This is a genomic window from Streptomyces sp. NPDC052012, from assembly GCF_040689265.1.
Taxonomy (GTDB): Bacteria; Actinomycetota; Actinomycetes; order Streptomycetales; family Streptomycetaceae; genus Streptomyces.
On record NZ_JBFAXA010000039.1, the window covers coordinates 1 to 44,114 of the forward strand.

37 protein-coding genes are annotated in these 44,114 nt (G+C 71.8%); 17 read left to right on the forward strand and 20 right to left on the reverse strand.

Features of this window, described 5'->3' with window-relative positions; genetic code table 11:
• Positions 1-527: 527 nt before the first annotated feature.
• Both AB0412_RS34555 and AB0412_RS34560 read right to left on the reverse strand, forming a co-directional pair.
• A complete protein-coding gene (locus AB0412_RS34555) occupies positions 528-1,610 on the reverse strand; it encodes an NDP-sugar synthase (protein ID WP_366406573.1) in 1,083 nt (360 codons plus the stop codon).
• Between the two features lie 105 nt (positions 1,611-1,715).
• Positions 1,716-3,203 carry a peptidoglycan recognition protein gene (locus AB0412_RS34560; RefSeq protein WP_366406574.1) on the reverse strand — a complete coding sequence of 496 codons (1,488 nt, stop codon included), beginning with the start codon at positions 3,201-3,203 and terminating at the stop codon, positions 1,716-1,718.
• A 127-nt stretch (positions 3,204-3,330) separates the two neighbouring features.
• Here AB0412_RS34560 and AB0412_RS34565 point away from each other — a divergent pair, with 127 nt between their 5' ends.
• The 7 genes from AB0412_RS34565 to AB0412_RS34595 all read left to right on the forward strand — a co-directional run bounded on the left by AB0412_RS34565 (position 3,331) and on the right by AB0412_RS34595 (position 13,011).
• Positions 3,331-4,086, forward strand: a complete 756-nt coding sequence (locus tag AB0412_RS34565; RefSeq protein WP_366406575.1) for a TIGR03089 family protein — start codon at positions 3,331-3,333, stop codon at positions 4,084-4,086.
• A 150-nt stretch (positions 4,087-4,236) separates the two neighbouring features.
• Complete coding sequence (locus tag AB0412_RS34570) at positions 4,237-5,463, forward strand: LCP family protein (protein ID WP_366406576.1); 1,227 nt, start codon at positions 4,237-4,239, stop codon at positions 5,461-5,463.
• 257 nt (positions 5,464-5,720) lie between these two features.
• A complete protein-coding gene (locus AB0412_RS34575; RefSeq protein WP_366406577.1) occupies positions 5,721-7,460 on the forward strand; it encodes an LCP family protein in 1,740 nt (579 codons plus the stop codon).
• Between the two features lie 105 nt (positions 7,461-7,565).
• Positions 7,566-9,236 (forward strand): LCP family protein, encoded by a 1,671-nt coding sequence (locus AB0412_RS34580; RefSeq protein WP_366406578.1) that lies wholly within the window; start codon positions 7,566-7,568, stop codon positions 9,234-9,236.
• A gap of 150 nt (positions 9,237-9,386) precedes the next feature.
• Positions 9,387-10,802: an LCP family protein gene (locus AB0412_RS34585; protein ID WP_366406607.1), complete on the forward strand. Its 1,416-nt coding sequence runs from the start codon at positions 9,387-9,389 to the stop codon at positions 10,800-10,802.
• 154 nt (positions 10,803-10,956) lie between these two features.
• Complete coding sequence (locus AB0412_RS34590; protein ID WP_366406579.1) at positions 10,957-12,537, forward strand: LCP family protein; 1,581 nt, start codon at positions 10,957-10,959, stop codon at positions 12,535-12,537.
• Between the two features lie 111 nt (positions 12,538-12,648).
• Entirely contained in the window at positions 12,649-13,011 is a 363-nt protein-coding gene (locus AB0412_RS34595; RefSeq protein WP_366406580.1) for a four-helix bundle copper-binding protein, read from the forward strand.
• Between the two features lie 66 nt (positions 13,012-13,077).
• Here AB0412_RS34595 and AB0412_RS34600 read toward each other — a convergent pair whose 3' ends face one another.
• On the reverse strand, positions 13,078-14,364 hold the full coding sequence (locus AB0412_RS34600; protein ID WP_366406581.1) for an LCP family protein: 1,287 nt from the start codon (positions 14,362-14,364) through the stop codon (positions 13,078-13,080).
• A gap of 119 nt (positions 14,365-14,483) precedes the next feature.
• On the opposite strand from AB0412_RS34600, the gene AB0412_RS34605 reads away from it, so the two are divergent.
• Positions 14,484-15,041: an acyl-CoA thioesterase gene (locus tag AB0412_RS34605; protein WP_366406582.1), complete on the forward strand. Its 558-nt coding sequence runs from the start codon at positions 14,484-14,486 to the stop codon at positions 15,039-15,041.
• Positions 15,042-15,060: 19 nt separating this feature from the next.
• Here AB0412_RS34605 and AB0412_RS34610 read toward each other — a convergent pair whose 3' ends face one another.
• Positions 15,061-16,536 carry an LCP family protein gene (locus tag AB0412_RS34610; RefSeq protein WP_366406583.1) on the reverse strand — a complete coding sequence of 492 codons (1,476 nt, stop codon included), beginning with the start codon at positions 16,534-16,536 and terminating at the stop codon, positions 15,061-15,063.
• A gap of 129 nt (positions 16,537-16,665) precedes the next feature.
• Between AB0412_RS34610 and AB0412_RS34615 the strand changes: the two genes are divergently transcribed.
• Complete coding sequence (locus tag AB0412_RS34615; protein WP_366406584.1) at positions 16,666-17,706, forward strand: glycosyltransferase family 2 protein; 1,041 nt, start codon at positions 16,666-16,668, stop codon at positions 17,704-17,706.
• A 62-nt stretch (positions 17,707-17,768) separates the two neighbouring features.
• On the opposite strand, the gene AB0412_RS34620 is transcribed toward AB0412_RS34615, so the two are convergent.
• Positions 17,769-18,926 (reverse strand): acyl-CoA dehydrogenase, encoded by a 1,158-nt coding sequence (locus AB0412_RS34620; protein ID WP_366406585.1) that lies wholly within the window; start codon positions 18,924-18,926, stop codon positions 17,769-17,771.
• A gap of 189 nt (positions 18,927-19,115) precedes the next feature.
• Here AB0412_RS34620 and AB0412_RS34625 point away from each other — a divergent pair, with 189 nt between their 5' ends.
• A complete protein-coding gene (locus AB0412_RS34625; RefSeq protein ID WP_366406586.1) occupies positions 19,116-20,459 on the forward strand; it encodes a UDP-glucose/GDP-mannose dehydrogenase family protein in 1,344 nt (447 codons plus the stop codon).
• Positions 20,460-20,590: 131 nt separating this feature from the next.
• On the opposite strand, the gene AB0412_RS34630 is transcribed toward AB0412_RS34625, so the two are convergent.
• The gene (locus AB0412_RS34630; protein WP_366406587.1) at positions 20,591-21,097 is read right to left on the reverse strand and encodes a CGNR zinc finger domain-containing protein; all 507 of its coding nucleotides are present in this window, start codon (positions 21,095-21,097) and stop codon (positions 20,591-20,593) included.
• Between the two features lie 87 nt (positions 21,098-21,184).
• Here AB0412_RS34630 and AB0412_RS34635 point away from each other — a divergent pair, with 87 nt between their 5' ends.
• Positions 21,185-21,544 carry a VOC family protein gene (locus AB0412_RS34635; RefSeq protein ID WP_366406588.1) on the forward strand — a complete coding sequence of 120 codons (360 nt, stop codon included), beginning with the start codon at positions 21,185-21,187 and terminating at the stop codon, positions 21,542-21,544.
• 25 nt (positions 21,545-21,569) lie between these two features.
• A complete protein-coding gene (locus tag AB0412_RS34640; protein WP_366406589.1) occupies positions 21,570-21,962 on the forward strand; it encodes a VOC family protein in 393 nt (130 codons plus the stop codon).
• A gap of 42 nt (positions 21,963-22,004) precedes the next feature.
• Here AB0412_RS34640 and AB0412_RS34645 read toward each other — a convergent pair whose 3' ends face one another.
• From AB0412_RS34645 to AB0412_RS34660, 4 genes are all read right to left on the reverse strand, one after another.
• Positions 22,005-23,141: a dipeptidase gene (locus AB0412_RS34645; protein WP_366406590.1), complete on the reverse strand. Its 1,137-nt coding sequence runs from the start codon at positions 23,139-23,141 to the stop codon at positions 22,005-22,007.
• Positions 23,142-23,270: 129 nt separating this feature from the next.
• Positions 23,271-24,452: a dipeptidase gene (locus AB0412_RS34650; protein WP_366406591.1), complete on the reverse strand. Its 1,182-nt coding sequence runs from the start codon at positions 24,450-24,452 to the stop codon at positions 23,271-23,273.
• Positions 24,453-24,457: 5 nt separating this feature from the next.
• A complete protein-coding gene (purE, locus tag AB0412_RS34655; protein WP_366406592.1) occupies positions 24,458-24,982 on the reverse strand; it encodes a 5-(carboxyamino)imidazole ribonucleotide mutase in 525 nt (174 codons plus the stop codon).
• Positions 24,979-26,154 (reverse strand): 5-(carboxyamino)imidazole ribonucleotide synthase, encoded by a 1,176-nt coding sequence (locus AB0412_RS34660; protein ID WP_366406593.1) that lies wholly within the window; start codon positions 26,152-26,154, stop codon positions 24,979-24,981. Before AB0412_RS34660 ends, purE begins: the two co-directional genes overlap by 4 nt.
• A 153-nt stretch (positions 26,155-26,307) precedes the next feature.
• On the opposite strand from AB0412_RS34660, the gene AB0412_RS34665 reads away from it, so the two are divergent.
• Positions 26,308-26,808: a GtrA family protein gene (locus AB0412_RS34665; protein WP_366406594.1), complete on the forward strand. Its 501-nt coding sequence runs from the start codon at positions 26,308-26,310 to the stop codon at positions 26,806-26,808.
• 12 nt (positions 26,809-26,820) lie between these two features.
• On the opposite strand, the gene AB0412_RS34670 is transcribed toward AB0412_RS34665, so the two are convergent.
• Positions 26,821-28,095 carry an ATP-binding protein gene (locus tag AB0412_RS34670; protein WP_366406595.1) on the reverse strand — a complete coding sequence of 425 codons (1,275 nt, stop codon included), beginning with the start codon at positions 28,093-28,095 and terminating at the stop codon, positions 26,821-26,823.
• Between the two features lie 32 nt (positions 28,096-28,127).
• On the reverse strand, positions 28,128-28,805 hold the full coding sequence (locus AB0412_RS34675; RefSeq protein ID WP_366406596.1) for a response regulator transcription factor: 678 nt from the start codon (positions 28,803-28,805) through the stop codon (positions 28,128-28,130).
• Between the two features lie 535 nt (positions 28,806-29,340).
• Between AB0412_RS34675 and AB0412_RS34680 the strand changes: the two genes are divergently transcribed.
• Positions 29,341-30,837, forward strand: coding sequence for an MFS transporter (locus tag AB0412_RS34680; protein WP_366406597.1), 1,497 nt, complete (start codon positions 29,341-29,343; stop codon positions 30,835-30,837).
• A 168-nt stretch (positions 30,838-31,005) separates the two neighbouring features.
• Here AB0412_RS34680 and AB0412_RS34685 read toward each other — a convergent pair whose 3' ends face one another.
• The 4 genes from AB0412_RS34685 to AB0412_RS34700 all read right to left on the reverse strand — a co-directional run bounded on the left by AB0412_RS34685 (position 31,006) and on the right by AB0412_RS34700 (position 34,086).
• Positions 31,006-31,902 carry a hypothetical protein gene (locus AB0412_RS34685; RefSeq protein WP_366406598.1) on the reverse strand — a complete coding sequence of 299 codons (897 nt, stop codon included), beginning with the start codon at positions 31,900-31,902 and terminating at the stop codon, positions 31,006-31,008.
• Between the two features lie 41 nt (positions 31,903-31,943).
• Positions 31,944-32,612, reverse strand: a complete 669-nt coding sequence (locus tag AB0412_RS34690) for an LPXTG cell wall anchor domain-containing protein (protein WP_366406599.1) — start codon at positions 32,610-32,612, stop codon at positions 31,944-31,946.
• Positions 32,613-32,907: 295 nt separating this feature from the next.
• Complete coding sequence (locus tag AB0412_RS34695) at positions 32,908-33,468, reverse strand: ATP-binding protein (protein WP_366406600.1); 561 nt, start codon at positions 33,466-33,468, stop codon at positions 32,908-32,910.
• Between the two features lie 240 nt (positions 33,469-33,708).
• On the reverse strand, positions 33,709-34,086 hold the full coding sequence (locus tag AB0412_RS34700; RefSeq protein WP_260828602.1) for an STAS domain-containing protein: 378 nt from the start codon (positions 34,084-34,086) through the stop codon (positions 33,709-33,711).
• Positions 34,087-34,325: 239 nt separating this feature from the next.
• Here AB0412_RS34700 and AB0412_RS34705 point away from each other — a divergent pair, with 239 nt between their 5' ends.
• On the forward strand, positions 34,326-35,252 hold the full coding sequence (locus AB0412_RS34705) for an RNA polymerase sigma factor SigF (RefSeq protein WP_366406601.1): 927 nt from the start codon (positions 34,326-34,328) through the stop codon (positions 35,250-35,252).
• A gap of 269 nt (positions 35,253-35,521) precedes the next feature.
• On the forward strand, positions 35,522-37,084 hold the full coding sequence (locus tag AB0412_RS34710; RefSeq protein ID WP_366406602.1) for an RICIN domain-containing protein: 1,563 nt from the start codon (positions 35,522-35,524) through the stop codon (positions 37,082-37,084).
• Between the two features lie 27 nt (positions 37,085-37,111).
• On the opposite strand, the gene hutI is transcribed toward AB0412_RS34710, so the two are convergent.
• The 4 genes from hutI to hutU are packed head-to-tail and all read right to left on the reverse strand — an operon-like array spanning position 37,112 to position 42,565.
• Positions 37,112-38,287 (reverse strand): imidazolonepropionase, encoded by a 1,176-nt coding sequence (gene hutI, locus AB0412_RS34715; protein WP_366406603.1) that lies wholly within the window; start codon positions 38,285-38,287, stop codon positions 37,112-37,114.
• Between the two features lie 20 nt (positions 38,288-38,307).
• Entirely contained in the window at positions 38,308-39,645 is a 1,338-nt protein-coding gene (locus AB0412_RS34720; protein ID WP_366406604.1) for a formimidoylglutamate deiminase, read from the reverse strand.
• Positions 39,642-40,844: an allantoate amidohydrolase gene (locus AB0412_RS34725; protein ID WP_366406608.1), complete on the reverse strand. Its 1,203-nt coding sequence runs from the start codon at positions 40,842-40,844 to the stop codon at positions 39,642-39,644. Before AB0412_RS34725 ends, AB0412_RS34720 begins: the two co-directional genes overlap by 4 nt.
• A 56-nt stretch (positions 40,845-40,900) precedes the next feature.
• Positions 40,901-42,565 (reverse strand): urocanate hydratase, encoded by a 1,665-nt coding sequence (gene hutU / locus AB0412_RS34730; RefSeq protein WP_366406605.1) that lies wholly within the window; start codon positions 42,563-42,565, stop codon positions 40,901-40,903.
• Between the two features lie 115 nt (positions 42,566-42,680).
• Between hutU and AB0412_RS34735 the strand changes: the two genes are divergently transcribed.
• The gene (locus AB0412_RS34735; protein WP_366406606.1) at positions 42,681-44,072 is read left to right on the forward strand and encodes a diaminopimelate decarboxylase; all 1,392 of its coding nucleotides are present in this window, start codon (positions 42,681-42,683) and stop codon (positions 44,070-44,072) included.
• The last annotated feature ends 42 nt before the right edge of the window (positions 44,073-44,114 follow it).

Below are 44,114 nucleotides of genomic sequence, written 5' to 3' on the forward strand. Positions count from 1 at the left end.
CTGGCCGGGGGTGGGTGTCGCTCGCCCGCGCTTGCGGGGTGCCGCTGCGCCCACCCTCCCCCACTCTCGGCTTCGCTCGAGCGGGGGGACCCCCATCGCCCTGGGGGCACCTCCCAGGCCCTCAAGGCACTGGGGGAGGCACGACTGCCCGCAGCTGAGTAGGCATGACGGCCCGCAGGCGCACGCGGCGGGGAGGGGACGGGGCGGTGGTGTCTGCCCGCAGCGGCTGGCGCGTCAACGACCCGCACCTTTTGAGTGACCGATTTCGCGCCAGACCGAGGACGGACACCACCGCCCCGGCCCCGACTCACCCACCGGCACTGGGCGCTACGCGCACCCCCACCGGACCCGCGGTGGCGCCGCAGGCATAAGACGCGCACTCCCACCGGACCCGCACAGGCGCCGCAGGCATAAGACGCGCACCCCCACCGGACCCGCACAGGCGCCGCAGGCATAAGACGCGCACCCCCACCGGACCCGCACAGGCGCCGCAGGCATCCCACGCGCACCCCCACCGGCCCCGCAGTTCACTGGTCCGACGAGAAGCGGACCGCGCCCGCCGGGATCTGCGCGTCGCACCACACCCTCGCTCCCTCCAGGAGCTCGTTGTGCGCGCCGATCACCGCCCCGTCGCCTATGACCGTGCCCGTGAGGATCGACCGCTCACCCACCCGGGCCTTCGTGCCGATCAGGGAGTCGGTGATGACCGCGCCGGGTTCTATGACCGCCCCCGGCAGGATGGTGCTGCCGAAGACCCGCGCGCCCTCCGCCACGAACGCCCCCTCGCCCACCACCGTCCCGCCGGCGAGCTTCGCGTCCGGAGCCACCCGCGCCGTCGGAAGAACCAGTCGGTCGCCGCACCGCCCCGGCACCGCAGGGGACGGCGCGCGGCCCAGCACCAGGTCCGCGGAGCCGCGGACGAAGGCCGCCGGCGTGCCCAGGTCCAGCCAGTACGTGGAGTCGACCATGCCCTGGAGATGGGCCCCCGCCGACAGCAACTCCGGGAACGTCTCGCGCTCGACCGACACCGGCCGCCCCACCGGGATCGCGTCGATGACAGACCGGCGGAACACGTACGCCCCCGCGTTGATCTGGTCGGTGACGATCTCCTCCGGCGTCTGCGGCTTCTCCAGGAACGCCAGGACCCGGCCCGTCGAGTCCGTCGGGACCAGCCCGTACGCCCGAGGGTCCGTCACCTTCGTCAGGTGGAGCGAGACATCCGCACCGGACGTCTCGTGCGTGCGCACCAGCGCCTGGATGTCCAGCCCCGTCAGGATGTCGCCGTTGAAGACGAGCACCGGCTCGTCCGGCCCCGAGTGCAGCCGCGACGCCACGTTCCGGATCGCCCCGCCCGTGCCGAGCGGCTCCTCCTCCGTGACGTACTCGATGTGCAGCCCCATCGAGGACCCGTCGCCGAAGTACGGCTCGAACACCTCGGCCAGGTACGACGTCGCCAGCACGATGTGCTCGACGCCCGCCGCTCTCGCTCTCGCCAGCTGGTGCGTGAGGAAGGGCACCCCGGCCGCAGGGACCATGGGCTTGGGCGTGTGCACCGTGAGCGGGCGCAGTCGCGTGCCCTTGCCCCCGACCAGGAGAATCGCTTCTGTCACCTGTCGTCTCTGCTTCCTGCCGGGACCGGCCGAACTGTCTTTCGGCCGGTCAGTGTATGCAGACCCTCCGGCAGGGAGAGATACGAACCGGCGCCGCCCCGAGCCTCAGCGTCCCTGGTAGCGGGCCGCCGTGCTGCGGGCCTTGCCGAGCTTGCCGTAGAGCTTCCCCCCGGGGCACGAGGTGTTGAACCCGTCCCGGTGACCGGAGATCACGTTCAGTCGCACCTTCTTGCCTTTTCCGTACAGGTTGCCACCGGCGGAGGTCAGATATGTCTTGGACTTCGGATTCATGCCGTGCAGACCGAGCTTCCACGCGGTGAGCCGCGAGACGGCCTTCACGGCGGAGGACGACGGCTTCTTGGAGCCGTAGGAGCCGATGACCGCGACACCCATGCTGTTGCTGTTGAACCCGAGGGTGTGGGCTCCCATGACCGGCTGGGCCACTCCCCCGGCCCGGCCCTCGTAGATCCTTCCGCACTTGTCGATGAGGAAGTTGTAGCCGATGTCCCGCCAGCCCAGGCTCACCACGTGGTAGCGGTAGAAGCCGCGGATGAGGGAAGGCGCCTGCGCGCACGAGTAGTTGTTGCCGGAGGCGGTGTGGTGCACGAAGGCCGCCTTGACCTTCTTCGTGTAGACGAACCCGCCTTTGCGCAGGCCCTCGTTCGCACCCCACCCCCGGCGCGTCGTGATGGCGGGCCGCGGACCGATGTACGGCTTGGCCTGCTGCTGCCCGCCGGTCCCCGCCGCGTCCACGGCCCCGGCCGCCTCCGTGCCGCGCAGCGCGAGCAGCTCCGCCTCGGTCTGCGCACGGGTCAGCGCGGGGATCTCGGTGGCGCCGAGGGGCGCGAGCCCGGCGTTGGCCTCGGACACGGCGGTCTCCTCGGCGGTCATGACGCCCGTACGGGACTCGTCCGCGGCGGTGCCGGGCGGCGGGGCCGCGGCTGCCGGCGCCTCGGCCGGGGCAGGATCCGCACCGGGGTCGATGAGTTCGAGATGCAGACCGGCGGGCAGCGCCCCCGCGGCCTCCCCGGTCCGCGCCTCACCAGAAGCCGTACCAGAAGCCGTACCAGGGGCTGTACCGGAATCCGCACCGGACGGCTCCGGCTCCGCCTGCACCCGGATCTCCACCCCGTCCGACTCGCCCACCCAAAGCGGTGCGGTGGCGCCGCGGACGCGCCCCGAGGAGCGTTCCGCGGTGCCGGGATCGGCCGCGTGGTCGGCGTTGTGGGTCTCGACGTCCTGCCAGCCGGACCAGGTGCCCGTGCCGGTCGCGCGGGTGCGCACCTGGACGCGGCCGTGGAGTTCGGCGGCCGGGTCGTCCCAGATCACGCCGAGGAGGGAGAAGTGACGGACCGTCCGGGGAGCGAGGCCGAAGACGGCGGCGCCGGAGGTGCGGTCCTGGCTGAGGGGGTTCAGGGGCAGCGACTGGGTGCTGCCGGGGACGGACGGCTCGGCGGCCGGGACGCTCGCGCGCGTGGCCGCTTCTGCCGTGGGCGCCCCTCTCGCGGCCGCCGCGGTGGCGGGCGGGGCGAGCGGGAGGGCGAGGGCGGCGGCGCAAGTGACACCGATTGAGGAAGCAAGAATTCCACGCATGCCCCGAGCTTGGACAGACCCGCACGAAACTGCCATCGGGGAAGTGCCGTGCGGCAGGCGCCCGTTCCCCCGAACCGGTGCCCCGTGCACGCGGTGCGCGAGGCGGTGTCCGCGTACGCTTGCTCGGGTGAACGCCACCGACCGCACCCCTGCCGACCTGCTGAGTTCCGCGCTGGCCGCGGACCCGGGACGCCCCCTGGTGACCTTTTACGACGACGCCACGGGCGAGCGGGTCGAATTGTCCGTGGCCACCTTCGCCAATTGGGTGGCCAAGACCGCGAACCTGCTCCAGGACGAGCTGTCCGCCGAGCCGGGCGACCGGGTGGCACTGCTGCTGCCCGCGCACTGGCAGACGGCGGTGTGGCTGCTGGCGTGCGCGTCGACCGGTGCTGTCGCGGACGTGGCCGGGGACCCGGCGGCGGCCGACATCGTGGTGAGCGGCCCGGAGACACTCGAGCAGGCGCGCGCCTGCCGGGGCGCGCGGGTCGCGCTGGCGCTCCGGCCGCTGGGCGGACGCTTCCCGCAGCCGCCGGAGGGCTTCGCCGACTACGCCGTGGAGGTCCCGGGCCAGGGCGACCGCTTCGTGCCGTACGCGCCGGTGGATCCCGAGGAGCCGGCGCTGATCGTGGCGGGGCGGGAGTTCACCGGGGCGGAGGTGGTCGAGCGGGCCCGGGCCGAGGCGCCGGAGATCGGGCTGACCGGTCCCGGCTCGCGCGTGCTGTCGGGGCTGCCGTACGACACGTGGGAGGGGCTGAACGCGGGTCTGTACGGCCCCCTGGCGACCGGCGGCTCCGTGGTGCTGTGCCGGAACCTGGACCGGCTCGCCGCGGACGCCCTCGACAAGCGGGTGGAGAGCGAACGGGTCACGGTCATCGCACGCTAGGGGGTGTCCCGGCGAGCCCGCCCGATTCCCCCGTTCGGCGCAACAACACCCCGCCCTCACCGCCCGTCGGGGTCATGGTCGAAGGGACACACGCCGTCCCGCAGGCCTCCGTACGCCCGTCCCGGCACGCAGTGAGGGGTGGACCCGGTCATGAGCGACACCGCAGACACCTCCTCGGCGGAGCCGCAGCACGGAGCGGAGCCCGGACCGGAGCCCGCATCGGGCGCCACGGCGAGCGGACGAGGTCTGGCGCGCCGCAGACGGCGGCACTGGCTGCACGGGACCGCGATCGGTGTCGCCGCGGTGCTGGTGCTGGCCGCCGGTGCCGGCTGGGCGGTGTACCGGAAGCTGGAGGGGAACATCACGCCGGACGAGGCGGCGATGGCCGAGCTCGAGCGGTTCGAGAAGGAGCGGCCCACCTCGCTGGTGAAGGGCGCCCGGAACATCCTGCTGATCGGCTCGGACTCGCGGTCCGGGGAGGAGAACCGGCGCTACGGGCGGGACTCGGGGACCGAGCGGTCCGACACGGCGATCCTGCTGCATCTGTCCGCGGACCGGCGCAGCGCCACCGCGGTGTCGATACCGCGGGATCTGATGGTGGACGTGCCCGGCTGTCTGCGCCGGGACGGCTCCCGCGCCGAGCCGATGTCCGCGATGTTCAACTACGCCTTCCAGGTGGGCGGTTCGGCGTGCACCATCCGTACCGTCGAGAAGCTCACGAATGTCCGGGTCGACCATCATGTCGTGGTCGACTTCCACGGCTTCAAGGAGATGGTCGACGCGGTCGACGGGGTCGAGGTGTGCCTGCGCAGGCCCGTCGACGACAAGGACGCCAAGCTGAAGCTGCCGGCGGGCCGAGTGACGCTGAACGGCGAGCAGGCGCTCGGGTTCGTCCGGGCCCGCAAGTCCCTCGGCGACGGCAGCGACACCGAACGGATGGAGCGGCAGCAGCGGTTCCTCGGGGCTCTCGTCAACAAGGTGCGCAGCAATGACGTACTGCTGAATCCGGCGAAGCTGTATCCCGTTCTCGACGCCGCCACCTCGTCCCTCACGACGGACCCGGAACTGGCGAGCTTGCGTGGTTTGTACGAACTCGTGCGCGGGGTGCGTGACATCCCCACGGAACGTGTGCAATTCCTGACCGTTCCGCGGGAGCCGTACGTCCACAACGTCAATCGGGACCAACTCGCCCAGCCCGCGGCACGGAAACTGTTCGAGCGGCTGCGCACGGACGCCCCACTGGTGGTCGCCCTGGGCAAGCGCACCACGGACGGTGACGGAAAGGCCACGGAAAAGGTATCGGGAGAACCCTCCGGGACGGCTTCTCCGGCGCCGACGTTCTCCGGGAACACCGCCGCCGAGGACGCCTGCACGTAAAGGTGACTCCAAGGCAACTCCAAGGCTGCGAACCCTTGTCCAGGGAAATGGGCGAATTGCCCGCTTGTAGGAACGTGGAATTTGTCACCGGCGTCGCCGCGGACTGATCCGGGCGGTTAGTGTGAGCGATCCGGTGCGTCCGTTCCTTCAGGTCAGTCCCACAGGTCAGTCCTCGAGGCCGCGCACTGTTGACCGAGACCCGAGCGCCTTTGGAGGGGAAAGGCGCCGCGTGGCCCCGACGGAGGATGCAAGCGACCGTGGACGCGCAAGGCCGTGGGCGGGCGGAGAACATCGACCCCGCAGACCAGTGGGTGCTCAACCCGAACACCGGTGAATACGAACTGCGACTGAGCCCTTCCGCACCGCAGTCGACCATCCCCTCGCCGCGCAGACCCCGGACCCCAGGCGGCGGCGCGGCGCGCGGTCGTACGGCGGCTCCGGAGCGGCCCGGCCGCGCGGTGCCCGGCCGTGAGGTGCCGCCGCCGCGCAGGCGCCGCGGGGTGCCGCAGGAGCCGCCTCCGGGACGGCGCGGGCGCCGGCCGGTCAAGCAGAAGGCGAAGGCGAAGAAGGCCCTGCTGTGGACCGGCGGGGTGATGGCGTTCGTGGTCCTCGCGGTCGGCACGGCCGGCTATCTCTATCTGGAGCACCTCAACGACAACATCACGTCCGTCTCCGACGACGGCGCGAGCACCGGCGGGTTCAGCAAGGACAAGGCGATCAACATCCTGCTGATCGGCACCGACAAACGCACCGGCGCCGGCAACGAGGGCTACGGCGACAAGGGCAGCGCCGGGCACGCCGACACCACGATCCTGCTGCACGTCTCCAAGGACCGCTCCAACGCCACCGCACTCAGCATCCCGCGCGACCTGATCGTCGACATCCCCGACTGCCCGACCACGCAGGAGGACGGCTCGCAGAAGGTCATCGCCGGCTCGCAGGGCGTCCGTTTCAACACCAGCCTCGGCCAGGGCGGCCGTACGCCCAGCTGCACCGCGCGGACCGTGACCGAGCTGACCGGCATCAAGCCGGACAACTTCATGGTGGCCGACTTCAACGCGGTCAAGACGCTGACCTCCGCGGTCGGCGGCGTCGAGGTCTGTCTGGCGAAGGACATCGACGACCCCGACTCCCATCTGAAGCTGTCCAAGGGCACGCACACCATCGAGGGCGAGACGGCGCTGGCGTACGTGCGCACCCGCCACTCGGTCGGTTTCGGCGGTGACTTGAGCCGGATCGAGCTGCAACAGCAGTTCCTCAGCGCGCTGATGCGGAAGCTGAAGTCGAACGACACGCTCACCAGCCCCTCGAAGATGATCAAGCTGGCGGAGGCGGGCACCGAGGCGCTCACCGTCGACTCCCAGCTGGACAGCATCAACAAGCTCAAGGACCTCGGTCTGGAGCTGGGCAAGCTCAACACCAAGAACCTGACCTTCACCACCGTGCCGGTCAAGGACAACCCGGCGGAGAAGGTGCCGACGACCGTCGTCCTCGACGAGTCCAAGGCCCCTCAGGTGTTCGACCTGATCCAGAACGACGTGTCGTTCACGGAGGTCAAGAAGCAGAAGAAGAAGGAGAAGGCCGCCGTCGCCGCCCGGCTGAAGGGCACCAAGGCACCGGCCTCCGAGGTCCGGGTGCGCATCCTGAACGGTGGTGCCGTCTCGGGCAGCGCGTCGGCCACCCTCACCTGGCTGCAGAACGAGCAGGGCGTCACGCGGTCGGAGAACGCCGGCAACGCGCCCGAGAACCTGAGCAGGACGACGTTGGAGTACGCGCCCGACCAGGCCGACCAGGCGCGCCGGCTCGCCGACATCATGGGCCTGTCCGGCTCGGCGCTGAAGCCCGGCAAGAGCGTCACCAACTCGCAGGGCCTGCCCGCGATGACGCTGACCCTGGGCAAGGACTTCAAGGGCGCCGGAGTGCCGCTCACGGGCGCGACGAAGGCGCCGGACGACATCCAGAAGTCCACGGCGGACAAGGTCGAGTGCGCCAAGTGACCTGACGGGCCTGTGCCGCGTCTTACGGGACGCGGGGCGGGCCCGTCGTGTGAGTGCGCAGGGTTGCGCAGGGGTGGGGAACCGAAGGGTGGGGGAAGCACGACGATGACGCAGAGCAGTGTGCACGGGGAGGGGACACGGCCGGGTGCGAGAGCCTCGCGCCGGCCGGCGGGCCAGGGGGCCGCTCCGTCCGGCGGGCGGCCGTCCCCGGAGGGCGGTGACGGCCCGGGAAGACGCCGCGCGGCGCCGGTCCGGCGGCACGGCGGGCGCGGGCCGCGGCGGGGGCGGCGCGCGCTGCGCTGGTCGGCGACGACGCTGGCGGTGCTGATACTCGGGACGGCCGGCGCCGGTTACCTCTACTACGAGCACCTCAACGGCAGTCTCGGCAAGGGCGAGCGCAGCAGCGGCGACTCCAAGGTCGGCAAGACACAGCCGAACGCGGCAGGGCAGACGCCGCTGAACATCCTGCTGATCGGCTCGGACAGCCGCGCCTCCGACGAGAACGTGAAGCTGGGCGGCAGCCGGGACACCCGCGGCGAACCGCCGCGCGGCGATGTGCAGATGCTGATCCACCTGGCCGCCGACCGCAAGAGCGCCGCCGTGGTGAGCATTCCGCGCGACACCCGCGTCGACATCCCCAAGTGCACCGACCCGGACAGCGAGAAGGTCTACCCGGCGACCAACGACATCATCACGTCCTCCCTGGGCCGTGGCGGCGCCGGCTGCACCCTGGCCACCTGGCAGAACCTCACCGGCGTCTACATCGACCACTGGATGACGATCGACTTCGCCGGGGTGGTGCGGATGGCCGACGCCATCGGCGGTGTCGAGGTGTGCGTCAACCAGAACGTGTGGGACCGCCCGCTGCCCACGATGTCCGGCGGCTCGGGGCTGAAGATGAAGGCCGGCTCGCACAAGGTCAAGGGCGAGCAGGCGCTCCAGTGGCTGCGCACCCGGCACGCCTGGGGCAGCGACCAGCTGCGGGCCCGGGCGCAGCACATGTACATGAACTCGATGATCCGCACCCTGCGGGGGCAGAACGTCTTCACCGACACCGGCCGTCTGACGGACCTCGCCGACGCGGCCGTCAAGTCGCTGACCGTGTCGGAGGAGATCGGCTCGGTGAAGAAGCTCTTCGACCTGGGAATGCAGTTGAAGACGGTTCCGCCGGACCGCATCACCATGACCACGATGCCCACGGTCGAGGATCCGCAGGACCGCAACCACCTTCTCCCGGCCGGCGCCGACGCCGAACAGGTGTGGACGATGCTCCGGGACGACATCCCCTTCGACGACAAGGGCGGCAGATCCGGCGCGAAGAAGGCGGCGGACGACAAGGCCGCGAAGGATCCCGCCGCACCGGACGGTGAGATCGACGTCCAGGTGCAGAACGCCACCGGCTCCTCGACCCTCGGCCCGGTCGGCGGGCGGGCGAGCGCGATCGCCCAGACCCTGGTCGGCAAGGGCTTCGCACAGGCCGTGCCGGACACCTCGGGCGCCGGGTCCGAGAAGCGGACGGTCGTGCGGTATCCCAGCGGGGACCTCAAGGGCGACGCCCGGCGGGTCGCCAAGTCGCTCGGGATTCCCATGAGTTCGGTCAAGCCGTACGAGGACGTCGCCAAGGTGACCGTGGTGGTGGGCGCGGACTGGCGCGAGGGGACGGCCTATCCGAAGCAGAAGTCGCCCGGGGCAGGTGAGCTGCCGGAGACCACCGACGCGCTCAACGCCTCGGAGACCGGCAAGTGCATGGACGTGTACGAGCCGTACCGCTGGTAGCCGGCGCGGCACGTGTCACTGGCGTCTCCCGGGGCTCAACTGTGTGGATACTGTCAGCACTTCACCAGTGTGAGCGTAAGGACGCGAGGGACCGTGCCGCAACGGCGGAAGCCCAGGACCAGGAGAGCCCTGCTGTGGGCGGGCGGGGCGATGGCGTTCGTGGTGCTCGGCACGGGCACGGCCGGCTACCTCTACCTCAGACACCTCGAAGGCAACGTCACCACGACCGACGTCGGCGACGCGGGCAAGGGCGGCTTCAGCAGGGACGAGGCCTTCACCATCCTGGTCATCGGCACCGACAGGCGCACCGGCAAGGGCAACGGCGGCTACGGCGACCGCGGCAGCACCGGGCACGCCGACACCACGATCCTGCTGCACGTCGCCGAGGACCGCACGAACGCGACCGCGCTCAGCATCCCGCGCGACCTGATCGTCGACATCCCCGACTGCCCGACGAAGCTGGAGGACGGCTCGCAGAAGGTCGTCCCCGGGCAGCGGGGCGTCCGCTTCAACCGGAGCCTCGGCGAGGGCGGCCGGGACCCGGGCTGCACCATGCGCACGGTGGCCGGCGTCACCGGCATCAAGCCCGACCACTTCATGATGGCCGACTTCAACGCGGTGAAGACCCTCACCGCGGCCGTGGACGGCGTCACGGTGTGCCTCGAACACCCCGTGGACGACCGGGAGTCGAAGCTGCGGCTCCCGGCGGGCGAGTCGACGGTGGAGGGCGAGGACGCCCTCGCGTTCGTACGGACCCGGCACAGCTTCGGCAACCAGGGCGACCTCGACCGGATCAGGGCCCAGCAGCACTTCCTGGCCTCGCTGATGCGGAAGATGGCCTCCGGCGACACCCTCACCGACCCCGGCAGGCTGCTGCGGCTGGCCGAGGCGGCCACCAAGGCGCTGACCGTGGACACCGGCATCGGCAAGGTGAGCACCCTCAAGGACATCGCGCTGGAACTGCGGAAGGTGCCGACGAAGAACATCGCCTTCACGACCGTCCCGGTGCGGGACAACCCGGCGGAGGCGGTGAAGGCGACCGTCGTCCTGGACGAGTCCAAAGCACCACAGCTGTTCGCGGCGATCCGCGACGATGTGCCGCTCACCGAGGTCGAGGAGCGGCGGAAGAAGGACAACGCGCGGGAGAGCATGGCCGGCGCCGCCCGGCTGGAGGGTCCCCGGGCCCCGGCCTCCGAGGTGCGCGTCCGTGTCCTCAACGGCGGCGCCCCGGCGGGCAGCGCCCAGGAGACCGTGCGGTGGCTCCAGGCCGAACAGGGCGTGGTCGAGGCGGAGAACGCGGGCAACGCGTTCGCGGCCCGGAGCAGGACCACGCTGGAGTACGCCCCCGACCAGGCCGCCCAGGCACGGCGCCTGGCCGACCTCATGGGTCTGCCGGGATCGGCGCTGAAGCCCGGCGGGAGCGTCACCGGCTCCCAGGGCCTGCCCACCATGGCCCTCACCCTCGGCAGGGACTTCCTGGGCGCCGGTGTGCGGCTCGACCGGTCACGGACGGTGGTGCCGGACGTGGAGAAGTCCACGGCGGACACGGTGGAATGCGCGCGGTGACGCTCAGCTGAGCGAGTCTGCGCGGTCGTCCGAACATTTGTTGAAACCGGTTGATTCCAGGGGGCAACTGACGGGCCCGTCATGCGTCTAACAGGACGCAGGACGGGCCTGTTCGACGACACGAGGGGTGCCAGGGGTGGGGAGGACGGCGGCAGTGACGCGGAACGCCGTGCGGGGAACGCTCCGTGACGACGGCCGGAGCGAACCGCCCCCGGTCGAGGACCCGGCCGGCCCGGACGACCGGGACCGCCCGCGGCGCGGACGCCGCCTGCTCAAGTGGTCCGCCGCCGTCCTCGCGCTGCTCATAGCCGGCTCGGCGACGGCCGGTTACCTCTACTACCGCCAGCTGAACGGCAACATCGACAAGCAGCCGCTGAACCTGGGCGACAACAAGGTCGCCGAGCCGACCCCGAACGCCGCCGGACAGACCCCGCTGAACATCCTCCTCATCGGCTCCGACGCCCGGGACACCAAGGAGAACCAGCAACTCGGCGGCGCCCGCGAGACGTTCGGCTCGACCCCGCTGGCCGACGTCCAGATGCTGGTGCACCTGTCCGCCGACCGGACCAACATGTCCGTGATCAGCATGCCCCGCGACACCCTGGTGAAGATCCCCAAGTGCACCGACCCGGACGACGGGAAGGTCTACCCGGCGAGCGAGGGGCGGGTGATGACCAATCAGAGCCTCGGGCGCGGCGGCCCCGGCTGCACGGTGGCCACCTGGCAGGAGCTCACCGGCATCCACATCGACCACTTCCTCATGGTCGACTTCGCGGGCGTGGTCTCCATGGCCGACGCGGTCGGCGGCGTCCCGGTGTGCGTGGACGCCAACATCCACTCCCGGAACAGCATGGGCCAGGGCTCCGGGCTGAGACTGGAGAAGGGCACCACCTACGTCAAGGGCGAGCAGGCCCTGCAGTGGCTGCGCACCCGGTACGGCTTCGAGGGCGGCACCGACCTCGCCCGCGCCAAGGCCCAGCACATGTACATGACCTCGCTGATGCGCCAGCTGCGCGAGAACGCCACCCTGAGCAGCCCCAACAAGCTGCGCCGGCTCGCCGAGCGCGCCACCGAGGCCCTCACCGTCGACCCCGGGCTCGACACCGTCAAGAAGCTGTACGACCTCAGCGGCGAGCTGCGCAAGGTGAAGCCGGAACGCATCACCATGACGACGATGCCCAACCGGTTCGTGGGCGCCCGGGTGGAGCCCACCGAGGACGCCGAGAAGCTGTTCCGGCTGGTGCGCGAGGACATCGCCCTGGACGGCCGGGACGTGAAGCCGTCCGGGCGGCCGGAGCAGGTCGTCCCGTCGGACCCGGCCGCCCCCGACGCCGAGATCGCCGTCCAGGTCCGCAACGGCACCCGCACGGAGACCGAGGGCGCGGCTCCCGGCCGGGCGAGCACCGTGCGCGCCCTGCTGGAGGACAAAGGTTTCACCTCCGCGACCGCCGACACCACCAGCGCCCTCAGCGAGCAGTCGACGGTGGTGCGCTACCCGAGCGCCGACCTCGAGGGCGACGCCCACCGCGTCGCCGAGGCCCTCGGCATCCCGGCGTCCGCGGTGCAGCGCTCCACCGACGTCTCCGGGGTCACCCTCGTCGTCGGCGCGGACTGGCGCGAGGGCAGGACGTACCAGGCCCCGGAGCAGGACACCGCCCCGCCCGAGTCGGCCGAGCCGCTCAACGGCGCGGACGACACGGCCTGCATGCACGTCGATCCGGCGTTCAGCTGGTAGCGGCCGAAGGGCCGGTTTTGTCCGTCCTGTGGTGGTCATGGCGTGAGGGGCGTAGGACGGAGGGGCGAGGGGCCGATCCCCGGCCCCCCTTTCGTCCCCCGGGAGGAAGCCATGACCCAGTCCGCCGCCGCCACCCCGATGAGCAAGGAGATGCAGGACTGCGTCAACGCGTGCATGTCCTGCCACAGCATCTGCGAGGAGACCATGAGCTCCTGCCTGCAGATGGCCGGCCAGGCGCCGGTGCAGATCATGCGCGCGCTGATGGACTGCGCCGAGATGACCCGCATGTGCGCCGACATGATGATGCGCCGCTCGCCGCTGTCGAACGAGATGTGCGCGATGTGCGCCCGCGCCTGTGACATGTGCGCCGAGGCGTGTATGTCCATGCCGGACGACGACCAGATGATGCGCTGCGCCGAGTCCTGTCGCCGCTGCGCCGAGATGTGCCGCACGATGGCGGGCGCCACGATGTGACGTACGCGAGAAACACCGGGAAACACCGAGGGCACCCCGTGGGGGTGCCCTCGGTGCGGTGCGGGCTCAGTTCCCCGAGACGGTGACCTTCTCGTCGTTCTTCAGCTGGCTGACCAGGGTCTTCACCTTGGTCATGTCCCACTGCAGATTGCCGTTGCCGGCGCTGCCCGCGATCGGCATGTTCATGGACTTGCCGTCGCCGCCGCTGACGCCCTTCATCGCCCAGAACATGTCGGCCAGGTCGAACAGCCCCATGTCCTTGTCGACGACCAGCGAGTCCAGGCCCGCGCCCATCGTCGGGTAGAGCTTGAAGGGGTTGAGGACCGTGCTCGGCGTCGCCACCTGGTTGGCGAGGGCGGAGAGGAACTTCTGCTGGTTCTTGGTGCGGTCCAGGTCGGAGCCGGCCAGCGCGTACCGGGTGCGGACGAAGGCTAGGGCTTCCTCGCCGTTCAGGGTCTGCTTGCCCTTCTTGAAGTCGGCGCCGGACTTGGTGTCCTTGATGTCCTGCGGAATGTCCATCTCCACACCGCCGACCGCGTCCACGATGTTCGCGAAGCCGGCGAAGCCGATCTCGACGTAGTGGTCGATGTGCAGTCCGGTGTTGAACTCCACCGTGCGCACCAGCAGCGTCGGGCCGTCGATCGAGTACGCCGCGTTCAGCTTGTTCGCGCCCATCGCGGGCCGGGTCTTGCCGGACTCGGAGCCCTTGAACTCGGGGATCGTGACGTTGGAGTCGCGGGGCAGCGAGATCAGCGTCGGGCCGTTGTCGCCGGTGTGCAGGATCATCATCGAGTCCGTGCGCTTGCCGTCGGCGGACCCGGTGTGCAGGTCCTTCTTCTGCTCGTCGCTCAGCCCCTCACGGCTGTCGGAGCCGACGATCAGGTAGTTCGTGCCCTCGCCCTTCTCCGGGCGGTCGATCACCGTGGACAGGTCGACGTCCCGGTTGAGCTTGGAGTCGGCCCAGAAGTACGTGCCGACCGTGGTGACGATCAGCACAGTGACGAGCGTCAGCGCCGTCCACTTGATCCGGCGGCGCCAGTCCGGCGCGGGCCGCTGCGGGTACCGTCCGTCGGGGCCGGGGCCACCGGGACCGCCGGAGCCGCCGGAGCCGCCGCCGGGGCTGCCGTAGACCTGGCCCGTGTTGTAGCCGCTGTCGTATCCGGCGTCGTAGCCGCCGTCCACGTACGACGGCTGCCGGGGCACTCCGCCGTACGCGCCCTGCCCGGGCGGTGCCGTCGGGCCGCGGCGGACCTGCCGCATCACGCGGGCGCTCTCGGGCTGTGCGCTCGCGCTCCCACGTCCGTAGCGGCCGCCGCGGTTGTCGTCGGACCATGCCTCGGGCCAATCGTTCATGGGCCCCAGTGTGCAGGTCCGGGCGCCGCGCCATACAAGGGTCGTCGGAAAATAGGGGCGGCGCTGTTGCGAAGCTGACACAAATCACCCGCATGTCACCCCGGCATAAGGTGGAGGCCATGACAGACCAGGCCCCAGCCGCACAGACGGAGAGTCCGGACATCCCGGGCAAGCCCACCTCGGCGTCCCGTACGACCCTCAGCCACATCATGACCCACAACGACACCAACCTCCTGGGGACGGTGCACGGCGGTGTGATCATGAAGCTGGTGGACGACGCGGCGGGCGCGGTCGCCGGGCGGCACTCCGGCGGGCCCGCGGTCACCGCCTCCATGGACGAGATGGCCTTCCTGGAGCCGGTCCGCGTCGGTGATCTGGTCCATGTGAAGGCGCAGGTCAACTGGACCGGCCGGACCTCGATGGAAGTCGGCGTGCGGGTGCTGGCCGAACGCTGGAACGAGTCCGCCCCGGCCACCCAGGTCGGATCGGCCTACCTGGTGTTCGCCGCCGTCGACGCCGACGGCAAGCCGCGCCGCGTGCCGCCGGTGATACCCGAGACCGACCGGGACCGGCGCCGCTACCAGGAGGCGCAGATCCGGCGCACCCACCGCCTGGCCCGCCGCCGCGCGATCATGGAGCTGCGGGAGAAGCGGGCGGCGGAGGGCTACGAGGACTGACGCCCCGCCCACCCGAACGCTACGACCCGCACCCCACCTCGTCGCCCCTGACCACACCGAACTCCCCGCGGCCCGGGTCCTCGGCGCGCACCTTGCGGACCTTCACGAAGTCCGCCCCGGCGATGACCTTCAGGGTCGCGCCCTGGCCCTTGACCGCGCGCAACTGGCTGCCCGGCAGGGCCGCCGCCAGGGACTTCGCGGAGCGGTCCCAGCGGGGGTCGTAGGCGACGACGGTCCGCTTCACATCGCGCTGGGCCGCGTTGACGGGAGCCTTGGTGGTGGCGAACCCGGTCGCCGCCAGGGCCGCGTCGACGCGGCGGCCGAGGCCGGCGGTCCCGGTGCCGTTCTGCACCTGGACGCGGATCTGCTTGGGGTCCACCGGGACGCGCAGTGCCGCGTCGCGCGGGCGGTGCACGGACAGCGGCTGGTCCCGGCGCAGCGCCTCGAAGATCTGCCCGGACTTCTCGGGGTCCCACTTCAGGGTCGAGCCGACGCCCTTGACGGCGTACCCCATCGTCCGGATGGGCACGGTCGTGAACTCCGAGGAGGAGGGCGAGAAGTTCCGCATGGCCCGGCCCAGGTCCAGCAGCTCGTCCGTGCCGAAGCCCTTGTCGGCGCGGACCGAGCCCAGGACGGCGAGGGTGACGTCACGGAACTTCATCGGGTTCAGCAGGATGCCGGAGGAGGTGACCCGGTCGACGAGGGCGGCCATGAAGCGCTGCTGGCGCTGCATCCGGCCGAGGTCGGAGGCGCCGTCGACGTAGCGGGCGCGGACGTACTGCAGGGCCTGGCCGCCCTTGAGGGTGTGCCGGCCGGCGGGCAGGTCGAGGCCGGTGTGGCTGTCCTTGAGGTGCCGGTCGGTGCAGATCTCGACGCCGCCGACCACGTCGACGGTCTTCATGAAGCTGGTGAAGTCGACCTCCAGGTAATGGTCGATCTTCACCCGGGTCATCTTCTCCACCGTGCGCACCGTCAGCTGCGGCCCGCCCTCCGCGTACGCCGCGTTGAGCTTGAGGGGGTGCCCCTTGTGCTGCTCGCCGCTGACACGGTCGGTGTGCGGCGGCGTCATCGCGTACGAGTCGCGCGGCAGGCTCACCACGCTGGCCCGCTCCCGGTCCTCCGAGATGTGCACGATCATGATGGTGTCGGTGCAGTGGCAGGGCGCCCCGCCGAGCCGGTACGCCCTGCGCTGCTCCTCGCTGAGCTTCTCGCGGCCGTCGGTGCCGACCAGCAGCACGTTCATGCCGTCACCGGCCTCGGGGCGGTTCTTCATGTCGCGGAACGGGTCCACGCGGTCGATCTCCGCGTCGAGGCTGGTGACCACCGTGTGCCCGATTCCGGCCGAGGCGAGCACCACCACGGACAGCGTGGTCACCGCCCGCATCGCCCAGCGCGGCTTCCGGCGCGCGGGCGGACGCGGCGCGCCCCGGCGCTGCGCGGGTGGGCGGCGCTGCGGGGCGGGGCGGGGCCGGGGGGAGCGCGGCGGCGTGGGCAAGGGGGAACACCTCCGGACGACGGCCGTACGTGGGATCGTGAGCACGGTAGGCCGATACGATCTCCGGCCCGGCGTATCGCCCCCGGCGCGCGCAGCGGTGTCCCCCGTTCGCGGTAACGTGAGCCCCCTATGAACGCCAATCCCGACGTGCGGCCCCCGGCCGTTTCCGTGATCATGCCCGTCCTCAACGAGGAGCGGCATCTGCGTGGCGCGGTCCGCGCGATCCTCGCCCAGGAGTACGCCGGCGAGATGGAGGTCGTGATCGCCCTCGGTCCGTCCACGGACCGCACGGACGAGATCGCCGCCGAGCTCGTCGCCGAGGATCCGCGGGTGCACACCGTGCCCAACCCGACCGGCCGCACCCCGGCCGCCCTGAACGCCGCGATCAAGGCCTCCCGCCATCCGATCGTCGTCCGCGTCGACGGGCACGGGATGCTCTCCCCGAACTACATCGCCACCGCCGTGCGGCTCCTTCAGGAGACCGGCGCGCAGAACGTCGGCGGCATCATGCACGCCGAGGGCGAGACCGACTGGGAGCACGCGGTCGCCGCCGCCATGACGTCCCGGATCGGCGTCGGCAACGCCGCCTTCCACACCGGCGGCGAGGCCGGCCCCGCCGAGACCGTCTACCTCGGTGTCTTCCGGCGCGAGGCGCTGGAGCAGCAGGGCGGCTACAACGTGGAGTTCATCCGCGCCCAGGACTGGGAGCTGAACTTCCGCATCCGCGAGGCGGGCGGACTCATCTGGTTCTCGCCCGAGCTGAAGGTGTCGTACCGGCCCCGGCCGAGCGTGCGCGCGCTGGCCAAGCAGTACAAGGACTACGGCCGCTGGCGGCACGTCGTCGCCCGCTACCACGCCGGCTCCATCAACCTGCGCTACCTCGCCCCGCCGACCGCCGTGTGCGCGATCGCGGCCGGCACCCTGGCGGGCGCGCTGCTCACCCCGTGGGGCTTCGTCGTGCCCGGCGGCTACCTCGCGGCGATCCTGCTCGGCTCGATACCGGCGGGCAAGGGCCTGCCGCTGAAGGCGCGGCTGCAGATCCCGGTGGCGCTCGCCACCATGCACATGTCGTGGGGCTGGGGCTTCCTGACCAGCCCGCGCTCCCTGGCGAGGAAGGTCATCGCCTCCCGCCGCCCTGCGGTCCAGGCGGACAGCACGCAGGCGGCCTGAGCCAAGCACGCAGCGGAAAGGGCGCTCGGGATCCGAGCGCCCTTTCCGCTGATCCGGCAGGGTTACGGCAGGTTGCGGGCCATGACGATCCGCTGCACCTGGTTCGTCCCCTCGTAGATCTGCGTGATCTTCGCGTCGCGCATCATGCGCTCCACCGGGTAGTCCCGGGTGTACCCGTAACCACCCAGCAGCTGGACCGCGTCCGTCGTGACCTCCATGGCCACGTCCGAGGCGAAGCACTTGGCGGCGGCGCCCTGGAAGGTGAGGTCGCTGTCGCCGCGCTCGGACTTGGCCGCGGCGGCGTACGTCAGCTGGCGGGCGGCCTCGATCTTCATGGCCATGTCGGCCAGCATGAACTGGATGCCCTGGAAGTCGGCGATCGGCTTGCCGAACTGCTTGCGCTCCTGGACGTAGCCCTTGGCGTAGTCGAGGGCGCCCTGGGCGATGCCGAGCGCCTGGGCGGCGATGGTGATGCGGGTGTGGTCGAGGGTCTTCATCGCGGTCGCGAAGCCGGTGCCCTCCTCGCCGATCATGCGGTCGGCGGGGATGCGGACGTTGTCCAGGTAGACCTCGCGGGTCGGGGAGCCCTTGATGCCGAGCTTCTTCTCCGGGGCACCGAAGGAGACGCCCTCGTCGGACTTCTCGACGACGAAGGCGGAGATGCCCTTGGAGCGCTTGGTGGGGTCGGTGACCGCCATGACCGTGTAGTACTCGCTGACGCCGGCGTTGGTGATCCAGCGCTTCACGCCGTTGAGCACGTAGTGGTCGCCGTCGCGGACGGCCTTGGTCTTCATGCCGGCCGCGTCGGAGCCGGCGTCGGGCTCGGAGAGGCAGTACGAGAACATCGCGTCGCCCTTGGCGAGCGGGGTCATGTACCGCTTCTTCAGGTCCTCGGAGCCGGAGAGGATCACCGGGAGGGAGCCGAGCTTGTTCACGGCCGGGATCAGGGAGGAGCTCGCGCAGACGCGGGCGACCTCCTCGATCACGATGACGGTGGCGAGGGCGTCGGCGCCGGCGCCGCCGAACTCCTCGGGGACGTGCACGGCGTGCAGGTCGTTCGCGACCAGCGCGTCGAGGGCCTCCTGCGGGAAGCGGGCCTCCTCGTCGACCGCGGCGGCGAACGGCGCGATCTTCGCCTCGGCCAGCGAGCGGACGGCGTCGCGGAGCATGTCGTGCTCCTCGGACGGGCGGTACAGGTCGAAGTCAGCCGATCCGGCCAAGGTCTCTCACGCTCCAAAACGCTGTGATGCTGGCGCTAACTACCGTTAAGTAACTCAAATTTTAAGACTCGGACGGCGTTCGTGGATAGGTGAGCTTGACGACAGCACGGCGGATCGGCCGGTGGGTCCGCCCATGTGCCCCGGTTATGCTCGGGCCCGCACTTCCTGCCGTATACCCCTGGAGCACCCATGGCCCTCAAGATCACCGTGATCGGCACCGGTTATCTCGGCGCGACGCACGCGGCGGCCATGGCGGAGCTGGGATTCGAGGTGCTGGGCCTCGATGTCGTTCCGGAGAAGATCGACAAGCTGCGGCGCGGTGAGGTCCCGATGTACGAGCCCGGGCTCCAGGAGCTGCTGCGCCGGCATGTCGCGGGGATCGAGGGGTCCACGGGACGGCTGCGGTTCACCATGGACTTCGCCGAGCTGGGCGAGTTCGGCGATGTGCACTTCCTGTGTGTGAACACTCCGCAGCGGCACGGCGAGTACGCCTGTGACATGTCGTACGTCGACTCCGCGCTCGCCTCGCTGGCCCCGCATCTGAAGGGCCCGGCGCTGGTGGTGGGCAAGTCGACGGTGCCCGTCGGGTCGGCCGACCGGCTGGCCGCGTATCTGGCCGAGCACGCGCCGGCCGGCGAGGACGCCGAGCTGGCCTGGAACCCGGAGTTCCTGCGGGAGGGCTTCGCGGTGCAGGACACGCTGCACCCGGACCGGATCGTGGTGGGCGTGCGCAGCGAGCGGGCGGAGAAGCTGCTGCGGGAGGTGTACGCCACGCCGATCGCGGAGGGCTCGCCGTTCGTGGTGACCGACTTTCCGACCGCGGAGCTGGTGAAGACCTCCGCGAACTCCTTCCTGGCCACCAAGATCTCCTTCATCAACGCGATGGCCGAGGTGTGCGAGACCGCGGGCGGTGATGTCGCCAAGCTGGCGGAGGCCATCGGCTACGACGACCGGATCGGCAAGAAGTTCCTGCGCGCCGGGATCGGTTTCGGCGGCGGGTGTCTGCCGAAGGACATCCGGGCGTTCATGGCGCGCGCCGGTGAGCTGGGCGCGGACCAGGCGCTGACGTTCCTGCGGGAGATCGACTCGATCAACATGCGCCAGCGCGGCCGGATGGTGGAGCTGACCCGGCAGGCGCTGGGCGGCGGGCCGTTCCTGGGCAAGCGGGTGGCGGTGCTCGGGGCGACGTTCAAGCCGGACTCGGACGACGTGCGGGACTCGCCGGCACTGAACGTGGCCGGGCAGATCCATCTCCAGGGCGGCCAGGTCACGGTCTACGACCCGAAGGGCATGGACAACGCCCGCAGCATCTTCCCGACCCTCGGGTACGCGGGCTCGGCCCTGGAGGCGGTGCGGGGCGCGGACGTGGTGCTGCATCTGACGGAGTGGCGGGAGTTCCGCGAGCTGGATCCGGCGGCGCTGGGCGAGGCCGTGGCCGAGCGGCTGATCCTGGACGGGCGCAACGCGCTCGACCCGGAGGTGTGGCGCAAGGCCGGCTGGCGCTACCGGGCGATGGGGCGTCCCACCGCCTGACACCGCTGTGGACGGGTGACGCCGGTTCGGCCGAGGCTCAGTCGGCCGAACCGGCGTCTTGTTGCATTCTGCACCACGAGCCACGGTCCGGTAGGGCTCCTGCGGACTCCTACGCCCCTTATGTGCGCCCTTTATGCGCCCTTCGCCCGGTAACGGCGCATCTTCGCGCGGGCGCCGCACACCTGCATGGAGCACCAGCGGCCGCGTCCGGCGGGGCTGCGGTCGTAGTAGGCCCAGTGACAGTCGGCGGCCTCGCAGGCCTTGAGACGGGTCCAGGTGCCCGCGGTGACCGCTTCGGCCACGGCCGCGGCCACGCGGCAGAGCAGGGGACCGTCGTCGAGGGGGGCGAGGGCGGCCGCGCCGTCGGCCGGGTCGACGGTGACCACCAGCGGGGCGTCGGCGAGCAGTGCGCCGAGCGGGGTGACCTCGCGGTGCGGCGGGTGGCCGGCGTGGGCGAGCAGGGTGGCGCGCAGCGACTCCCGCAGGTCGCGGGCGGCGGGCAGCTCGTGCTCGGTCAGCCCGAAGCGCGCCCGTCCCTCCGCCGTGTCGAGCGAGTCGGCGCCGCTCTCCAGGTCCAGGGTGTTCACCAGGGACTGGACGAGGGCCAGGCCCCCGGGTGCGGGCGATCTCTCACTCATGCTTGCGACGTTACCCCTGATGCGGGAGCATGAGGTAACCGTTACCTGTTATCCACCTCTGTGGGTAACCGTGGACCAGGAGGAGCCATGTCCGTAGCCAAGGTTGGTGCCGTTGTCCTGGACTGTCCCGACCCGCAGGCGCTGGCCCGCTTCTACGCCGAGGTGGTGGGAGGCACTCCGGAGGCCGAGGGCGACTGGGTGGACCTGAAGGTGCCCGGCGGTCCGACGCTGGCGTTCCAGGCCGCCCCGGGGTTCGTGCCTCCGCAGTGGCCGTCGCCCGAGCACTCGCAGCAGTTCCATCTGGACCTGACCGTCGAGGACATGGACGCGGCCGAGAAGCACGTCCTGGCGCTCGGTGCGAAGGCGCTGGAGACCGAGGACCGCTCGCGGAGCTGGCGGGTTTACGCCGACCCGGCCGGGCACCCGTTCTGCCTCTGCGCCAGCTGACCCGTACACCGATCCGGGAGGTCCCATGGCTGCCGTCGCCCGGCTGCGTTCCGTCGTCCTCGACTGCCCCGAGCCGCGTGAGCTGGCCCGCTTCTACGCGGCCGTCGGCGGCGGCACACCGGTGGAGGAGGACCCGGACTGGGTGGTGCTGCAGATCCCCGCCGGGCCCAGGCTGGCCTTCCAGCGGGCGGAGGGGTACGCCCCGCCGGACTGGCCGAGCGCCGACCACGACTCGCAGCAGTTCCACCTCGACTTCGACGCCGGCGGCACCTGGGAGGACGTCGACGCGGCCGAGGAGAAGGTGCTGGCGCTGGGGGCGCGGGTGCTGGACCGGGAGGACTACGAGCGCAAGGACTTCAGGGTCTACGCCGATCCCGCGGGGCACCCCTTCTGCCTGTGCCGGATCGAGCAGCCGTAGTCCTGCCCGTGCCGGATCGAGCAGCCGTAGCCGCCGGCCGGCCTACCCGTCCAGGTCCGCGATGGTCGCCGTCGACGGAGGCCTGCGCTGCTGTGCCGCGCGGGCGGTGAAATCGGCGCCGCGCAGGACGCGCTGGAGGTTGCCCCAGGTCAGCAGGGCCACCTCGGACTCCTCCCAGCCGCGCCGGAGCAGCTCGGCGATCAGCCTCGGGTAGCAGGAGGTGTCGCCGAGCTCCTGCGGGTGGGCGGTGCCCGTGTCGTAGGTGCCGGACAGACCCACGCAGTCGGCGCCGGCGAGGGAGCGGACATGGTCGAGGTGGTCGGCGACGTCACGGACCGTCGGCCCGGTCTGCTCGGCGGTCAGCGGCACCAGAACCAGGCCCCGCGCCTCACCGACCTCGGTGAGCAGCTCGTCGGGCAGGTTGGCCGGGTGGGGGCGCAGGGCGCGGGCGGCGGAGCGGCTGAACAGCACGGGTGCCTTGGAGATGGTCAGGACCCGCTGGACGGTCTCGGGCGAGGCGTAGGAGAGGTCGGCGATCATGCCGACCCGGTTCATCTCGCGGACGACCTCCTCGCCGAACCGGGTCAGCCCGGCCGCGCTCGCCCAGGACGTGCCGGTCAGGGTGAGCACCCTCAGTCCGAGGACGTGCAGCGAGCGCAGGACGCCCAGGGAGTCGCCGAGCGCGGCGGCGCCGGCGGGCCCGAACAGCACGGCGACCCGGCCGCAGTTGCGGGCGTCGGTGATCTGACCGGTGGTGCGGGCCGGGCGCAGTCCCTCCGGGTGGGCGGCGACGACCTCCTTCGCCAGATCCAGCTGGTCCAGGGTGGCACCCACCGCGCGGTCGCCGTCGATACCCTCGGGCAGGTGCAGCGCCCAGAACACTGCGCCGACATGGCCCCTGCGCAGCCGGGGCACGTCCGCGTCGACGGCGCTCTCCCCGAGGTCGAGGTCGTAGTAGGGCAGGTGGCGCAGCGCCCAGGGCAGTCCGCTGTAGCCGTCGGCGACGGGGTGCGCGGCGAGGATGACGCGGGCGCGGGTCAGGGGCGCGTCGTCGGGGTCGGAGACCGGCTGGTAGGGCTCGGCCGTGACGACGACGGCCTCGGCGGGGTACGGCTCGGTCAGGTCGTCGACGCGGCCGACCTCGCCGGCGGGATACAGGTCGTCCTGGAGATCGGCCATAGCGGGCTCCGTACGTGGTGACCTCGGTGGTGATCGAATCACGGTCACCGTCGCACGGAGTGCCGGGTCGCTTCCTGGTGGACGGCGCGTTCGGGGTACCACCCCGGAACGGCACGGACGGACGCGGACTCAGGTGGTGCCGTCGAGCGCCTCGATCGTGGCGTTGGACGGTCCCCGTGTCGCGCGCAGCGCGCGGGCCACGTCCTCCGCCGCGCCCAGCACCCGGACCGCGTTCTTCCAGGTCAGCTTGGCGAGGTCGGCCTTCGACCAGCCTCGGTCGAGCAGTTCCGCGATGAGGTTCGGGTAGCCGGAGACGTCGTTCAGGCCGTCCGGGGTGAAGGCGGTGCCGTCGTAGTCGCCGCCGATGCCGAGGTGGTCGATGCCGGCGACCTCGCGCATGTGGTCGAGGTGGTCCGCGACCGTGGCGGCCGTGGCGACGGGGCGCGGGTGGCGCTCCTCGAAGGCCGCGTGCACCTTCATCGCCTCGGGGCTGGTGTCGAGGTGGTGGAAGCCGTGGGCGCGCATGTTCTCGTCGGCCGCGGCGGTCCAGTCGACGGCCGCCTGGAGCACGAACTTCGGGACGAACGTCACCATCGCGAGACCGCCGTTGGCGGGCAGCCGCTCCAGCACGTCGTCGGGGATGTTGCGCGGGTGGTCGCAGACGGCGCGGGCGGAGGAGTGGGAGAAGATCACCGGCGCGGAGCCCGCGTCGAGGGCGTCGCGCATGGTCGTCGCGGCGACGTGGGAGAGGTCGACCAGCATGCCCAGCCGGTTCATCTCCCGCACCACCTCGCGCCCGAACGCCGACAGTCCGCCCACGCGGGGCTCGTCGGTCGCCGAGTCCGCCCAGTCCACGTTGTCGTTGTGGGTGAGCGTCATGTAGCGGACGCCGAGCGCGTACAGCCCGCGCAGGGTGCCGAGGGAGTTGGCGATGGAGTGCCCGCCCTCCGCGCCCATGAGGGAGGCGATACGGCCCTCGCCGCGCGCCGTCTCCATGTCGGCGGCGGTCAGCGCGGGCGCCAGGTCCTTCGGGTGACGGTCCAGCAACTGCCGTACGCAGTCGATCTGTTCCAGGGTGGCGGGCACCGGGTCGGGCAGGTCCGAGCGGACGTACACCGACCAGAACTGCGCACCGACGCCGCCCGCCCGCAGCCGGGGGAGGTCGGTGTGCAGATGGGCGGACTGGTCACCGGCGATGTCCCGGGCGTCGAGGTCGTAGCCGGTCTGACGCAGCGCCCAGGGCAGGTCGTTGTGCCCGTCGACGACGGGGAACTCGGCGAGGAGCGCGCGGGCGTCGTCGAGGCGGGTCACGGGGCTCACTTCCCGAAGCCGAAGCCGTTGCCGGATCCGTCGACCTTGGCGCGCAGCCGCTTGCCCTTCTCGGTGGCCTGGTCGTTGAGCTCCTGCTGGAACTCCCGCATGCGGCCGAGGAGTTCCTCGTCGTGGGCGGCGAGGATGCGGGCCGCGAGCAGTCCGGCGTTGCGGGCGCCGGCCACGGAGACGGTGGCGACGGGAACACCGGCCGGCATCTGCACGATGGACAGGAGGCTGTCCATGCCGTCGAGGTACTTCAGCGGCACGGGCACGCCGATCACCGGCAGCGGGGTGACGGAGGCGAGCATGCCGGGCAGGTGGGCGGCGCCGCCCGCACCCGCGATGATCACCTTGAGTCCGCGGTCCGCGGCCTGCTCGCCGTACGCGATCATCTCGCGGGGCATGCGGTGCGCGGAGACGACGTCGACCTCGTAGTCGATCTCGAACTCGTCGAGGGCCTGGGCGGCCGCCTCCATGACGGGCCAGTCGGAGTCCGACCCCATGACGATGCCGACAGCGGGGCTCATTCGGTGATCGTCCCTCTCAGGTAACCGGCTGCGTGACGGGCGCGCTCCAGCACGTCGTCCAAGTCGTCGCCGTAGGTGTTGACGTGGCCCACCTTGCGGCCGGGCTTCACGTCCTTGCCGTACATGTGGATCTTCAGCTGGGGGTCGCGGGCCATGCAGTGCAGGTACGCGGAGTACATGTCGGGGAAGTCGCCGCCGAGCACGTTGACCATCACGGTCCACTTGGCGCGCGGGCGCGGGTCGCCGAGCGGGAGGTCGAGGACGGCGCGGACGTGGTTGGCGAACTGGCTGGTGATCGCGCCGTCCATCGACCAGTGGCCGGAGTTGTGCGGGCGCATCGCCAGCTCGTTGACGAGGATGCGGCCGTCGCGGGTCTGGAACAGCTCGACCGCGAGGTGGCCGACGACGCCGAGTTCCTTGGCGATGTTCAGCGCCATCTGCTCGGCCTTCAGAGCGAGGGTCTCGTCGAGGTCGGGGGCCGGGGCGATGACCGTGTCGCAGACGCCGTTCACCTGCCGGGACTCCACGACCGGGTAGGCGACGGCCTGGCCGTGCGGGGAGCGGACCACGTTGGCGGCCAGCTCGCGCACGAAGTCGACCTTCTCCTCGGCGAGGACGGGCACACCGGCCTTGAACGGCTCGGCGGCCTCCTCGACGGAGTCGACGACCCACACGCCCTTGCCGTCGTAGCCGCCGCGGACGGTCTTGAGGACGACGGGGAAGCCTCCCCCGCTCTCGGCTCCGCTCGAGCGGGAGGTGCCCCCACCCTCCGCGGCGAACGCCGCCACGTCAGACGGATCGGAGACGATGCGGTGCCGCGGGCAGGGCACACCGATCGCGTCGAGCTTCGCGCGCATCACCCCCTTGTCCTGGGCGTGCACCAGCGCGTCGGGGCCGGGGCGGACGGGGATGCCGTCCGCCTCCAGGGCCCTGAGGTGCTCGGTGGGCACGTGCTCGTGATCGAAGGTGATCACGTCGCAGCCGCGCGCGAACTCACGCAGCGTGTCCAGGTCGCGGTAGTCGCCGACGACGACATCGCCGACGACCTGCGCCGCGGAATCCTGCGGAGTGTCACTGAGGAGCTTGAACCTGATGCCGAGCGGGATGCCCGCCTCGTGTGTCATACGAGCGAGCTGCCCCCCGCCGACCATGCCGACTACCGGGAACGTCACGCTCCTAGGGTATCGGCCGCGCCACGGTGGCCGATTTCCCGCCCACTCGGCGGGACGGTCTCCCGTCTCCGGCTCCGTCCGCAGGAAGATCGCGCGGGAGGGTGGTTAGCATGGCTGGGTTGACGCACACCGACGGACGGGAGCCTGCAGGCGATGGAACGCGGTTCCTCGGGGCTCCGGCGGCTCTTCCAGGAGGTCGCCAAGTTCGGCGCGGTGGGCGGGGCGGGCCTGCTGGTCAATCTCGGCGTGTTCAACCTGGTCCGGGCGGTGACCGACCTCCAGGTGGTGCGGGCGAGCGTCATCGCCACGATCGTCGCGATCATCTTCAACTACGTCGGCTTCCGCTACTTCACCTACCGCGACCGTGACAAGTCCGGGCGGACCCGGGAGATGTCGCTGTTCCTGGCGTTCAGCGTGGTCGGCCTGGTGATCGAGAACGGTGTGCTGTACACCGCGACGTACGGGTTCGGCTGGGACAGCCCGCTGCAGAGCAACATCTTCAAGTTCCTCGGCATCGGCGTCGCCACCCTGTTCCGCTTCTGGTCCTACCGCACGTGGGTGTTCCGCGCGCTGCCGGTGCGCGACCCGGCGACGGGGGCGGGGCCGGTCGCGAAGGGCGACGGGCGGCCCCGCACGAGGCAGCGGGTCCCGTAGCCGGGGCGGTCCTCAGCGGACCGTGTGGCGGCCCGCGTCCTCCCGCGACTTCTGCGGCGGTGTACGGGACAGGAACAGGCCGAAGACCGGGGGCTTCGCCTGGAGCATCTCCAGCCGGCCGCCGTCCGCCTCCGCCAGGTCCCGGGCGACCGCCAGGCCGATGCCGGTGGAGTTGCGGCCGCTGATCGCCCGTTCGAAGATCCGGGCGCCCAGATCGGCGGGGACGCCGGGGCCCTCGTCGGTGACCTCCACCACGACCTGGTTGCCGGTGACCCGGGTGCGCAGGGCCACCGTGCCGCCGCCGTGCATCAGCGAGTTCTCGATCAGCGCGGCCAGCACCTGGGCGACCGCGCCCGGCGTACCCACCGCCCGCAGGTTCCGCTTGCCGGAACTGACGATGGCGCGGCCCGCACTGCGATAGGCGGGGCGCCACTCGGCGAGCTGCTGCTGGATCACCTCGTCGAGCTCGAAGGTGACCGCGGAGCCGGTGCGCGGGTCACGGGAGTTCGTCAGCAGCCGCTGCACCACGTCCGTCAGCCGCTCCACCTGCGTCAGCGCGATCGTCGCCTCCTCCTTCACCGTCTCCGGGTCGTCGGTGAGGGTGATCTCCTCAAGGCGCATGGACAGGGCCGTCAGCGGGGTGCGCAGCTGGTGGGAGGCGTCGGCGGCCAGGCGCCGCTCGGCGGTGAGCATACGGGCGATGCGCTCGGCCGAGGAGTCCAGCACGTCGGCGACCCGGTCCAGCTCGGGGACGCCGTAGCGGCGGTGGCGGGGGCGCGGGTCGCCGGAGCCGAGGCGTTCGGCGGTCTCGGCGAGGTCGGTCAGCGGGGAGGCGAGCCGGTTGGCCTGGCGGATGGCGAGGAGCACCGCGGCGATCACCGCGAGCAGCGCCACCAGCCCGATGATCAGCAGCGTACGGGCGACCTCACGCGTCACCGAGGAGCGCGGCTCCTGCACGGTGACCGTCTCGCCCTCCTCGCCGGGCGCGGAGGCGCTGATGACGTCGCCGTCGGGCTTGTCGCCGACCTCGATGGGCGGCTTGCCGGGGATCCTGATGACGGCATAGCGGTCCTCGGTGAGCTGGTCGCGGAGGATCTCCGCGGTGACCTGCTCCTCGACGATCAGCCGGCTGTCGACGATGCTGGCGAGCCGGACCGCCTCGGAGCGCACCCGCTCCCGGGCGCTGTCGCTGATGGTGCGCGTCTCGACGATCACCAGGGAGACCCCGAAGACGGCGATCACGATGAGCACCACGGCGAGCGTGGACTGGATCAGGCGGCGGCGCATGTCCTCTTACCCACTGCGAACCCTCGCGGGGTTCAGCTCTTCTCGAAGCGGAAGCCCACACCGCGCACGGTGGCGATGTAGCGGGGGTTGGCCGCGTCGTCGCCGAGCTTCTTGCGCAGCCAGGAGATGTGCATGTCGAGGGTCTTGGTGGACGACCACCAGGTGGTGTCCCAGACCTCGCGCATCAGCTGGTCGCGGGTGACGACCCGGCCCGCGTCCCGGACCAGCACCCGCAGCAGGTCGAACTCCTTGGCGGTGAGCTGCAGCTCCTCGTCGCCCATCCACGCGCGGTGCGACTCCACGTCGATGCGCACACCGTGGGTGGCGGGCGGCTGCTGCGGCTCGGCCGCCCCGCGCCGCAGCAGCGCCCGCACGCGGGCGAGCAGCTCGGCGAGGCGGAACGGCTTGGTGACGTAGTCGTCGGCGCCCGCGTCCAGGCCGACGACGGTGTCCACCTCGTCGGCGCGGGCGGTCAGGATCAGGATGGGAACCGTGTGTCCGTCGGAACGCAGGCGGCGGGCGACCTCCAGGCCGTCCATGCCGGGCAGCCCGAGGTCCAGCACCACCAGGTCGACGCCGCCCTGCATTCCGGCGTCGAGCGCGCTGGGTCCGTCCTCACGCACCTCGACCTCGTAGCCCTCGCGGCGCAGGGCGCGGGCCAGCGGCTCCGAGATGGACGCGTCGTCCTCGGCGAGCAGTACACGGGTCATGGAGTGATGGTAGTCCCGCCGTGAGGGGCGTCGGGGTGTGATCGCCGGCGCTCGTTCTTACCCGCCGCACACCGGTTTCTCACCTCGGCGCTGTCCCTCGGGGGCGGTCTAGACCCCTGCTGCGGGCCTTCGGGGTGCGGGTGCGATCCTGTAAAGGACCTTCGAATGGGCGATCGCGGTTCCTGTGAAACCTGTGATCCGCGTCTCAAGTCCTTCCATATCAGGCGGTGTCCTGCCGTATGGTGAATCAACGCCTGTTGCACCACGGGGACCTTTGGCGGAGTTGACGCTGAAGGTCTCTTTTGTGTGCGGGCCGGCTCTTGTGCCGGCTCCGGAAGGAATGACCTGTGGCCGGGCCTGGCCGCGCATCGCAGCGCGGGAAGGCGTGGATCCCGGTGGTCGCCGTCCGCCGCTCCGCGACCCGGGGCGGACCACCCTCGGGCGTGGGGTGGACGGTGCGGCCCGCCGGTGCCGGCCGCCCCCCACCGGGCGCGTACACGCTCGCGCGACGCGTCCCGACCAGCAAGGAACGACCATGGCGTCCAGCCTGACGAAGGACTCGGTCACCCCGGGCACCCCCGGGTCCGAGAAGACCTTCTTCGGCCACCCCCGCGGACTGGCCACTCTCTTCATGACCGAGATGTGGGAGCGTTTCTCCTACTACGGCATGAGGGCTCTGCTCCCGCTGTACCTCGTCGCTCCGGGTGGCCTCGGCCTCAACGCCGGCACCGCGACCGCGATCTACTCGGTGTACCTGTCGCTGGTGTACCTGCTCACGATGCCGGGCGGCTGGTTCGGCGACCGTGTCTGGGGCCCGCGCAAGACCGTCGCCATCGCCGGCGGCATCATCATGCTCGGCCACCTCACGCTGGCCCTGCCCTCGTCCGGCACGTTCTACGCCGGTCTCGGTCTGGTCGCCATCGGCTCGGGTCTGCTGAAGGCCAACATCTCGACGATGGTCGGCCAGCTCTACGACGGCCCGGACGACCCGCGCCGCGACGGTGGCTTCACCGTCTTCTACATGGGCATCAACCTGGGTGCCTTCGCCGCGCCGCTGATCATCGGCACCATCGGTGAGAACGTCAACTGGCACCTGGGCTTCGCGCTGGCCGCGCTCGGCATGGCGCTGGGTGTCGCCCAGTTCCTGCTCGGCAGCCGGCACCTGGCCGCGCACTCCAGCGTCGTGCCGAAGCCGCTGTCGGTGGAGGAGAAGACCTCCACGCTGCGCAAGGCCGCCTTCTGGGCCGCGCTGGCCGTGGTGTTCTACGCGATCGTGGGCTTCACCGGTCACTACACGCTGAACTGGATCCTGGTCCCGCTGACGCTGCTCGGCGTGATCGTGCCGGTGCTGGTACTGACCCGGATCAAGCGGGACAAGTCGCTGGACCGTGCCGAGCAGTCGAAGATGTCCGCGTACATCTGGTTCTTCGTCGCCGCGGCCGTCTTCTGGATGATCTACGACCAGGGCGGCTCGACCCTGTCGATCTTCGCCGACTCGTCGGCCGAGAACAGCGTCCTCGGCTGGGAGTTCCCGGTCTCCTGGTACCAGTCGGTCAACCCCGTCCTGATCATGGCGCTGGCTCCGGTCTTCGCCTGGTTCTGGCTGGCGCTGAACCGGCGCGGCAAGGAGCCGAGCACGATCGTGAAGTTCGCCTCCGGTCTGGTGCTGGTCGGTGCGTCCTTCTTCCTGTTCCTCGCTCCGCTGTCCATCGCCGAGGGCGGTCACAAGGCCGCGGCGCTGTGGCTGGTGGCGATCTACTTCACGCAGACCGTCGGTGAGCTGCTGCTCTCCCCGGTCGGGCTGTCGGTCACCACGAAGATGGCGCCGGTGAAGTACGCCTCGCAGATGATGGGCGTCTGGTTCCTGGCCGTCACCGCCGGTGACGCCACGACCGGTCTGCTGTCCATCGCGGGTGTCGACCTGAACAAGTCGGGCATCGTCGCGCTGGAGGCGACGCTGGCGGTGGTCGCCGGTGTCGCGGTGTGGATGTACCGCAAGAAGGTGAAGGCGCTGATGGGCGACGTTCGCTGACGTTGTGTCCCTGAGGAGGGCCCTCGTACCCCGGGTGGGTGCGGGGGCCCTCCTCGCGTTGTGGGGGTGGGCGGGGTCCGTGGTGGGGCGGGGGCGGGGTGGTGCGGCGGAGCCCGCCGCAGTCGCGCCCCTCCCTGAGCTGCCACAGTGGTCCGGCGTGGGGACCAGCTAAGCGGCGGGCTCCACCGCACGACCCCGCCCCCTTCTCCTCGTTCTCCGCCGCGGGCCGTCGTGGGGCGGGGGCGGACGCAGGCGGTCCACGAGGGCCAGGGCCCCGCGGAACGCAGCTGCGGGGACGATGAGGAACGTCAGGGTCCAGAAGAGGGTGACGCCCCAGGGGTGCGGTTCGGTCCAGGGGTGTTCCGCGAGGATCCTTCCGCCGTACTTCAGGGAGACCGTGTAGTCGCCGTGGGCGCCGGGTGGCAGCTGCACCGGGAGTTCGATGCGGGCCTTGCCTCCGGGTGGGACGGTGCCCCGCCAGGGCTGGGGCTGCCAGCTGGGGGCGTAGACGCCGTGGGACGTACCGAGGTGGAAGACCGGGTTGCGGACGGGGGACGTGCCGGCGTTGCCGACCGTGATCACCAGTGTGCGGGCCGGGGGCGAGCCGAAGCGGGTCAGCAGGCCGCTCGTGCCCTCCAGGCGGGGGTCCGCGAGGGGGGACAGACGGCCGCCGGTGGCCTCGGCGGGCAGGGGCTCGACCGAGTGGCCGGCCACCTGGAACGCCCTGTCGACGTCCGTTTTTCTGCCGGTCACCGTCTCCACGTGCACCACGCAGGGACACGGCACCGGCGGCTCCACCACCGGCAGGCTGCGGCGGAAGCGGCCGTCCGCGCCGGTGGTGACCGCCCGGCCGTCGGCGTTGGCGCAGGAGCCGGTGCCGCCGGTCACGCCGCCGGACGGCACGGAACGGCCGCAGATCAGCAGCATGAGCAGCGTGCGGGGCCGCCATCCGGTGCCGGTGACGGTGATCGAGCCGCCGGTGCCCGCATGGGTCGCCGAGAGCGCGACGCCGGGGCGGTCCGCTGCCGTGGCGGGCGGCGCGGTCAGCAGGAGTGCCAGCAGCAACGTCACAAGGAGCGGTGGTGTCGTGATCCGCGCCGTGCCGTTCACTCCGAGCGGGTCCTGCGGGTCAGCCACAGCGTGCCGGCCGCGCCCACGAGGAGGACGGTGCCGCCGAGGGTCGCGAGGGCGACGGCCGAGTCCTCGGGGCCGGTGCGCGGGAGTGTCCCGCCGGTGGAGCCGTCCGAGCCGCCGCCCGGCGCGGGGCCGCTCGCGGGCGTGACGTCGAGGGTCAGGGAGGGACCGGGGTCGTTCGTCGGCGTGCAGGTCGTGGTCGTGCCGAGAGCCTTGATGGTGAGGACGTCCGCCGTGAAGGTGACCTTGCCCGCCTGCTTCGGTCGGTACGTGGCGCTCAAGTCGCTTATTTTGATGGGGGTGTTGGGCGGGATCGGGGCGTCGTTGGCGGGTCCGGTCACCGTCAGGGTGCCGGTGTCGGCGCCGCCCAGCTCGATCGTGGCGCTGGGGTTCATGGCGCCCTTGCCGAGCTCCACCGGGCTGGACGAGACGCCCTTCTGCCAGGACATGGTGATCCGGTAGCCGCTGCCGTTCCTCACCCCCTTGATGTCGATGGGCGAGACGGCGCTCTTGTCGCCGATCGGCGTCTTGCACTGGTAGTCGACGTCGACGACCTCGGCCCGGGCCGTGGGGGCGGCCAGCAGCACCGTGGAGCCGGCCAGGGCGGCGACGAGCACGGCGGTTCGTTTCCGGTGCGACACGGCCCTCTCCTCGTCTTCGGGTTCGCGATTTCCTGACAGCCCGTCAGCTCGTCAGGTGAGCCGCAAGGTACGCCGGGGCCCTGGAGGAAGGAAGACACGTGACACGGCGGATCGGCGACATACGGGGGCGCCACGCAGGGGATGCCGGGGGAACTGTGCGTGCGGCGATGGCGGTCGCTGGGGTGAGCCGGGTGGGGACGGGCGCTGAGAGGGCCCGGCGGTGGAGCCGGGAAGGGGTGCGCAGGGTGGGAGCGGTGAGGGGAGCGCGGGTGTGAGCCGGGCGGGCGGCGTGCGGCTACGCGGGGGCGCCGAGCTCCGCCCAGACCGTCTTGCCGGTCATTCCGGGGGTGCGGACGACGCCCCAGTCCAGGCAGAGGCGCTGGACGATGAACATGCCGTGGCCGCCGGGGCGGCCCGCGCGGTGTGGGGTGCGCGGGGCCGGCTGGCCCGTGCCGCGGTCGGTGACCTCGAGCCGGATCACCTTGTTGTCGCAGGTGAGGGTGAGCTGGTCCGGGCCGTCGGCGTGCAGGCAGGCGTTGGTGACCAGTTCGGAGACGACCAGCAGGACGTCCTCGGCGGCGGCCCGCTGGTCGGCGGTGGCCGCCGGCAGCCAGCCCCACGCGTACAGCGCCTGGCGGGTGAAGTCGCGGGCGAGCGGCACGACACCGCTCTGCTCCTCGAAGCCCAGCCGGCGGACCTGGCGGCCCGTCGGGGAGCCCGGCGACCCCGCCGACCCTGAGGGCACGGCCACGCCCCCGTCGGCGGCGTCCGCCGCCGCGCCGCCACCGGGCACACCGGAAGCGCCGCTGGGCTCCGGACCGCGGTCGCCCGGCGAGTAGGGCCGGGTGGTGCTCATCAGCGCTTCACCTCACCGATTCACCGGTTCACGATTCAAAAAATTCCGTACTCAGTCAGTCACGCGGCGCGCGGCACGTTCGGTTCACTGCACCCCAGCGACCACGGCAGCCGACATGTTCAGGATGTCTCCTGCCCGGGGGACCCGGCGGAACACCCCCGTATTCGCGCGAAAAGGCGCGACGTCCGGGGAGCGCCGGATCACGGGGCCCGGGGCGGCACGCCGCCCCGCCCGTGCGGGTCACCCGGAGTCGTCGGCCAGGGCCGCCTCGAGGGTGTCATGGACAGTGAAGACGGCATCCGCTCCCGTGATCTCGAACACCCGCGCGACCACCGGCTGCATCCCGGCGAGGTGCACCCCGCCCCCGGCGGCCTCGGCCTTCAGCCGGGCTCCGAGCAGGACGTTGAGCCCGGTGGAGTCGCAGAACTCCAGCCGGGAGCAGTCGATGACGAGCCGGTTCAATCCCTTGGCGAGGCAGTCCTCCAGTGGCTCACGCAACAGATCGGCGGTGTGGTGGTCCAACTCACCCGCCGGGGTCACGACGGCACTGGGGCCCTCTTCTCGCACCTCGACCAGAAGCCGGCCCGACTGTGCGCTGCCGACCGTCCCGCGGTCCATGCCGTCTCTCTCTCCCGACCTCGTGGCTGCTTGCTGACGCCCTCGAACACTACGCCCTCCCACCCGCCTTCGACACCTGAACAATCACCCAGAAACGGACATATGCGAACAGAATGCACTTGCGGTGGGCTTGCCGAAGCGGGTAGGTCTAGTAAGGACACGTACCCGACACGGCCGGCTTTGGAGGCGCCGCACACCGCAGTGCACGTACTGGCTTCGGCAGCCATATGCCGAGAACGATGGAGGACATCATGTCACCCCGGCTCGACGCATCGCGTACCCAGAAAGCGACGTCGACACTCCCTGAGGAACATCTGGATCCCATCGAGCAGGACGACATGAGTGTCGTCCAAGGCGATCTCCTCGCCGGACTTCCGGAGATTCCCCCCTACGACGAGGTGGGCCCGGTCGACGCACGGGCGTTGTCCAAGGCCCTCTTCGAGCGCCTGGAATCGCTCGAGGAAGGCACCCACGAGTATTCGTACGTCCGCAACACGCTCGTAGAACTCAACCTCGCCCTGGTCAAGTTCGCCGCCTCCCGCTTCCGCTCGCGCAGCGAGCCGATGGAGGACATCATCCAGGTCGGCACCATCGGCCTGATCAAGGCGATCGACCGCTTCGAGCTGTCGCGTGGTGTGGAGTTCCCCACGTTCGCGATGCCGACCATCATCGGCGAGATCAAGCGTTTCTTCCGCGACACCTCGTGGTCCGTCCGCGTACCGCGGCGGCTCCAGGAGCTCCGGCTCGACCTGGCCAAGGCCGGTGACGAACTCGCGCAGAAGCTCGACCGCGCGCCGACGGTGGCCGAGCTGGCCGAGCGTCTCGGCATCTCCAACGACGAGGTCGTCGAGGGCATGGCGGCGTCGAACGCGTACACGGCCTCGTCCCTGGACGCCCAGCCCGAGGAGGACGACGCCGAGGGCGCGCTCGCGGACCGCATCGGCTACGAGGACCACGGGCTCGAAGGCATCGAGTACGTCGAGTCGTTGAAGCCGCTGATCGCCGAACTGCCGCCGAGGGACCGCAAGATCCTGTCGCTGCGCTTCGTCGCCGGGATGACCCAGTCGGAGATCGGCGAGGAGCTGGGCATCTCGCAGATGCACGTCTCACGGCTGCTGTCCCGCACGCTGGTACGGCTGCGCAAGGCGCTGACGGTCGAGGAGTGAGCAGCGGCGGCACGGCCGGCTGACGGCCGCTCGCCGGTGGTCGATCGCCGCAGGTGACGAGTCCGCGCCCCGCGCCCTGTCGGCGCCGGATGCCTCCCGGGTCCTCACGACTCCGGGGCACCGGGCGCCCGCCGGGCGCGGGGCGCGACGCGTTACCCACGGTCACCCCTTTCCCCGCGGGCCCTCTTCCACCACTATGGGTCGCCCAAACTGGCTGGTATGTCAGGACGCCGATGTCCGGGAGCCAGGGGTGGGCGAGGAGGCGGTGGATGACTCGGGGCGACGGGGCCGTCGAGGGTGACGGGGTCGGGGAGGAGTCGTCGGGGGCGCACCGGGACACGTCCGACCTCCGGCTGACCGAGCTGCTGCGGGGCGGCACCACGGCGGCCTACGCGGCCCTCCAGGAGCTCCGCGCCCGGCACGGCCCGTCCGTGCTCGCCTACGCCCGCCGGTGCGCGGCGGGCGAGGCCGGCGCACGTCAACTCGCCGCCCAGGCCTTCACGCTGGCCGCCCGTCAGGCCGCCCGCGGCACCGATCCCGGCGGTCCCCTGCGCCATCAACTGCTGTTGCTGACCGGGAAGGTCGCCGCGAGCTGGGCCGCCGACGGGCGGGCCGGGGGGCTCGACGCGGGACTGCACCTCGTCCTCAGCTCCTCCGGGCCCGACGGACCGCTCCCGCCGATGCTCGCCGCGTTCCGGTCGCTGCCGTACCGGGCGCAGGGCCTCATCTGGTACCGGACCGTGGAGCGCGAGCCCGCGGACCGTACCGCGGCCTTCCTCGGTCTCACCCGCCAGGACGTGACCTACGGCACCGACTCCGCGCTCCAGGCGCTCGGCCAGGCGTGTCTGCGGTCGCGGCTGGCCGCCTCCGACGATCCGCGGTGCGGCGACTTCCGCCGGCTCATCGAGGAGTCCGTACGGCCCGACAGCCCCCGGGACAGCCCCGATCTGCAAGCCCACATGGCGCACTGCGCCTACTGCACGGCGGCGCACGAGGAGTTGTGCGCGCTGCGGGACGACCCACGCACCACGCTGGCCGAGGGCCTGCTGCCCTGGGCGGGCACGGCATACACCGGGGACGTCCCGCCGGCGGCGCAGGCGGACTCCGGCTCCCTCGCCGCCGGCGCGGTCCGGCCGCGCTCGCGGCGGCTGGTGCTGGCCTCGGCGGCGCTCGGGGTGGCCGCCGTGCCGCTGCTGCTGCTCGTGCTGTCACCGACCGAGGCGCCGTCCGAGCGCACCGGGGGCGCGAGCGCTCCCTCTCCGGTCCCGCCGCCGGTGACGGTGACGGCCACCGCGTCGCCCTCCCCCACGGCGTCCCCGTCGCGCACGTCGGCCTCACCTTCGCCGTCGCGGACGGCGACGCCCTCGCACACGGCGCGGCCGACTCCGACTCCGACCCCTGCCCCGACGCGCACCACACCCACGTACCGGCCGCCGGGCGGTTCGTACGCGCCGGTGGTGAATCTCGCCACGGGCCTGTGCCTGGACATCGACGGTGACCTGGAGAACCGCACGGACGTCGTCACCGCCCCCTGCGACGGGTCCTCCTCCCAGCGGTGGCGGTTCGACTCCGGGCGCGGCGTGCTCCAGTCGGCCGCCGACGACGACTACTGCCTGGACAGCCGGGGTGCGGTGGACCGGGGGGTCGGGATCTGGTCGTGCTCCTCGGTGGAGGGGCGCAACGGCCAGAACCTCCGGTTCACCGTCGACTCCCGCGGCGTGATCCGGCCGGCCATCGCGCCGTCCCACGCGGTGACGCCGGGCGGCGGTGACTCCGTGGGGCTGGTGAGCGCGGCCGAGCGGACGGACCAGCGGTGGCGGGCGGGGTCCTGAACACCGGGAGACGTAGCGGCCGTCGGCTCAGACCACGCGGACGCCGCGCCGCCACACGCCGTTGACCAGCGGGACGCCGGGGCGGTAGGCGAGGTGGACGTGGCTGGGGGCGTCGAGGATGATGAGGTCGGCGTAGGCGCCCGGGGTGAGGCGGCCGATGTCGGTGCGGCGCAGGGCCTGGGCGCCGCCCGCGGTGGCCGACCAGACGGCCTCGTCGGGGGTCATGCCCATGTCCCGGACGGCGAGCGCGACGCAGAACGGCACCGAGGACGTGAAGGACGACCCCGGGTTGCAGTCGGTGGACAGCGCGACGGTGACGCCCGCGTCGAGCAGGCGGCGGGCGTCCGGCCACGTCGCGCGGGTGGAGAACTCGGCGCCGGGGAGGAGGGTGGCGACGGTGCTGCTGTTCGCGAGGGCGTCCACGTCGGCGTCGGTGAGGTGGGTGCAGTGGTCGGCGCTGGCCGCGTCGAGTTCGACGGCGAGCTGGACGCCGGGGCCGTAGGAGAGCTGGTTGGCGTGGACGCGGGGGTGCAGCCCCTTGGCCCTGCCGGCGGTGAGGATCGCGCGGGCCTGGTCGCCGTCGAAGGCGCCCTTCTCGCAGAAGACGTCGATCCAGCGGGCGTGCGGCGCGCAGGCGTCCAGCATCTCGCCGGTGACCAGGGCGACATAGCCGGCCGGGTCCTCGGCGTACTCGGGGGCGACGATGTGGGCGCCGAGGTAGGTGACCTCGTCGGTGTGGCGGGCGGCCAGGCGCAGGGCGCGTGCCTCGTCCTCGACGGTCAGGCCGTAGCCCGACTTGGTCTCGAAGGTCGTGGTGCCCTGGCGCAGCGCCTCGACGAGGTAACGGGTGAGGTTCGCCTCCAGTTCCGCGTCGGTCGCGGCCCGGGTGGCGGCGACGGTGGTGCGGATGCCGCCCGCGCTGTAGGCGCGGCCGGACATACGGGCGTTGAACTCCTCGGTGCGGTCGCCCGCGAAGACCAGGTGGGAGTGGGAGTCGACGAAGCCCGGCAGGACCGCCCGGCCGCCCGCGTCGACCCGGTTGTCAGTGGCGGGTGCTTTGCTTGATTCACCGGTCCACGCGACGCGGTCGCCGTCGATGACGACGGCCGCGTCCCGGACCAGGCCGAGCGGTGAATCGCCGTGGAGGGAGGGGTCGTTGGTGACCAGCGTGGCGATGTTGGTGATGACGGTGCTGCTGCTCATGGCGTCCTCGTGGGGGGTCGTCAGGCTCGCAGGGCCGCGACGGCCTGCGCGAGTGCTTGCGGTACGTCGGGGACGAGGGTGTGCGCCCCGTCGCGTACGACGTGCCGGCCGCCCACGATCGTGTGCCGTACGTCGGCCGCGGTCGCGGCGAATACGGCCGTCTCGGCGCCCAGCCCGGGAAGCGGCCCCGCTGTTCTGACCGAGTCCAGCGCGATCGTGGTGAGGTCGGCGAGGGCGCCGGGCTCGATACTGCCCGCCCGCTCCCAGCCGAGGGCGGCGTGGCCGTCGGCGGTGGCCGCGCGCAGCAGGGCGTTCGCCGTCCAGTGACCGCGGGTGCGGGTGCGCAGCCGCTCGTTCAGCTCCATGGCGCGGGCCTCTTCGAGCAGGTCGATGACGGCGTGGCTGTCGGAGCCGAGGGAGAGCGGGGACCCCTGGCGCTGGAGGGCGGCGGCGGGGCCGATGCCGTCGGCGAGGTCGCGTTCGGTGGTGGGGCACATGCAGGTGCCGGTGCCGCTGCCGCCGATCAGCGCCATGTCCTCGTCGGTGAGGTGGGTGTTGTGCACGCCGGTGGTGCGCGGACCGAGCACGCCGTGGTCGGCGAGGAGCCGGGTGGGCGTGCAGCCGTGAGCCTCCTGGCAGGCGTCGTTCTCGGCGGTCTGCTCGGACAGGTGCACATGCAGCGGGGCCCGCCGCTCCTCGGCCCAGCGCGCCACGGTCGCCAGCTGGCCCGCGGGCACGGCTCGTACGGAGTGGACGGCCGCGCCGATCCGTGCGTGATCCCGTTCCTTGAGAACTGAACAGCGTTCGGCCCAGTCCTCGGCGGTGCCGTCGGAGAAGCGGAGCTGGTGGGCGGTGGGCGGCCGGCCGAAGCCGGAGGAGAGGTAGGCGGTGTCGAGGAGGGTGATGCGGATACCGGCGTCGGCGGCGGCCGCGATGAGCGCCTCGCCCATGGCGTTGGGGTCGGCGTAGGGGACGCCTCCGGGCGCGTGGTGCACGTAGTGGAACTCGCCCACGCATGTGATGCCGGCGAGGGCCATCTCCGCGTACACGGCGCGGGCCAGCCGGTGGTACGTCTCCGGGGTGAGCCGGTCGGCCACCGCGTACATGACCTCGCGCCAGGTCCAGAAGGTGCCGGAGCCGACCTGGACGGCGCCGCGCAGGGCGCGGTGGAAGGCGTGGCTGTGGGCGTTGGCCAGTCCGGGCAGGGTCAGCCCGCGCAGCACCTCGGCGCCGGCCGGCGGGGCGGGGGTGTCCGGGGCGAGGGCGTGGATGCGGCCGTCCCGGATGTCGAGGGTCACGCCCGGCTCGACCCGGTCGCCGAGCCAGGCGTGCTCCAGCCAGTACGTCGTCGGTGTCACCGGCAGGCCAGTCCTTCCAGTACGTCGGCGAGTGCGAGCACTCCGGCCACGCAGTCGTCCTCGGCGGCGAACTCGGCCGGGGAGTGCGAGACGCCGGTGGGGTTGCGCACGAACAGCATGGCCGTCGGGACGCTCCCGGAGAGGATTCCGGCGTCGTGTCCGGCGCCGGTGCCGAGCACGGGCACCTTGAGGTCCGCCTCGCCGCCCAGGATGCGGGCGAGCTCGTCGCGCAGGGCGTGGTCGAACTCGACGACGGGCGTGAAGGACTCACGGGTGACGTCGAGGTCGATGCCGTGGGCGGCGGCGTACTCGCGGGCGGCCGTGTGGATGCCCTCGATCACCGTGTCCAGGGTGTCCTGCTCGGGTGCGCGGGAGTCGAGCCAGCCGCGCACGAGGGAGGGGATGGCGTTGACGCCGTTGGGCTCGACGGCGATCTTGCCGAACGTGGCCACGGCACCGGCGAGTTCGGCCTCGCGCCGGGCGGCGAGGACGGTCTCGGCGTAGGACAGCATCGGGTCGCGCCGGTCGGCGAGGCGGGTCGTGCCGGCGTGGTTGGCCTCGCCCCGGAAGTCGAACCGCCAGCGGCCGTGCGGCCAGATGGCGCTGGCGATGCCCACCCGGTCGCCGGACAGGTCCAGCGCGCGGCCCTGCTCGACGTGCAGCTCGACGAACGCGCCGATCCGGCCGAGCCGTTCGGGATCCGGGCCGATCGCGTCGGGGTCGTAGCCGGCGGCCTCCATGGCCCGGGGCAGCGTGATCCCGTCCCCGTCGGTGAGCCGGTGCGCCTGCTCGCGCGAGAGCTGCCCGGCGGTGAGCCGGGACCCTGCACAGGCGAGGCCGAAGCGGGCGCCCTCCTCGTCACCGAAGTTGACGATGCCGAGGGGCCGGCCGAAGGTCACGTCGCGGGCGCGCAGTTCGTCGAGCGCGGCGAAGGCGGACACGACGCCGAGGGGCCCGTCGAAGGCGCCGCCGTCCGGCACGGAGTCGAGGTGCGATCCGGTGACCACGGCGTCCCCGGCGGCGGGGTCACCGAGCCAGGCCCACTGATTCCCGTTCCGGTCGACCTCGTAGGTCATCCCGCGGGCCCGGGCCTGCTCCTGGAACCAGGCCCGGCACTCGGCGTCGGCAGGGGTCCAGGCGTAGCGCCGGTACCCACGGGACTCGGGGTGCCGCCCGACGGGGAGCAGCTCGCGCCACATGGAGTGGAACGAGGTGCCAGGTACCGTCCCCACCGGTCGGTTGCCGCTGGGCTCGCTCACGCCGATCCACCCTCGCGCATCGGCACCCGCACGCCCCGCTGCTCGGCGACGGACTCCGCGATGTCGTACCCGGCGTCGACGTGCCGGATGACGCCCATGCCGGGGTCGTTGGTCAGCACGCGGCGGATCTTCTCCCCGGCCAGCGCCGTGCCGTCGGCCACCGTCACCTGCCCGGCGTGGAGGGACCTGCCCATGCCGACACCGCCGCCGTGGTGGACGGACACCCAGGACGCCCCCGACGCCACGTTCACCATGGCGTTCAGCAGCGGCCAGTCGGCGATCGCGTCGGACCCGTCCAGCATCGCCTCGGTCTCCCGGTAGGGCGAGGCGACGGACCCGCAGTCGAGGTGGTCGCGGCCGATGACGACCGGCGCGGCCAGCTCCCCGCTCGCGACCATGTCGTTGAACCGCTCGCCCGCCTTGTCGCGCTCCCCATAGCCGAGCCAGCAGATGCGCGCCGGGAGCCCCTGGAAGTGGACACGCTCCCCCGCCATGCGGATCCACCGCGCGAGGGACTCGTTCTCGGGGAAGAGGTCGAGGATCGCCTTGTCGGTCTTCGCGATGTCGGCGGGGTCGCCGGACAGCGCCGCCCACCGGAAGGGGCCCTTGCCCTCGCAGAACAGCGGGCGGATGTACGCGGGGACGAAGCCGGGGAAGGCGAACGCCCGGTCGTATCCGGCGAGTTGCGCCTCGCCGCGGATGGAGTTGCCGTAGTCGAAGACCTCCGCGCCGGCGTCCATGAAGCCGACCATCGCCTCGACGTGCCTGGCCATGGACTCGCGGGCCCGGGTGGTGAAGCCGGCCGGGTCCTTGGCCGCGGCGCCGGCCATGTCCTCGAAGGCGATGCCGAGCGGCAGGTAGGACAGCGGGTCGTGGGCGGAGGTCTGGTCCGTCACGATGTCGATGGGGGCGCCCATCTCGAGGAGCTGGGGGACCAGTTCGGCCGCGTTGCCGAGGACGCCGATGGACAGCGGGCGGCGGGCGTCGCGCGCCTCGACGGCGAGCTGCAGCGCGTGGTCCAGGCTGTCGGCCTTCACGTCGAGGTAGCGGTGCTCGATGCGGCGGTCGATGGCGCGCGGGTCGCAGTCGACGCAGATGGCCACGCCGTCGTTCATCGTGACGGCGAGCGGCTGGGCGCCGCCCATGCCGCCGAGGCCGGCGGTGAGGGTGATGGTCCCGGCGAGGGTGCCGTCGAACTTCTTGGCGGCGACGGCGGCGAAGGTCTCGTAGGTGCCCTGGAGGATGCCCTGGGTGCCGATGTAGATCCAGGAGCCGGCGGTCATCTGCCCGTACATGGTCAGGCCGAGGGCCTCCAGGCGGCGGAACTCCTCCCAGGTGGCCCAGTCGCCGACGAGGTTGGAGTTGGCGATGAGGACGCGCGGCGCCCACTCGTGGGTCTGCATGACGCCGACGGGGCGGCCGGACTGGACGAGCATCGTCTCGTCCTGCTTGAGGGTCTTCAGGGTGCGGACCATGGCGTCGAAGGAGCGCCAGTCGCGGGCGGCCTTGCCCGTCCCGCCGTAGACGACGAGCTTGTCGGGGTGCTCGGCGACCTCCGGGTCGAGGTTGTTCTGCAGCATCCGCAGGGCGGCCTCCTGCTGCCATCCCAGGGCGCTCGGTTCCGTGCCGCGCGGTGCTCGGACGGGTCGGGGTCCTGACATGGTCTGCCTCCTCGTGGCGGGTTACTGAAGATATTCACATACTCGCCGCCTGAATAGAACTAGTCAATACGTCGGGGTGTCGGCAGGGACGCGCCGCGGGTGTTTGGCTGGATGCATGAGCACGGAGACGGGCGGCGGCGACGGAACGGGGGAAACGGTGGGCCACGGCGACGAGCGGGCGGTGCGACGGGACCAGGCCGTGCGGCAAGCGGTGGAACAGGGGCTCCTCGGGCCCGACGAGCCCCTCGTGGCCCTGCTCGACGTCACCGGCATCCGCGAGTCGGCGGCGGAGCTGCACGCGGCGTTCGACGCCGTGACGGCACCCGGCACGCGCGTGCTGCACGCGTTCGCGGTCAAGGCGACGCCGCTGGTGCCGGTGCTGCGGCTGCTGCGCGAGGTGGGCATCGGCGCGGAGGTGGCGAGCCCGGGTGAGCTGGCGCTGGCGCGGGCGGCCGGGATGGAACCGGAGCGGACGGTCCTCGACTCGCCCGCCAAGACCCCGGCGGAACTGCGGGAGGCGCTCGCGCTGGGCATCGCCGTCAACGCGGACAATCCGCAGGAGCTGGAGCGCATCGACGCCCTGGTGGGGTCCGCCACGCCCCGCTCCCCTCTCGGTCTGCGGGTGAATCCCCAGGTCGGCGCCGGCTCCATCGAGGCGCTGTCGACCGCGACGGCGACGTCCAAGTTCGGTGTGGCGCTGCGGGACGAGGGGGCGCGGGAGTGGGTCGTACGGGCGTATCTGGACCGGCCGTGGCTGACCCGGCTGCACGCGCACACCGGATCCCAGGGTGTCGCGCTGGAGCTGATGGCACGGGGCGTGGCCGAGACGTACGCGCTGGCGGAGGAGATCAACCGGCGGGCGGGCCGGCGGCAGGTCGACACCGTCGACATCGGCGGCGGGCTGCCGGTGAACTTCGCCTCGGACGCGACGACTCCGACGTACGGCGCGTACGCACGCGTGCTGCGGGAGACGGTGCCGGGGCTGTTCGACGGGCGGTACGGGCTGGTCACCGAGTTCGGGCGGTCACTGCTGGCCAAGCACGGCACGGTCGTCGCGCGGGTGGAGTACGCCAAGCGCGCGGGCGGGCGGCCGGTCGCGGTGACGCACGCGGGCGTGCAGGTGGCCACGCGGACGGTGTACGCGCCGGGGGCGTGGCCGCTGAGGATCGCCGCGTACGACGCGAAGGGGCGGCCGAAGGAGGGGCCCGCGGTGGTGCAGGACGTCGCGGGGCCGGCCTGTTTCGCGGGCGACCTGCTGGCCCGGGCGCAGGCGCTGCCGCTGCTGGAACAGGGCGACTACGCGGCGGCCCTGGACACCGGCGCGTACTACTTCGCCCACCACTACGCCTACAACTCCCTCCCCCGCCCCGCCGTCCACGGCTTCACCGCGGACGGCACCGGCGCGGTCGCCTTCGCCCTCGTCCGGCGCGCCCAGACGACGGAAGAGATCGTGCGGGAGTCGGGCGGCGACCACACCGACGCCCTGCTGGGGGGCCTGGCCCCCTGAGACACGGGCGAGGGCCCGCCACACACGGGGCGGGCCTCGGCC

What these genes read in the sequence shown, in the direction of transcription:
- AB0412_RS34560 (WP_366406574.1), bottom strand. Translation starts at nt 3,203, where the DNA reads ATGCGTGGAATTCTTGCTTCCTCAATCGGTGTCACTTGCGCCGCCGCC.
- AB0412_RS34570 (WP_366406576.1), top strand. Translation starts at nt 4,237, where the DNA reads ATGAGCGACACCGCAGACACCTCCTCGGCGGAGCCGCAGCACGGAGCG.
- AB0412_RS34580 (WP_366406578.1), top strand. Translation starts at nt 7,566, where the DNA reads ATGACGCAGAGCAGTGTGCACGGGGAGGGGACACGGCCGGGTGCGAGA.
- AB0412_RS34585 (WP_366406607.1), top strand. Translation starts at nt 9,387, where the DNA reads ATGGCGTTCGTGGTGCTCGGCACGGGCACGGCCGGCTACCTCTACCTC.
- AB0412_RS34595 (WP_366406580.1), top strand. Translation starts at nt 12,649, where the DNA reads ATGACCCAGTCCGCCGCCGCCACCCCGATGAGCAAGGAGATGCAGGAC.
- AB0412_RS34600 (WP_366406581.1), bottom strand. Translation starts at nt 14,364, where the DNA reads ATGAACGATTGGCCCGAGGCATGGTCCGACGACAACCGCGGCGGCCGC.
- AB0412_RS34605 (WP_366406582.1), top strand. Translation starts at nt 14,484, where the DNA reads ATGACAGACCAGGCCCCAGCCGCACAGACGGAGAGTCCGGACATCCCG.
- AB0412_RS34615 (WP_366406584.1), top strand. Translation starts at nt 16,666, where the DNA reads ATGAACGCCAATCCCGACGTGCGGCCCCCGGCCGTTTCCGTGATCATG.
- AB0412_RS34625 (WP_366406586.1), top strand. Translation starts at nt 19,116, where the DNA reads ATGGCCCTCAAGATCACCGTGATCGGCACCGGTTATCTCGGCGCGACG.
- AB0412_RS34630 (WP_366406587.1), bottom strand. Translation starts at nt 21,097, where the DNA reads ATGAGTGAGAGATCGCCCGCACCCGGGGGCCTGGCCCTCGTCCAGTCC.
- AB0412_RS34635 (WP_366406588.1), top strand. Translation starts at nt 21,185, where the DNA reads ATGTCCGTAGCCAAGGTTGGTGCCGTTGTCCTGGACTGTCCCGACCCG.
- AB0412_RS34640 (WP_366406589.1), top strand. Translation starts at nt 21,570, where the DNA reads ATGGCTGCCGTCGCCCGGCTGCGTTCCGTCGTCCTCGACTGCCCCGAG.
- AB0412_RS34645 (WP_366406590.1), bottom strand. Translation starts at nt 23,141, where the DNA reads ATGGCCGATCTCCAGGACGACCTGTATCCCGCCGGCGAGGTCGGCCGC.
- purE (WP_366406592.1), bottom strand. Translation starts at nt 24,982, where the DNA reads ATGAGCCCCGCTGTCGGCATCGTCATGGGGTCGGACTCCGACTGGCCC.
- AB0412_RS34665 (WP_366406594.1), top strand. Translation starts at nt 26,308, where the DNA reads ATGGAACGCGGTTCCTCGGGGCTCCGGCGGCTCTTCCAGGAGGTCGCC.
- AB0412_RS34670 (WP_366406595.1), bottom strand. Translation starts at nt 28,095, where the DNA reads ATGCGCCGCCGCCTGATCCAGTCCACGCTCGCCGTGGTGCTCATCGTG.
- AB0412_RS34675 (WP_366406596.1), bottom strand. Translation starts at nt 28,805, where the DNA reads ATGACCCGTGTACTGCTCGCCGAGGACGACGCGTCCATCTCGGAGCCG.
- AB0412_RS34680 (WP_366406597.1), top strand. Translation starts at nt 29,341, where the DNA reads ATGGCGTCCAGCCTGACGAAGGACTCGGTCACCCCGGGCACCCCCGGG.
- AB0412_RS34695 (WP_366406600.1), bottom strand. Translation starts at nt 33,468, where the DNA reads ATGAGCACCACCCGGCCCTACTCGCCGGGCGACCGCGGTCCGGAGCCC.
- AB0412_RS34700 (WP_260828602.1), bottom strand. Translation starts at nt 34,086, where the DNA reads ATGGACCGCGGGACGGTCGGCAGCGCACAGTCGGGCCGGCTTCTGGTC.
- AB0412_RS34705 (WP_366406601.1), top strand. Translation starts at nt 34,326, where the DNA reads ATGGAGGACATCATGTCACCCCGGCTCGACGCATCGCGTACCCAGAAA.
- AB0412_RS34710 (WP_366406602.1), top strand. Translation starts at nt 35,522, where the DNA reads ATGACTCGGGGCGACGGGGCCGTCGAGGGTGACGGGGTCGGGGAGGAG.
- hutI (WP_366406603.1), bottom strand. Translation starts at nt 38,287, where the DNA reads ATGAGCAGCAGCACCGTCATCACCAACATCGCCACGCTGGTCACCAAC.
- AB0412_RS34725 (WP_366406608.1), bottom strand. Translation starts at nt 40,844, where the DNA reads ATGTGGCGCGAGCTGCTCCCCGTCGGGCGGCACCCCGAGTCCCGTGGG.
- hutU (WP_366406605.1), bottom strand. Translation starts at nt 42,565, where the DNA reads ATGTCAGGACCCCGACCCGTCCGAGCACCGCGCGGCACGGAACCGAGC.
- AB0412_RS34735 (WP_366406606.1), top strand. Translation starts at nt 42,681, where the DNA reads ATGAGCACGGAGACGGGCGGCGGCGACGGAACGGGGGAAACGGTGGGC.